The following is a 55,301-nucleotide window of genomic DNA, read 5'->3' as shown; positions in this document are numbered from 1 at the left end:
CCGGCGAGGAGGGCGGCGAACACGAGTACTACGAGATGGACCCCGAGGAGTTCGCCGAAGAACTCGACGAACAACTGGGGCTCGACCTCGAACCGAAGGGCAAGAAAGTCATCGAGGAAAAGGAAGGCGACTTCACGGACATCACCCGAACCGGCCCCTCCTCGACACTCGACTTCGAGCGGCTGTTCAAGAAAGGGCTCAAGCGGAAGCTCGCGATGGACTTCGACGAGGACTACGTCCGCGAGGCGCTCAAAGTCGACGGCTGGGGCCCGGCCACCGTCTACGAGTGGACCCGCGAGGGGAACATGCCCGTCTCGAAGGCGTGGATCGACGACGCCTACGAGGAACTGCCCGACGACGAGAAAGGCGTCTGGGACTCCATCGAGGAGATGGAGGACAACGTCGAGAAGGTCGAGACCTCACAGCGCATCCGTCAGGAAGGCGTCGACCAGATCCCGTTCCGTCGCGAGGACGAACGCTACCGCTACCCCGAGATCGTCGAGGAGCGCGAGAAGAACGTCGTCGTCGTCAACATCCGGGACGTCTCCGGGTCGATGCGCCAGAAGAAACGCGAACTCGTCGAGCGGACGTTCACGCCGCTTGACTGGTATCTCACCGGCAAGTACGACAACGCCGAGTTCGTCTACATCGCCCACGACGCCGACGCCTGGGAGGTCGAGCGCGAGGAGTTCTTCGGCATCCGCTCGGGCGGGGGCACCCGCATCTCCAGTGCGTACGAACTCGCCGCCGAAGTGCTCGAAGAGGAGTACCCCTGGAGCGAGTGGAACCGCTACGTGTTCGCGGCGGGCGACAGCGAGAACTCCTCGAACGACACCGAGGAGAAAGTAATCCCGCTGATGGAACAGATCCCGGCGAACCTCCACGCGTACGTGGAAACCCAGCCGAGCGGCAACGCCATCAACGCCACCCACGCCGAGGAGGTCGAACGCTCCTTCCGCGACGCCGACAACGTCGCGGTCGCGTACGTCTCCTCGCCGGAGGACGTGGTGGACGCCATCTACGACATACTCAGCACGGAGGACCAATGAACGACGACAGATTCGCGAAACAGCGCGTGGCCGACGACCTCGACGAGCCCGTCGAGGAGGCTGGCAATCTCGCCAGAAAGCTCGGGCTGAAACCGTACCCGGTGAACTACTGGATCGTCGACTACGACGAGATGAACGAACTCATCGCCTACGGCGGGTTCCAGCAGCGCTACCCGCACTGGCGCTGGGGGATGCAGTACGACCGCCAGCAGAAACAGGGCCAGTTCCTCGGCGGCAAGGCCTTCGAGATCGTCAACAACGACGACCCGGCCCACGCGTTCCTCCAAGAGTCGAACACGCTGGCCGACCAGAAGGCCGTCATCACCCACGTCGAAGCCCACGCGGACTTCTTCGCCAACAACGAGTGGTTCCGGATGTTCACCGACGGCTCCTCCCGGACGACGACCGATGCGTCCGGCGAGGACCGCCGCCGCGGCCCTGACGCCGCCGGGATGCTCGCCCGCCACGGCGACACCATCCAGGAGTACATGCAAGACCCCGACATTGAGCGGGCCGAGGTCGAGCGGTTCATCGACCACGTCCTCTGTCTGGAGGACAACATCGACCAGCATATTCCCTACAGCCCGGTCGAGACGGTCCCCGAGGAGTTCGAGGACATTGAAGGGGCGGACGTGACCGAGCAGCTGGATGATCTTGAACTCTCCGAGGAGGTCAAACGGCAGGTGTTCGACGAGGAGTGGCTGGACGCCCAGCGCGACGACGACGAGAACGTCACGTTCCCCGCCGAACCCGAGAAGGACGTGCTCGGCTTCCTCCGGAAACACGGCATGCAGTACGACGGGGACGCCGAACGCGCGACCGAGATGGAAGATTGGCAGACGGAACTCTTGGAACTGCTCCGACGGGAGGCCTACTACTTTGCGCCGCAGAAAATGACGAAGGTGATGAACGAGGGTTGGGCCTGTGTAGACCCTGAGACGCCGGTTTTCACGGCTGATGGGTTAGTTCCAATGGAGGACGTGGTATCGGACCATGTCACCGTCTCCGATGGTGAACAAGCACGCGAAGTGTACGACTCTAACATTATCCCGGACCACGATACCGTGACGATAGAGACACGTCGTGGGTTCGAGTTGACCGGATCGAACAATCACCGTGTGCGTCAGCCCGATGGAGACTGGGTCAGACTTGATGAACTGGAGACTGGCGATGAAATCGCCGTCACTGGCGGGAACGGGACGTGGCCCGAGACGAACGTCCCAATCGAGTGGACCTGTTCGGAATACACGTCGCTGAATGACGTCGCTGATGAGGCGGGTGTCTCCGTCTGGACCGTAATGCGGTATCGGCGTACAGGTAGCGCCGAAAAGGCTGAGGCTATCGACCGCGCACTCGACGGCTACGAAGAAGGCGGTAACGCTGGGTTGAGTAACAGAGAGTCGATCCGCATCCCTGAAACCGTTGATGAGTTATTCGGGCGATTCCTCGGTTTGTTAATCGGAGACGGACACGTTCCGTCGAATTCCCGCCATATCGGGTTTACATCCGGTAAACAGGCCCATGCGGAAGAGTTCGCTGGGCTTCTCTCGGAACTGTTCGGTATCGAAGCGACGGTCGAACGGCAGGAGTCACGGTGGCGAGTCTACGCGTATTCGAAGAATCTCCGTGACTTGCTCACTGAGGAATTCGACCTCCCAACTGGTGTCGCTGCTGCTGAAAAAACGGTCCCAGACCAGATTCTGCGGTCGCCGAAACAGGTGGTCGCCGAATTCATTCGCGGTCTATTCGACGCCGATGGGTACGCCGGAGAGCAGGGTGCGATCCTGTCGACAAAGAGCGAAGATCTCTCGAAAAGGGTTCAGCTACTACTGACGAACTTCGGAGTTCTGAGCCGACGGCGGGAGCAGTCGGACGGCTGCTATCACGTCCATCTCACCGGTGCGTCTGCAAACACCTTCGCCGACGAAATCGGGTTCGGATACGAGGCAAAAGCGACGGAACTGTCAACGTACCTCGATGAACTCGCCTGGTTCGAAACTGAATCGTGGACAGACGAAATTGTCGATGTCGAAACCGGCACCGGAGATGTGTATGATATCTCCGTTGAGGAGACGCATCGGTACGCTGCCGCGGGGTTCGTCAACCACAACTCCTACTGGGAATCCACGATGATGACCGGCGAACAGTTCGCCGGCGACGACGAGTTCATCCTCTACTCCGACCACATGTCGAAGGTGCTCGGGTCGGGCGGGCTGAACCCTTACAGCCTCGGCCTGGAGATCTGGGAGTACGTCGAGAACACGGAGAACCGCCGCGAGGTCATCGAGCGCCTGCTCCGCGTCGAGGGCATCACCTGGCGGAACTTCGACGAGAGTGTCGATTACAAGATGGTACAGGACCACCTCGAACCGCCGGCGTGGCTCACTGCTGTCCCGAACCACCTCGACGACCTCGACCCCGAGGACCCGCGGGTCGATAGCGACGGGCTGGCGGCGGCCCGCGACGGCGAGTTCGACGTGGAGCAGTACCCCTGGAAGGTGCTGACCTACGAGGGGCTGGCCCAGCGCCACTACTCGCTGGTCAAGCCCCAGTACCGCGGCTTCGTCTCCCGGGTTGGGCAGGAGGAACTGGAGCGGACCGCCCGCTACATGTTCGACAATTCGCGCTACGACAGCGTCGAAGACGCACTCGACGACGTGGATTACACCCGCGGGTGGGAGCGCATGCGGGAGATCCGCGAGAGCCACAACGACGTGACCTTCCTCGATGAGTTCCTCACCCAGGAGTTCGTCGACGACAACGACTACTTCACCTACGAGTACACCCACGCTTCGGGTGACTACCGGGTGACCTCGACGGACCACGAAGACGTCAAGAAGAAGCTCATGCTGCAGTTCACCAACTTCGGGAAGCCCACCGTCGTCGTCGAGGACGGCAACTACCAGAACCGCAACGAACTGCTGCTCGCTCATCAGTACAACGGCGTCATGCTCGACATCGGCCAGGCCAAGGAAGTGCTCAAGCGCACCTTCGAACTCTGGGGCCGACCGGTGAACCTGCTGACCATCGTCAAGGAGTTCGACGACCACGACGTGGAGGTCGCCAAGCGCCGCGACCGCGAACCCGAACCAGAAGAGGTCGGCAAGCGCATCCGCTACGACGGCGACGAAGTGACTGTCACCGATGTCGACTGGTCCGAGGTCGAACACCTCACAGCAACTGACATCGACTACAACACCAAGCCGGACGAGTGGCTTGCCTGAAGGGCGGAGTTTGAACGAGGCCGGGTTTTCCGACCTGTGACGCTGAGCGTAGCGGTACGCTTGAGTTCCGTCCGCTCGTGGGCGCAGATATGCCAACGAATCGGTTCACTGTCGCGACTGACGACCAGCTCTCGGTAGTCGACATCACCGACCGAGTCCGGGACGTGATTCCCGAAGACGCCGAGGGGACCTGTACAGTGTTCGTCCGCCACACCACCGCGGGCATCACAGTCAACGAGGCCGAGCCGCGGCTGCTCGGTGACCTCAGTGACGCACTCGGGGACCTCGTCCCGGACAGCGGGTGGGACCACGACGAACTGGACGGCAACGCGGACGCACACGTCCGGGCGATGTTTGTGGGGCCGAGCGAGACGATTCCCGTCCGCGACGGGGGCCTCGATATGGGGACGTGGCAGTCCGTGCTGCTCGTCGACTGCGACGGGCCGCGAGAACGAGCCGTCGACGTGGTCGTCACCGACTGAGGCGGCGACAGCATTACTGACGACTGCCAGTCAGACAGCCTCGACCTGCTGTTCGCCGTATATCTCTGCGAGTTTCTCGCGGTACGCGCTGCGGATGTTGCGGCGCTTCTTTTTCATCGACGGCGTGAGCAAGTCGTTCTCGGCGGTCCACTCCCGGGAGACGAGCGCGAACGACTTGATCCGCTCGACGCGTTCGAGTTCCTCGTTGACCGCGTCGACGGCAGTCTGGACCCACGCGTGGACGCGGTCGTCCTCGACTAGTTCCTCGGGGTCGTCGGGGAGGTCGACGCCCTCGCTGTCGGCCCACCGGCGGAGTTCCTCGAAGTTCGGGACGATTATCGCGCCGACGAACTTCTGGTCGTCGCCGACGACCATGACCTGATCGACCCGGTCGTTCGTCGCGAACTGGTCTTCGATGGGCTGTGGTGCGACGTTTTTCCCCGTCGAGAGGACGAGCAGTTCCTTGAGGCGGTCGTGATAGATGAGGAAGTCGTCGTCGGTCCGTTCGACGATGTCGCCGGTGCGGAACCACTGGGTGCCGTCGATTTCGGTGAAGGCCCGCGCTGTCGCATCGGGCGCGTTCCAGTACCCCTGCGTGACGTTCGGGCCGTCGACGAGCAGTTCGCCCACGTCGCCAGTGACGCCGTCGAATTCGCTGGCGTCGACGACGTCGGTATCGATGTGAACGTCGACCTCAGTCAGCGGAGCACCCAGGGTTCCGGGACGGACGTCTTCCGGCGGGTTCACCGTCAGAACCGGTGAGGTCTCAGTGAGGCCGTACCCTTCGAGTATCGTCAGCCCCATCCCGAGGAACGTCTCACAGAGCGTTTTCGAGAGACTCCCGCCGCCGCTGACCATGAACTCGATGTTCCCACCGAGCCGTTCTTTGACCGTGCTGTAGACGAGTCGATCAGCGAGCGAGTGTTTCGCAGTGAGTATCGGTCCCGGGTCGTCAGTCCGGGCGTAGTCGCGGGCCACGTCCATCGACCAGTCGAAAATCCGCTTTTTGAGCGGGGACTCGCTGGCCTGCGTTCGCATATTGTCGAAAATACGCTCGTAAACTCTGGGGACGCTCAGCCCGGTCATCGGTTTGACGGTCTGGAGGTCGTCGGCCAGCGTATCCGGGCTTTCGGCGTAGCTCACAGCCGCGCCGGAGGCGTACATGAAGAAATGGCCCGCGAGGCGCTCGAAGACGTGCGCCAGGGGGAGGAACGCTATCGAACGCGTCTCGGCGGTGACGGTCGGCAGGTCCGGCGGCTTGTCCGGTCGTGGCCCGATTCGCCTGCGGGCCTGATTGACGTTCGCTCGGAAGTTGCGGTGGGTGAGTTGGACCCCTTTCGGCTGGCCCGTCGTCCCGGAGGTGTAGATGAGACTCGCTAGATCGTCGGGGTCGCGGTCGTCCAGCCAGGACTGGTACGCCGACTCGCTGAACGTCTCCTCGCCGCGCCTGTACACTGTTTCGAGTGTGTACACGTCCTCGCGGTCCACGTCGATGTCGTCCATGACGACGATGAACGAAAGCGACAGGTCCTCCTCGATAGCCAGGACACGGTCCAGCATCTCGGCGTTCTCCACGACGACGGCGCTCGCCTCTGGGTCCGACAGCAGATACTGCACCTGTTTCGGCGAGGAATCCGTGTACACGGTCGTCACCACCCCGCCCGCAGACAGAACGGCAAAGTCGCTCAGCGCCCACTCCATCCGCGTGTTGGCCAGAATACCGACGCGGGCGTCCGGGCCGACACCGAGGTCACGGAACCCTGCGGCCAGGTATTTGACCAGGTGATGCATCCGCTCGTAGCTGAGTTCGGCGTAGTCGCCGTCGGGAGCCGCCGGTATCACGTCGACAGTCAGTGACCGGTCGTAGACACCACCCTTGTACAGTTGGGCCGTCGTGTCGGCGTTCCGGGCCGCGCTTGCGGCAAACATCTCCCCCAGCGTGTCGTCGCCGATGACGTCATCAGTGTGCGCTTCCTCGGCCGTCCGCCAGTCAGAGTGATTGCCCGCAGTCATGTCATACCGCAGTGTTCACTAGGCCAGCCCAAATATGTGCAGGATGTTAACACTCAATTGGTTTGTCGGAGTTGATTCCGTCAACGGTTTTGGAAGAAGGGGCGACGAGTGGCAACCTGTCTCGCCAAAGCTTTGTCATGAGAGCGAGATAGCCATCACATGGTCGTCTCGACGGAACCAGCCTGGGGTGATGCCGTGGAGCAGTTCGTCAAAGAGTACGAGAGCGCCATCGTGTACGCCGATATCGAGCAAGAGACAGTCCTGCACGAGGGAGCGGTTCGCGTCCTCGCAAACGGCTGGGTCGAACTACCCACGGGGCGACTCCTCTCACCAGACGCAGTCCACCACATCGATGCGCAGGTGGACTGAAAAGAGCGTGCGAGTTTGCCAGCGAAGGGATGCACCCGAACGGCCGGAGTCGCGGGTGCGCACCCGGAAAGCGGTACACCGTCCGGAAGACAGTTAGAACAGACGTGTTACTGCCACTCTAGTCGGCAGTCCTCGTTGCAAAAGTGGGCGGTTTCGACGCTGCCGTCTTCTATCCATGTGATGACACGGTGTGTCACTTCGTTAGCGATAGCGTCGCCGCAGGTAGCACACTCCGGTGCCTCGTCCTCGTCGATATTCTCGTGGTGATCTGATGTCGGGTCGACCATCTTAGTTGAGAGTGTCTTTCACGCCACTTAATCCCACATACTTGCACTGAACGTCACGAACGTACACGAATGTCGAATCGGTTACAGAAGGCTAGCTACACGTAGTTACCGCAAACAGACGCTCGATAGAAGATGCCCGCTATCGGTCTCGCGTGACGGATTCGCCAGGGGTTGTCGTCGCGCCCGAGGAGAGGACGACACCGGCGTTCAGGCTCGTGTTGATAGCCGTCTTCGCGCCGTCGCCTGCGACGACGCCGAACTTCCGCCGCCCCGTCGAGACGCGGTCGCCTTTCACTGTCATCCGGACCGGGTCGCCGTCGTGGCGGAGGTTCGCTACCTGCGTTCCCGCGCCGAAGTTGACCTCGCGCCCGATGACGCTGTCACCGACATAGGAGACGTGGGGCACGTTCGACCCCGCCATTAGCACCGTGTTCTTGAGTTCGACGCCGTGGCCGACGTGGGTATCCTCCCCCAGAAGGGTCGCCCCGCGGACGTAGGCGTTCGGGCCGACGTGTGCGCCCGAGCGGACCAGCGCCGGCCCCTCGATGACGACGCCTGGTTCGATAACTGCGCCCTCCTCGACGACGACTTCGCCGCGCAGGTCGGCATCACCCCGCACCTCCCCGTCGAGTCGTCGGTCCAGTTGCCCCAGTTTCCACTCGTTGGCTTCCAGTAACTCCCAGGGACGGCCCACGTCCAGCCAGCGGTCGACCTCGACGGCGGTGACCGTCGATTCCTTGATGACTTTTGCGAGCACGTCTGTGATTTCCCGCTCCCCGCGGTCGCTGAGCGGCACGTCCAGCCAGTCCCGCGCTTCCGCCGGGAAGACGTACGCCCCGGCGTTGGCCAGGTCCGTCGGCGGGTCGTCCGGCTTCTCGACGATGCCGGTGATTGTGTCACCTTCGGTCGACAGCACGCCGTAGCTCGTCGGATCGTCGACGCGGTAGGCCGCGACCGACGGCGCGGCGTCGAAGAGGCCGCTGAGACTCGCAGCGTCGTAGAGGTTGTCGCCGTTGAGGACTGCGAAGGGACCGTCGAGGTGCTCCCTCGCAGCGGCGACAGCGTCGGCGGTCCCCAGTTGCTCCTCCTGAACGGCGAAGCTGACCGGGACGCCGTTGTACTCGTCGCCGAAGTACGAGCGGACCGCCTCGGCCTCGTAGCCGACGACGAAGATGAGTTCGTCGGCCCCCGCCTGGATTGCCGTGTCGGCGGTGTGTGCCACCAGCGGCCGGTCCGCGACCGGGAGCATCGGCTTCGGTGTGTGGTCTGTCAACGGCCGCATACGCGTCCCCTGGCCTGCCGCGAGTACGACTGCTTGCATGGTCGGTCCGTTGCTCGGGCCCGAAAAATACCTACCGCTGTTGACTCGTTCGGGAGGCGGATTAGCGAGAAGTCACGCTGATTCGGTCGTGGAGAAAGCCCTATCTACACCTATTCCACGGCCTCGAACGTCCACTCTGCCCCGAATGGCGTCGTCCGGTAGTCCCACCGCCTGTCCGCGTCCGGTTCCGTCACCAGTTCGATGGTTCTGGTTTCCCCAGCGGGAATCCGCTGCGTGTAGGGGCCATCAGAGTCAATGTACCACGTATCTGCGGAATAGCCGGCAAGTATGCCTGGTTCCTCGGGCGTCTTGAACTCGAAGATGGACTTGAACATCCCTGCGCTGTCGCCCACGTTCTCGACCTCCATCTCGACTATCGCTTCATCGCCCGTGACGTCCTCCGGCGGAACGTCGATGTTCGCCAGTTCGAACTCGGGGAAGCCACCGGGCGACTGAAGCGGGATTTCGATATCAGCGACTGCACTCCCTTCTGCGAGATTTATGCCGAACGCGAGGTTGTCAATCTTGGCCTTCGGGACAGCGTAAATCAGATGGCCGCTGTAGGTCTGCCCTGGGTTGATGTTCTCCCCGGCTGCGTTCGTCCCGTCACGACCTGCGGCCGACTCGCTCACGAAGCTCGATTCGGGAACGACAAAGTCGTCTTTCGACACCGTCTTCGCCTCGCCAGTTCCGTTCTCGAACGTCACGCTCAGAATCAGGAGGATATTATCTGAGACCGTTTCGCGAATGGCATGGACAGTGTTATCGCCCAAAGCCCGTTCGCCAGAGGGGAGCTCGTAGGCGATCATCTGTTCGTAGGACATATCAGACACTGTGGCCTGAACGCCGCTCGCAAGCTCGATGGTTTCCCCAGTGCTCCCCCGCTTCGGGAGGACCGACACGGTTGACGTGACCGTATCGTCGACGGCGTAGAAGTCCGACGACGGTTCAAACGCCCAAGCACCGGCGTACTCGGCGTCGACACGATAGCTATGCGAGACTTCTTCGCCGGACGCCAGTCCGTCAGCGTTGACGGTGACTGTCTGTGGCTCAGTGTTAGCTGCTTCCGAATGGACGAACTCTATGGTTGCGTTCCCGGATATCGGCTCACCACCGACATTGACGGCAGTCACGTCACCCTCGATGGTGTCACCGAACGCGACCTCCTTTGGCCCATTCACGGAGAGCAGTTTCAGCCGTGCCGGTGCCTCTTGATCTACTTCATACGTTGGTTCCGGCGTTGGTGTCGACTCACTGGTTCCGTCTCCGCCGTCTCCGTCTCCCCCGTCGCTCCCACTACATCCTGCAAGGCTGAGTGCAGCGATGCTGCTTCCGATCGTACTTACGTATGTTCGCCGTTTCATATACTACTGGCTTCATATACATATATAAATATGTTTTCTTTCACCTACGTAATTGTCAAATATCAACACAGAGAGTGGCTGAATTGCAAAGCCTGGAGGCTGAACTCACAGTTACGTGCGGACTGGGCAGAGTAGTAACGGATCGAACAGCGGGCACAGCAGTCGCTCACTATAGTAACAATTGAAACAGTTCACACACTGATCACACTGCTGTCGTGCGATCAGGCGTGGGTTGGTTTTCAATGGCTACTATAGTTTGGTTACGACAGTAATGTGCTCGGTCAGGGATTTGAACCCTGGTCCTCGGCTTGAAAGGCCTTCCGTAACCGCAGAGTGACCATTTGTTTCGAGCACACCCAAATCCACCCAATTGCGTTTTTTCGTCGCTACTAACAGCTAATGTACAGGGAGTACTTGAACCAACCTGCTGATTGTCCATCAGCCAAGTTCGATTGGGAGGTGTGTCTGGTTTTAATTCCCACACAAATGGCAGTCGGGACTGGTTCGAGAGCACCTTCTCAGAACCAGTCCGGCTATACTGACTTCAAAATAAAGAAACCACGATTTCTGAAACTACGATTTCCAAAATCGGGAGTTCTATTGTATTGGGTATGGTACTGCCTGTATGGCGCAATTCGTTGACCGGGATATCGAACTCGAGAAGCTAACAGACTGTTACGAGTCTGTGACGGCGGATTTCGTCGTAATCTACGGCCGTCGCCGCCTCGGTAAGAGCGAACTCGTCCGCCAGTCCATCGCTGATCGGGACGACGCCGTATACTACCAGGCAGTCGAGTCCACGGCACCGAACCAACTCGAACAGTTCGTCGACACTGCAACTGCGCAGTTCCCGTCACTGCGAAACGTCCGCCGTGATTGGGAAGCACTCCTAGAAACACTCGGCGAAGAGGACGCCATTATCGTCATCGACGAGTTCCCGTTCCTCATTGAGGAGGACGAATCGCTCCCGTCACGGATACAGCGAGTTTGGGACATGAAGCTACAGGAGACGGGGATGACACTCGTGCTCGTCGGCTCTTCGATCAGCGTTATGGAGGACAAGGTGCTTTCCGGGAGCGCGCCGCTGTATGGACGCCGGACAGCAACAATCGATCTCAAGCCCCTCGAAGTAGTCGATGCGCAGCAGTTCTTCCCGGAATACGATCCCGAAACCGCAATCACCGCGTGGTCGATCTACGGCGGGACTCCGTATTATCTCCAGACTATCGATCCCGACCAGCCGTTAGGAGCGAACGTCCAGCAGACAGTTCTGTCGGAGCGCGGGCTTCTGTACTCAGAACCGGAATTCCTTCTCCGCACCGAACTCCGGCAGCCGAACACGTACTTCAGTATCCTCCGCGCACTTGCTCATGGGCGTCGCACTCCGAACGAGATCGCGGGCATGGCCGGCGTGGATTCGGGGTCGCTCAGTACGTACTTACAGAAGCTTCGTCGACTCCGCCTCGTTGAACGCCACATCCCCGTCACTGAATCACCGAGGACCTCGAAACGCGGCCGGTACCGCATCGCTGCGCCGCTGTTCCGGTTCTGGTTTCGATTCGTCTACGGGAACCAGGATCAGCTTCGCATGCTCGGCGCCGATGCGTACGACAAACTCGTTGTGCCCGAGCTAGCGGATTACGTGAGCCCGTTGTTCGAACGCCTCTGCCAGCGAGCGATTCCAGACCTTATCGACCGGCAGTTCCGTGATGTCGGGCAGTGGTGGTTCAAAGAACACGAGTTGGACATCCTCGGTCTCTCAGATAGGGGACTCGTTGCTGGCGAGTGTAAGTTCACCTCTCAGCCGGTAAGCGAAGGCGTGCTCTCTGATCTTGAACGAACCACGGAAGAAGTCCGGTGGTCAGGAGAACCAGCCGAGGAAGAGACGCTGTACGTCTTGTTCAGCCGCTCCGGATACACTGACGATCTCGAACGCGTCGCTGACACCCGCGATGACGTGCTTCTTTTCGAACTTTCAGATCTGGTAACAACTAACAGCACCTCGTGAACGCGATCCACTCCCCACACAGTAGTGACTTACGAGTTTGTTCGCGACAGTAATGTGCTCGGTCAGGGATTTGAACCCTGGTCCTCGGCTCGAAAGGCCAAGATGATTGGCCGGACTACACCAACCGAGCGTACTCTTGCGTTCCGGGTGCACCAATTTAACCCCATCGAAATAGACGCTACCTGAGGATGCGTACCACAGACGTACGACTGTTGTGAGTCGGCAGGCTCCAGTAGCGTGTGTCAAAAAGATACGACGTATTCAGCCGGTGGGCGACTGTCCGCTATTACTTGCCTTCGAAGTCCGGCTCACTTCCGTCAGAGCTTCGCTCTGACGACGGTCGCCTCACTTCCCTTCGAAGTTCGGCTCCCCGTCGCCCATGAACGCGTTGATGCCCTCCATCACGTCGTCGGTCCCGATGAGATGACCGAAAGCCTGTGATTCGACTTCGAGGCCGGCATCGATGTCGTCGCGGCCGGCCAGCATCGCGCGCTTGGTGAGTTTCTGTGCGACCGGCGGGCCGGCGGCCATGTCTTTGGCCAGTTCGAGTGCGTGCTCGTGGAGGGCGTCGTTGTCGACGACCTCGTTAATGAAGCCGTATTCGGCCATCTCGTCGGCGTCGTAGCGGTCGCCGGTGAAGATAATCTCCTTGGCGCGGCCTTCGCCGACGATGCGGGCGAGGCGCTGTGTGCCGCCCCACCCCGGCAGGAGGCCGAGGTTGTGTTCGGGCTGGCCCAGTTCGGAGCGCTCCGAGGCCACGCGGAGGTCGGCACAGGTCGCCAGTTCCATCCCGCCGCCCAGCGAGTAGCCGTCGATGCCGGCGACGACCGGCATCGAGCACTCCTCGAGCTTCCCGAAGGTTTGCTGGCCCTTGCGGGAGAGTTCGATGGCGTCCAGCGGCGTCGCGTTCGAGGCCATCGCCTGCACGTCTGCCCCGGCGGAGAACGCTTTGTCGCCGGCCCCGGTCAGCAGGATGGCGCGCACCTCGTCGTCGTCTTCGAGCAGGTCGACGGCGTCGGCGAGGTCGTCCATCAGCTCAGGGCTGACGGTGTTCATCCGGTGTGGGCGGTCGAGTTCGATGTGACCGACCATGTCACCGGGGTACTCGACGGTGACATTATCGAACTCCGCTGGAGCCTCGTCCTCGGTACTGTAAAAGCCACCTTCCGCCGCGGCCTCTCGGAGGCCGTCAGAGACCGCGTAGCGCTCCGCGCCGGTCTCCTCGTGGGTTTCCTCAAGCGTGTCGACGAGCGTCTCGAGACCGGTCTTGTCGGCTATCTTCGCGGGACCGTCCGGGAAGCCGCCGCCGAGCTGGACGGCCTGGTCGATGTCTGCAACGGGGGCCACGTCGTTCTCGACGAGCTTCCCGACCTCGTTTGCCATCACGGCGACGAGGCGGTGCTCGACGTCTTCGCGGCCGGCGTCGGTCGGAATATCGACGCCGCCGTTCTCGTAGTCGTAGAAGCCCTTGCCGGTCTTCTTCCCGAGTTCCTCGTTCTCGACTTTCTCCTCGAGCAGGGGACACGGGGCGTAGGGCTCGCCCAGCACTTCGTGCATATATTCGAGGACGTGGAGGCCGACGTCGTTACCGACCTGATCGGAGAGTTCGAACGACCCCATCGGCAGGCCCATGTCGAACTTCGTCGTCGAGTCGACCTCGGCGATGGTCGCTTCCTCGCCGTGGACGAGCCAGGCGGCCTCGTTCATCAGCGGGACGAGGATGCGGTTGACGATGAACCCCGGCGAGTCCTTGCGGACGCGGACCGGCGTTTTGCCGAAGTCTTCGGCGAGCGCCCCGATGGCGTCCAGCGTCTCGTCGCTGGAGTGTGCGCCGGAGATGACTTCGACCAGCTGCATCCGGACCGGCGGATTGAAGAAGTGCATCCCACAGAACTGCTCGGGTCGCTCGGTCACTTCCGACAGTTCCGTGATGGAGAGGCTGGACGTGTTCGTGGCGAAGATGGCGTCTTCGGGCGCGTGTTCTTCGACCTCCGTGTACACGTCCTTCTTGATCTCCATTTTCTCCGGCACGGCCTCGATGACCACGTCGACGTCGCTGACTGCTTCCTCGACATCGACCAGCGGCGTGACGCGGTCAAGCGCCGCATCGGCTTCCTCCTGGGTGAGCTGGTCTCGCTCGGCCAGCTTGTTCAGCGACCATTCGATGTTGTCGTAGCCGTCCTCGACGAACTCGTCTTTGATGTCACGCATCCGCACGTCGTAGCCTGCGATGGCGGCCACTTCGGTGATTCCATGGCCCATGTTCCCGGCACCGAGCACGGCGATAGTGTCAATATCCTCGAAATCCATGACATATCGTTCCACTGCCGGCCGAGGCTTCAACGTTTCTCTCATTAGAAAACCACTCTCCAGTTTATTTCGGATTACAAACCATTAATGCATTTCACGTCAACACACCACATATGGACTTCGAACTGACAGAAGAGCAGCGACAGATACAGGACGAGATTGCCCGGTTCGCCGAAAACGAAATCAAGCCCGTCGCGACCGAGTACGACACGGAAGAGAAGTTCCCTCGAGAGATCGTCGAGAAGGCCGCCGAGATGGGGCTGACAGGCGCGAACATCCCGATGGAGTACGGTGGCGCAGGCTACGACACGCTGACCAACGCTATCATCGCCGAGGAACTGTTCGCGGCCGACCCCGGAATCGGCCTGAGCATCCAGTCGGCCGCCTTCGGTGCTGACGCCCTCATCGGGTTCGGCTCAGAGGCCCAGAAAGAGGAGTACCTGGAGCCTGTGGCAACTGGGGACGCCATCATGGGCGCGGCCATCTCCGAACCAGACACCGGCTCGGACGTGTCGTCGGTGTCGACACAGGCGCGCAAGGAGGGCGACGAGTGGGTCATCAACGGCAACAAGATGTGGATCACCAACGGCTCGGTCGGCGACTACTTCGTCGTGCTCTGTGAGACCGACCCGGACGCGGAGGGGCGGTACAACGGCTTCTCGCAGATTCTCATTGAGTCCGACCGCGATGGGTTCGAGGCCGAGAAGATCACGGGGAAGCTCGGCATCCGTGCGTCGGACACGGCAGAACTCATCCTCAACGACGTGCGCGTCCCCGAGGACAACCTCGTCGGTACGCGCGGGGCCGGCTTCCTCCAGATAATGCAGTTCTTCGACGAGACCCGGACCGGCGTGGCCGCACAGGGCGTCGGTATCGCCCGCGGGGCCGCCGAGCGCGCTCTGGAGTACGCACAGGACCGCGAGCAGTTCGGCCAGTCCATCTCGGAGTTCCAGGCCATCCAGCACAAGCTCGCCGAGATGTTCACCGAAATCGAGGCGGCACGGCAGCTAACTCACAAGTCCGCCTGGAGCGTCGACAACGACGCCGACCGGCTCACCGAGTTGGCGTCGATGGCCAAAGAAAAGGCCTCTCGCGTCGCCGTCGAGACGGCCGACGAGGCCGTCCAGATCCACGGCGGCGCTGGTTACGTCAACGACTTCGACGTCGAGCGGTTCTACCGCGACGCAAAGATTACCCAGATCTACGAGGGAACGACCGAGATCCAGAAGAACATCATCGCCCGGGAACTGCTCGGGAAGGGCATGACGTAAACTACCCCACCCTACTTCGCTCGGTCTGACGACCTCGCTTCGTTGAGGGTGGGGCTTTCGCGTGGACTCCCGCTCTGGCCGGAATCTCCGGCAGGAGTCTCATACTCTCCGTTCGCGTTCAATGTCCCGCGATTCAAGCGCACGCCTACGGGTGCGCCTCCACCGTCCCCAGTTTGGTTACGACGGAGATACCGCAAACCGATGTTTTTTGCCGCATTGTAGTCGGCGTGGTTCTCGTAGCCGCATTTCAGGCACACGAACGCCTCGCTGTCGCGGTTGTCCGGGTGGGTGAACCCGCAGTGTGAGCAACGACGTGACGTGTTTTCCGGGTCTACCACTGCCACATCAATGCCGTGCAACTCGGATTTGTATTTGACGTACTCGTACAACCGCTCGAACGCCCACTTGTGGCCCCACGACGCTTCGGGGAGTCGGTCACGGATGCCGCTCAACTCCTCGAAGGCGATGATCGTACACCCGTTCTCGGCGGCTTCTTCAATGATACCGTTGGCAATCCGGTGGAGCATCAGTTTGAACCGGCCCGTTTCCTTCCCTCCGACCGACTGGATATTCTCGTGAGCGGCCCGCGTGCCACACTGCTGGAGCGAGCCACGCCGCTCCTCGTACTCGCGCCTCGTGGTCGAACTCGTGGCCGCTCCAGAACGTCCCTGTCGAAGTAACAGCGAGTTGGTTCACGCCGAGGTCAACGCCGAGGACTGTCCTGTGCCCGGTCGTCGCCTGTTTCGGCGTGTCAGACACCACCTCCGCGTTTGTACGGAGATGAAGGAACCACTGGCCGTCTCTGTGGTGCAGTTCTGCGCCCGTCACTTGGTAGTCGTCGCTGTCGAGATACCGACTGTGTGGTGTGTCGCGGTCGGCGGCGGGAAGGAGGTACTCGACTTCGATACGGCCCTCAACGGTCGCCAGCGACACGTACTCGTCGTGGAATGTCGCGCACCGTTTGTCGTACACCACGGTCGGACTCGTGAACTGCGGTTTTCCCGCGTACTCGCCCTGCTTCCAGCGGGCGACGGCGCTCTGTACGGCGTCGGCGGCCTTGTTGCGAGCGTTCTGGACGAGATTCGCGTGCAATCGTGTTTGCTCACGCACGTCGTCGTAGGTTTCTGCCTGCAACTGGGCCTTGCTCGTCGTTTTGTATTCGCCCTGCCATGCGTGGTCTACGACGTAGTTGGCGGCCCACAGAAATTCATCGACGGTTTCGCGGAGAAGTGCGGCGTCGTTGCTGTCCACGTCGAGTTTGACTGAAACAGTGCGCCGCACTTCCATGGCTCAGACGTGTGCTCGGTGTTTTATCAGCGTTGGGGAGAACAGACGGCAACAGTCCGTGGTCTGTGTCCGGGTTGTCGGCTTCCTCTCCGGCCTACTCGTTCGCTTCGCTCACTCCTTGAGGCCGGAGGCTCCGCCTCGAAACTGCATGATTTTTGCCTCGGTCACCGCTTAGTGGCCTGTGGACCTCCCGCTGCTTTCTTTAATTGCTGGTCGAACCACTGCTTTTTAAGCTATCGAGCGTCGTAGTTGTGGTAATCATGGGCGACCGAACTTCACGCCACGTTGCTCGCCCGCTTCGAACCACAGGCAGTCACCGCTTCTCCCGTCGCTGTTGTCGATTCTAATGTCCAGTGCTTCGGCCCGGCCAGCCGTCCCGTCTACAGACGACACCACCCACACTACACACCATGTTTGACCGACTGAAAGCGGATATTCGTACAGCACTCACAAAGGACCCGGCGGCGACCAGCGCGATGGAGGTCGCGCTCACGTACCCCGGCCTGCACGCGATCTGGGCCTATCGTGTCGCCCACTGGCTCTGGGCGAACGACCGAGCGTTGCTCGCCAGACTCATCTCCCACGTCGCGCGGTTCCTGACCGGCGTCGAGATCCACCCCGCCGCGGAGATCGGCAAGCGCGTGTTCATCGACCACGGGATGGGCATCGTCATCGGGGAGACGGCCGAAATCGGCGACGACGTGCTCCTGTACCACGGTGTCACCCTCGGCGGCACGTCCATGCGCCGCGAAAAGCGCCACCCGACGGTCAGGGACGGCGCGACCATCGGCGCTGATGCCTCGATAATGGGGCCGATCACCGTTGGAGAGAACGCGTCCGTCGGCGCTGGCGCAGTCGTCGTCGATGACGTGACCCCCGAAACGACAGTCGTGGGCAACCCGGCGGAGCCTGTCGGCGCTGCCGGTGTCGCCTCACCAAATCCGGACCCTATCATCGCTGACGGCTAACGGCGACAGATACGTTCTTTTCCGTCGAGTCAGTATCACAGAGCCATGAGTGACTCGCCACATGAGGTGTTACGCGCAGACCCCGATATCGGGCCGCTGGTCGAGACACACGGCGAACTCACGCTCGACCCGGCGTCGGACCTTTTCGAGCGGCTCGTCGTCTCGATTCTTCGCCAGCAGGTGTCGATGGCGTCGGCCGCCGCGACACGGGAGCGACTGTTCGACGCCGTCACCGTGACACCGGCGGGCATCAAAGACGCTGACAACGACCTCCTCCGGGACGCCGGGCTCTCGCGGCAGAAAACCCGCTACGTCAACGAGGTCGCCGATGCGTTTCTGGAACACGGCTACTCGCTGGAAACGTTCGAGGACGCCGCCGACGAGGAGATCCACGAGGAACTGACCGCCATTACGGGGGTCGGCGACTGGACCGCAAATATGCAACTCCTGTTCGCGTTCGGCCGAAAAGACGTGTTCCCGGTCGGCGACCTCGGCATCCGCAAGGGGTTCGAGGCCGTCGTCGGTGACGGGTACAGCCGCGCGGAGATGCGCGAGTACGCCGAGCGGTGGTCGCCGTATCGGAGCTACGCGAGCCTGTATCTGTGGCGGGCCAGCGAGGATATCGCCGAAAGCGTCGCAGAAGTGCGCGAGGACTGAGACGGCTCGAAAGCTGGTACGAACGCGTCGCTACTCTTCGCTCTGCTCTTCTTCCTCTGTTTCCACGTCTGACTCGTCGTCCGCACGGCGGGTCACGTCGACCTGATAGTGCTTGAGGATGTCCCGACCCAGCAACAGCGGATAGTCCATGTGCCCGCGGTCCTCGACGCTGGCGGTGACGGTGTGCTGGGTCCCGCCGACGCCGACGACGAGGTCGACGACCGGGCGCGAACGACCGGACTTGAGGCTCCCTGATTTGATCTTCACGATGTCGAGAATCGGCCCCGTTCCGATTTCCGCGGCGAGCTTGGCGTCGATACTGGTTCTGGTCGCGCCAGTGTCGGATTTCGCGAGGACGGACTTTGTCCCCTGCGTCCCGGTGACGACAACCTCCTCGATGTAGCCGACGACGACGTTCTCCTGTGCTTTCGGCTGTGGCTTCTTCGGCGTACACGCAGGCTTGGAGTCGTCAAGCCGGTCGGAGAGTCGCTCGACGGTTTCATGATCGACACTCCCGCCGGCCCGCTCGATGGCGAGCTGAGCGATGTACGGAGCAGGGCTGACGCCGCTGGCCTTGAACAGGCCACGGAACCCGGCAGTGGGGTTCACTTCGAGCACGTAGTAGCCGTCATCGCTCTGGACGATGTCGACGCCGGCGTAATCCAGCCCGATGGCGTCGACCGAATCGAGCGCGATTTCCCTGACTCGCTCGGGGAGTTCACCCGTCATGTCCTCAACCTCGCCGCCGAGCGCGACGTTCGTCCGCCACTCGCCCTCGGGCGCATAGCGGTTCATCGCCCCGACGATCTGGTCGACGACGACGTACACGCGAAGGTCGTGGTGGCGCTGCTCGTCGTGTTCCATGTACTCCTGTAAGAACGCGTAGCGGCCACCGACCTGTGCGTTGACCTGGTTTTCCAGATCGACCATCCACGTCCCGCCGCCGTGGGTGCCGATGGCCGTCTTGTACACCGCACGATCACCGAAGCGGTCCCGTTCCTCGTTCAGCAGGTCACTCGATAGCGCGAGCAGGGCGTCCGGGACTGGAACGCCGGCATCGGCCAGCGCGGCAGCGCTTGCGAACTTGTGGAGGGCCGTCGTCGCCGCCATCGGCTCGTTCAACGTTGGTGCGAGCCGGCTGATAGTCATCCCGAGGCCGATCCCTTCCGCGGGGTGTTCGTCGCTGGAGAGCAGCAGCCGATTTGCGACCACATCAACGGCGGGCTCGAGCGTCATTTCGCCGTCGGTAACGCTTATCGCGGTGTTTTCGGCGCGAAGCCACTCCGTGTCGTAGCCCATCTCATCGACTGCGTTCAGGATGGCCTTCGACTCCTTGCTGGAGTGGAGGCTGAGAACGCCAACGGTAATATCCCGGTCGCTCATGCTGTCGCCTTCTGCCGGCCGCAGTATAGATGTACGGATATGTAATACGGGACGACTCTACCGGGGGACCGCCTTGCCGGAGGGGTTTTAGCCGCCGCCTCTCGTTGTGATGGCATGGACGAGGCCGAGCCGTTCACCTACGACGGGGGAATCGTTGCGCCGGGCGAAACCCGCAACATTCGCTACACGGTCAGCGAGACGTATCTGGGGGATGCCGTCCGGATGCCGGTTACCATCGTCAACGGGAAGCGGCCCGGTCCGACCGTGTTTCTCACTGCAGCGGCACACGGTGACGAACTCAACGGCATCGAGGTCGTTCGAGAGGTCGCCCACGAATGGAACCACGACGGGCTGGCGGGGACGCTGATCTGTCTGCCGGTGCTGAACGTCCCTGCATTTCTGGCACAGGAGCGGTACCTGCCGATCTACGACCGGGACCTGAACCGCTCGTTCCCCGGCGACCCCGAGTCGACGAGCGCGAAACGGATGGCCCACGAGATTTTCCGGAACTTTCTGGCTCCCTGTGACGTGGGCCTCGACTTCCACACGTCAACGCGTGGGCGGACGAATATGCTCCACGTCCGGGCGGACATGGACGACCCGAAGGTCGCGCGGGTCGCGAACGCCTTCGCCTCGAACGTCATCATCTCTTCGGAAGGTCCGTCGGGGTCGCTCCGGCGGGAGTTGAGCGATTCGGGCGTCCCGACGATCACGATAGAGATGGGCGAAGCCCACCGGTTCCAGCGGCCGCTCATCGACTCGGCGCTTGATAGTGTTCGGTCGGTGCTGGCGGAGTTCGGCCTGCGGGACTCCGACACCGTCCGGTGGCCGGGCTGGCGGACGGTCATCGACGACAACGGCGAGAAAACCTGGATCCGCGCGGACTCGGGCGGCCTGGTAGACATGCACTACGACCGCGGCGACCTGGTGTACGAAGACGACGTGATATGTACGATCACGAACCCGTTCAAGACGGAGAACACGCTGATGCGTGCGCCGTTTACCGGCCTGCTGGTCGGCGTCCTCGAGAACCCACTGGTGTATCCTGGCAATCCCCTCTGCCATCTGGTCCGACTTGACGACCGGATACAGCGGGCGATCGAGTGGAATCGGCGGACGAACGACGACGATTGGTAACTGCGGAGTAGTCAATTGACGAACGTCTTCGGGCGGGATTCCGGTGATACGCGTCCGTTGTAGAAACTACTATCTGTCCCCGGACTAACCCCCCAGTGTATGAGTCAGTCTTACAATCGCGGCACCGTCGAGGACTTCGGACGGTGGCGGGAGTTCACGGCCGGGATGTGGGCCTGGATCTTCCACAAGTTCACCGGCTGGGTTCTCGTGGGCTACCTGTTCACCCACATCGCGGTGCTGAGCACTGCGGTCGGCGTCGATCCGGCGAGCGCGCAGGCAGGCAGCGACCTCTACACCAGCACGATCAGCGGCCTCGAATCGCTGCTTATCGTCCGGTTCCTCGAAGTCGGTCTGCTAGCCGTCGCCGTCTTCCACATCCTCAACGGCATCCGATTGCTGATGGTTGACCTGGGTGTGGGGCTGGAATCGCAAGACAAGAGCTTCTACGCGTCGCTCCTGCTGACGGGCGCTATCGTCGTCGCCAGCGTGCCGACGTTCCTCGGGGGGAAGCTAGCCTGATGGCTGAACACTACTCCTCCTTCGACCGTGGCGGGCGTCGCTGGCTGTTCCAGCGGCTGACGGCAGTGTTCCTCGTCGGCGTGCTCGCGTTCCACTTCATGCTGTTGCACTTCGTGAACCACGCCGCCGACCTCACCTTCCTGGGTACGCAGGCCCGAATGAACCGACCCTGGTATCTCATCACGATGTGGCTGTTCCTCGTCACCGCCACGTTCCACGGCGTCAACGGCGTGTACAACGCGCTGGTCAACCAGGGACTCACCGGCTCCCGGAAGAACGCAGTCAAATACCTGCTCGGCATCGCCGGCATCCTGCTCATCGTGCAGGGGACCCGCGTGTCGCTGGCCATGACAACCCTCGTCTGAACTATGAGTACGCAAATCGAACAACAGGAAACCGAGACGGAGGCCGACGAAGAGACAGAGCCCGAGGTCCAGTCCCCGGGCGACCGTCGGCGCGCACAGCGAGACGAACGACAGGCACAGGAGCAGGCCCAGCGGGAAGTCGAAGAGGAGACGCTCGACGACGAGGACACGATTACGCTGAAAGTGTTCCGTTACGACCCCGAAGTCGAGGGGAAGCAGGAACCTCGCTTCGACGACTTCAGCGTGCCGTTCCACAAGGGGATGACCATCCTCGATGCGCTCATCTACGCGCGGGACCACTACGACTCCTCGCTGACCTTCCGACACTCCTGTCGACAGGCTGTCTGTGGGTCGGACGCCCTGTTCGTCAACGGCAGGCAGCGCCTCGGCTGCAAGACGCAGATCTCCGAGCTTGAGGACCCGGTCCGCATCGAGCCGCTCCCCCATCAGGAGGTCGTGAAGGACCTCGTTGTCGATATGGAGCACTTCTACGACCAGATGGAGGCCGTCGAGCCGTACTTCGACGCCGACGAGACGCCGGACGACAAGCTCGAAGAGCAGCGCCAGACCCGGGAGAACCGCGAGAAGGTCAAGATGTCCACGCGGTGTATCTGGTGTGGCGCGTGCATGTCCTCGTGTAACATCGCCGCCGGCGACAACGAGTACCTCGGCCCCGCCGCCATCAACAAGGCCTACCGCTTCGCGATGGACGAGCGCGAGGGCGAGAACCGCAAGCAGGAGCGCCTGCGCATCATCGAACAAGAACACGGCGTCTGGCGCTGCCAGACCCAGTTCTCCTGTACCGAAGTGTGTCCGAAGGACATCCCGCTAACCGAGCATATCCAGGAGCTCAAGCGGGAAGCGGTCAAGAACAACCTGAAGTTCTGGTGACTTCAGCGTAGTATACCCGATACGCTACTTCTGCCGTGCTCCGCTGATCGAACGAACCGATGACGGGCAGAGGGTTGTGACCTCGGGGACACCCGCCCTGAAACCGTTCGTGTACGAGCACAGGTGTTCGGTACGCCCCAGTTGCCTCTCCCGATTGAGACTACTAGCGGCCGCGAAGACAGTTCTGACACCTGAAGCACAGTGTGAGACGATGTCTACGAAACCATCTCTCGGATTCGAAAGCGAAGGAAAGTTGCTGGGGCTACTCGGCCTGCCCAGCACGTATGTCTGGCTGAGCGGTGCCGGGAACGCGTCCGCCAACGGCCACCTTGTAGATGGCGTAGACGGCCCAGATGAGAAACCCCAGGAGGATGATATACGACCGGATCTCGAGCGGAACGAGGGCATCGTGCACGACTTGCCCCTCGCCGGAGACGGGGTGGGTACTCCCCAGGAACATTTCCACGAGGCCGATACCAACCGTACCGAGAAGCACGAGGCCGCCGCCGACGTACATAGCGATCTTGTCTGCTGTAGTAAGGTCACTCATATTTTGGCACCTCCATTAGCCGATGAGGTACTGAAGCCGCGGGTGGTTCTTGACGAACTCGGTGTTCTGCAGGTACGCGTCGATGCCGAGGACGCGCCCGGCACCGAGGGTGGCAATCATCCCGAAGATGAGAATGCCCAGCAACTCGCCCGTGACGACGCCGTGAGACCAGGCACCGGTCTCGCCGTTGATGAAGTAGAAGAACACCATCATGAACGCGCCGAAGAACGCTGCTGTCCGGGTGAGCGCCCCGAAAACCAGTCCCAGGCCGATCAGCACCTGACCGATCGGGACCGCGACGTTGGTGAACGCCAGTCCGGCGCCACTACTGAACAGAGTGACGATGGGACCGAGACTCGTTCCCTGGGCGGCGCCACCAACGAACCAGCTTGCGTCGAACGGCCAGCTAGCGAGTTTGTCGAGGCCGGCGTGTAACAGCCACCAGCCGCCGACCAGCCGCATAATGACCAGCCAGTAGGCCAGCCACGGTTGTGACACGCTGAACGTGACGTCTTGCCCGAGCATCCGGGTTTGAATATTGGTGAGGTCGCTGGTTGCCATATGTTTCCACACTATTTGGTAACATGGTTATATGTATTCAATTTTTGCCTATACGATGAGTGTCAAAAATCCGTTTAACACGTCGGTATTAAACGAAGAGATACCTGCACCACCAACAGCTGTGCCTACGGGGCCAGTCGAGACACCAGTCCCACCAGCGGAGACGCTGATTCTCGGCGCGAATTAGAGAGAACAGACGAGTGCAACCCCGAATCGTGGTGGGTGGGCGCATCACGCCACATCCCAGTATCGAAGGCACGGGGAACCGCCCACCCCGGTATCCGAGTGTACCGAACCGGCCGCAGTCCCGCAGGTCGACCGACTCCGAGCGGTAACGCTACGTACAGCGACAGGTGCCGGGGCGGTGGGCCCACAGTTCGGTGCGGACCGCCCCCAGCTCTCACTGTCACCTGTGTGCAGGTGTACTGCTTTGCGGTCAGCGGACCCCGCGACTCAGTCGCTCCCGTCGGCCCACGGCGGCAGAATCGCGGTCAGGGCCTCGTTCATCGGGGCCGCGACGCCAACATCGTCGGCGTGGCGGACGACCGAGCCGTTGAGCGCGTCGAGTTCCATGGGCTTGTCGTGGGTCAGGTCGTAGTCGAGCGAGGAGTACATCCCCGGGTCGAGGTCCTCGGCGAAGTCGAGACACTCCGAGACCGTATCGTCGGGCAAGTCGAGAGACGGAGTTTCATACTCCGTAGAGCTACAGCGAACCGGGTGAAATGGGCTTGGGCGGCGACCACAGCCGTCAAACGCAAAAGCGTACTCAGTTATCGCGACAGATGAACTCGAAGCGCGCACCGCCGCTTTCGCTGTCGGTCGCGATGACTTCCCAGTTGTGTGCATCGACTATCTGTTCGACGATGCAGAGGCCGAATCCGGTCCCCTCATCGGCCGTCGAGTAGCCGGGTTCGAACAGGTCCGCGGTGCCGTCGGAAAAGCCCGTTCCGTCGTCCGTAACGTAGAATCCCCACGATTCCGTCCCGACAGTGACAGTCACGTCGTCGCCACCGTGTTCGATAGCGTTCCGAAAGAGGTTCTCGAGTAGTTCCAGCATCGCCCCCTCGTCGGCTTTGATGCTGTCGGCGGTCTCAGTTTCCAGCGTCGCGTCCTGTGTGTCGACCATCGACCAGGCCCGTTGCGAGAGGGTGCTGAGGTCGACTGTCTCGATCTCCTCCGGGTCGACGCCCTGTTTGGCGAGCACGAGCAAGTCGTCGATGAGCGTGTACATCCGGTCGATGCTCCGTTCGGCGCGCTCGAAGTGCGCGTCTTCCCCTGTCTCACGCGCGAGTTCGAGCGAGCCATCGAGGACGTCCAGCGGGTTCCGTAGGTCGTGACTAATCGCGTCCGAGAACCGCTCGAGGCGCTGGTTCTGTCGCTCGAGTTCCTGTTCGCGCTGTTTCCGCTCGGAGATGTCGCGAGTCGTCACGACGACGTGGTCTTCCAGCGGGCCGCTCTCGACCTGCTGGCCGCGGGACTCCGCCCAGATCCAGTCGCCGTCTGCGTGGCGATAGCGGTGCTCGATGACGGCGATATACCCCGGGTCGTCTATCATCCGGCCGAACTCGGTGAGGGCGTTCGAGAGGTCGTCCGGATGCACGTACTCAAAGAGGTCTGAGTCCTGCATCTCGTCTTGCTCGTAGCCGAGGACGCGTTCCACGGACGGACTGATGTACTCGACATTGCCTTGCTCGTCGAACACAGTGAGCACGTCGGAGGTATGCGTGACGAACTGGCGAAACTGGGCTTCGAAGCGCGGTCGGTCGCTGACGTCGCGGGAGGTGAACACCCGGCAATCGCGGTCTGTCTCGGTGTCTGATGAGACGATGGTTTCGAGCCAGACCCAGTCGCCATCGGCGTTCCGGAACCGGTACTCGGCCCCGTCGTCCTCCCGTTCGCCCGTAAGCGTGGCGAGGACGCGATCCGTATCCTCCGGGTGGACGAGATCCAGCCAGTTCGTGCCGACGAGCGACTCCATATCGTACCCTAACACGCGTTCGATCGCTGGGCTCACAAACCGTATTATCAGTTCTCCATCAGTAACTGTCAGTACTGAGGGTGCCTCGGCTAACACCGCTTCGAAGTCATCAGTTGACGTGAGATACTGGTCTGGCATCAGGTTTGAGACGGGTCAGCGCCCGTAGTGGGACTATCCGTCGGGTCTAGTATCAGTAGTTGGTTCCTAAGTATTCACAGCGCGTGATATAATTCCATCGGATAGGTCAAGAATTCAGTCTCCCTGACAAGACATCCCGATACCAGGAGCGGGATGCAACCCACTAGTGGAGCCATACTCGGTAACGCAACAGGGAGGCTTAAGTTTGGCTAATCCTAAGCCGAAACCACGCCAAGAGACACTCTCACAATGTACGAACACGATGTCATCGTGGTCGGCGCGGGTGGCGCTGGCCTCAGGGCGGCTATTGCAGCGGACGAAGAGGGTGCAGATGTGGCCCTCGTGACCAAGCTCCATCCAGTTCGGAGCCACACAGGTGCCGCGGAGGGTGGAATCAACGCCGCCCTTCAGGAAGGGGACTCCTGGGACCTCCACGCGTACGACACGATGAAGGGGTCCGACTACCTCGGCGACGCCCCTGCCATCGACACCTTCGCCAAGGACGCTCCGGAAGAGGTCATCCAGCTCGAACACTGGGGGATGCCCTTCTCCCGCGAGGACGACGGCCGCGTCTCACAGCGTCCCTTCGGCGGTCTCTCCTATCCGCGGACGACGTACGCCGGTGCCGAGACCGGTCACCACCTGCTGCACACGATGTACGAGCAGGCGGTCAAGCGCGGCATCGAGGTGTACGACGAGTGGTACGTGACCCAGCTCGCGGTCACCGACCACGACGACCCCGAGGACCGCGTCTGTCACGGCTGTGTCGCCTACGATATCAAGTCCGGCGAGATTCAGGGCTTCCGCGCGAACAACGGCGTGATTCTCGCAACCGGGGGCCTGGGCCAGGCCTTCGACCACACCACGAACGCCGTCGCCAACACCGGCGACGGCTGTGCGATGGCCTACCGCGCCGGCGTCCCGATGGAGGACATGGAGATGATCCAGTTCCACCCGACCACGCTGCCGTCCACGGGCGTCCTCATTTCTGAGGGGGTTCGCGGTGAGGGTGGTATCCTCTACAACGACAACGAGGAGCGGTTCATGTTCGAGCACGGCTACGCCAACAACGAGGGGGAACTGGCCTCCCGCGACGTGGTCGCTCGTGCCGAACTGACCGAGGTCAACGAGGGCCGCGGGGTCGAAGACGAGTACGTCGACCTCGACATGCGCCACCTCGGGGAGGAACGCATCCTCGACCGTCTTGAGAACATCCTCCACCTCGCGGAGGACTTCGAGGGCGTCGACGGCCTCGACGAGCCGATGCCGGTCAAGCCCGGCCAGCACTACGCCATGGGCGGCATCGAGTGCGACGAGAACGGCGAGACGTGCATCGACGGCCTCTACGCGGCCGGCGAGACCGCGTGTGTCTCGCTGCACGGTGCGAACCGGCTCGGGGGCAACGCCCTGCCGGAACTACTCGTGTTCGGTGCCCGCGCCGGCCATCACGCCGCCGGCAAGGACATGAAGACCGCCGAAATCCAGACCGGCCCCTCCGCCAAGAGCGAGCCCGGCGACGTGGAGCCGCCGGTCGAACCCGGTGCCATCGACGCCGGCAGCGACGACGTCGCCGCCGACGGAGCGGCTGTCGAGCCAAAGGCGGTCCTCGAAAGCACCGTCGAGCAGGAGCGCCAGCGCGTCGAGACCCTCATCGAATCCGACGGCATCAACCACGCCGAGGTCCGCGCGGACGTGCAGGAGACGATGACCGAGAACGTCAACGTGTTCCGGACCGAAGCGGGTCTGGAGAAGGCCCTTCAGGACCTCCGGACGGCGCGCAAGGAGTACGAGAACGTCGCCGTCGAAGACCCGTCCCGGACCTACAACACGGACCTCATCCACACCATCGAGACCCGCAACATCCTCGACGTGGCCGAGGCCATCACGCTCGGCGCGCTCGCACGCGAGGAGTTCCGTGGCGCACACTGGCGTGCGGAGCACCAGGAACGCAAAGACGACGAGTGGATCAAGCACACGATGCTCGCCTGGAACGAGGGTACCCCCGAACTCTACTACAAGCCCGTCATCCTCGAAGGCGACGAGGAGACCTACGAGCCGAAAGTCCGGTCGTACTGACGACCTGACCACCGGCGACGATATCTGTTTCTGCGAGTTTCAGGGTGCGCCGACGAGGACGAACGTGCTCTCGGTATCGCCGCTGTGAATTGTTCGCTCAGCCTCCGGTGGGAGTCTGATTGCGTCGCCCGCAGTGAGAGCCACGTCTTCGCCGTCAACCTCGACAGTCGCTTCTCCCTCGATAAGGACGTACACCTCCTCGTGGCCCTCGTCGGCGTGGTCGTGCGGTTTGCCGGTCCAGCCGGCCTCGCAATCCAGCACAGTGACGCCGACCTGCTCACAGTCCAGGGGGTCTCGGAGGAAGTGCATCGCATCGGCCACCGGTTCCACATCGGTGTAGTTGACTTTCGTGTAGCTCACAGACACAGGTGTCGCCGGCCAACACAAAATAAGTTGTTGTGGATTCGAAAGGAAAAGCTGCAGAGGCGGATACCGCTCCCGCTCTGGGCGTTGCCATTGGTGAGATACCGGATGAGCGACCGGCTCAACGGCACTCGAGTGTCGGCAGCGTTGACTGCGGAAACACCCGGAATCATCACTTACTTGGTTGTCAGGAACGTATTACTGATAGCTTGGAAGGGTGGCTCAGTGGTAGAGCGCTACCGACCAACATGCCAGAATCGGTTGGTAGTTACCCCGCAAAGGGCTCCGCGTGGTTCGACTCCCGCCCCTTCCATTTTCCGTCGGTTCGTCGTGAGCGGAGTAGCCGGCTCCGGGTGTGCCACACTGGCAAGTCGGATCTGACAGTTGAGCCGCCTAGAACTACCCAGTAGGGTTGACTATAGCTATCGGGTACGAAAACCGTCGATGTGGAAGCCGACGCCTCACCGGAAGTGGAAAGGTAAGGAATGTGGGGGTGGGGGGTGGGGTGGTGCGGCACCAGTGTGGTGCCTATTGCGAAAAACGGGAGGAGATGTATAAAAATCCATTGCTGTGATTATCACAGTTGATATTGGGGTGAGATGCTGTTGCCGGATTCTACACTACTGGCGTAGAGAATTGGCGGAGGACCAACGAGATGACACCTGTCCCGGCAGTTACTTGTGGGTAAACAACACGACGTTCCCATCGTTGATAGTCGTACAGAGGTCCATCTCGAAATCGAGATTGAGGGAGGTGAACTCCTGCTTACAGACGACCATATCGTCGAACGGTTCTTCACAGGATGGACAGGCCACAGCCGTCGTGTTCTGGTAGGAAGCGATCGCCTCGTTGTCCTCACGCGGCGTCAACGACGAGAGGAGTTCGTCAAAATCGTCCATGTTCGGGGAACCGCGGGCGTACGGTATAAATCATGCGCCGCCCCAGCACCAAGGTATTAAAGTTCACTTGTGGTAATACAACTACAATGACTTCACCCGGTGGCGGAACGCGCTTCGCACTCGTCGCAGGAACCACGGAGACCGCGGATCGGGCGGGGATCAGCGCCGCCGGAGCCGATCCCGAACTAATGTCGGTAACGCCCGCCGCAGACGCTGAATTAGTGACATACGGCACACCAGTTCGGACGGACGTGACACCAGTCAGTCCGAGTGGCTGTCCGACGCCGGCGCTGGTGACACGGGCCGCCCGAGAAGTCCTTGGATTTGATGTCACAGTTGTCGATGGCGGACTGGCCGAGAAAACGGGGGCACCGACAGTCTCAGTCGGCGCACGCCCGGGAAAAGACATCGCAGAGCGGGACCCGGTGTCGACGGCCCACGGGGCGTTCGCGGCCGCCCGACAGCTCGGGCAGGCACTCCCGGCCGACGAACTGTATCTGGGCGAAACAATTCCCGGCGGGACGACGACGGCACTCGGCGTCCTCCGTGCGCTGGGCGAGGACGGGATGGTCTCCTCGTCGCTCCCCGAAAACCCCACAGCGCAGAAATCGGAGGTGGTCGCCGAGGGACTGCAAGCCAGTTCGCTGGAGCCGGGCGACGCCGCAAACGAACCGAAACGGGCGGTTCGCCGGATGGGTGACCCCGTTCTGGCAACGCTCGCCGGGCTGACCGCAGGGGCCGTCGAGAGCGATACCGCAGTGACGCTGGCCGGCGGCAGCCAGTGCGTCGCCGTCGCTGCGCTGGTCCGCCACGGCGGCTACGAGGGACCGCTCGGACTGGCGACGACGAGCTACGTGGCCGACGACGGGAGCGCCGACGTGCGGGCGTCGGCTGACCGACTTGACCTCGACCTGACGGTGACAGACCCCGGCTTCGACCAGAGCGATCACGTCGCGATGGAGCGGTTTGTCGCCGGCGAGGCGAAGGAGGGGGTCGGCATGGGCGGCGCGCTGGCGCTCGCCGACCGCGCCGGCATCCCGATGGCGGAGGTCCGTGACCGCTTTGCGGCCATCTACGACGACCTGATTGGCGACGCGCCCACAGCAACGGCCGAGGAGAGGACGTGAACATGGAGGGGTTCGTTCTCGCCGGCACAAGCTCCGGCGTCGGCAAGACCGTTGCCACGCTGGCGACCTTGACAGCGCTCGAAGACGCCGGGTATCAGCCCCAGCCGGCCAAGGCTGGCCCGGACTTCATTGACCCGAGTCATCACGAAGCACTCGTCGACACACCGTCGCGGACGCTCGACCCCTGGCTTGCGGGCGAGGACGGGATGCGCCGGACCTACTGGCGCGGCACGGGCGATATCTGCATTGTGGAGGGCGTGATGGGGCTCTACGACGGGACGAAGACGTCGACGGCAGCGGTCGCCGAGGGGCTGGACCTCCCGGTCGTTCTGGTCGTCGATGCGAAAGCCGGCATGGAGAGCGTCGCCGCGACGGCGCTGGGGTTCGCGCAGTACGCCGACCGCATCGGTGTCGACATCGAGGTGGCTGGCATCCTCGCACAGCGCGCCCACGGCGGCCGACACGCCGACGGCATCAGGGACGCGCTCCCCGAGGGCCTCACCTACTTCGGTCGGATTCCGCCGATGTCGGACCTAGATATTCCGGACCGCCATCTCGGGCTACACATGGGCTCGGAGGCCGGGCTCGACCGCGACGCGCTCTCGACGGCGGCGGAGACCATCGATATCGAACAGCTGGTCGACGTGGCACGGGAGCCACCGGAAGTCGCGCCTCAGGGAAAGGACAGCGACGGCGTGGCGGCCGACCACCGAATCGCCGTCGCGCAGGACAGCGCGTTCTGTTTCATCTACCCCTCAGTACTCGAACGACTCCGGTCTGAGGCGTCCGTCGAGCCGTTCTCGCCGGTCGCCGGTGACTCGGTGCCCGACGCCGACGCCATATATCTGCCCGGCGGCTATCCGGAACTCCACGGAGAGTCGCTCGAAACCGGCGGCACACTCGACGAGATAGCCCGTCGTGCCGCCGACGGCGTCCCGGTCTACGGCGAGTGCGGCGGCCTGATGGCGCTGTCGGAGTCGCTGACGACGACCGACGGCGACACCTACGAGATGGCCGGGGTCCTCCCCGCGGACATCGAGATGCAGGACCGGTATCAGGCGCTTGACCACGTTGAGTTAGAAGCACGGACAGACACCGCCGTGGCCGCGTCCGGAGCGCACCGCCGCGGACACGAGTTCCACTACTCCGCTGCGACCCTCGGCAGCGATGCGTCGTTCGCTTTCGACATGGTTCGGGGCGACGGTATCGACGGCGAACACGACGGCCTCACAGAATACAGCACCATCGGGACGTACTGTCATTGCCACGGCGAAAGTGGCGCGTTCGACCGTCTGCTTGCAGTTCCTTCGAAGGATATCTGACGTACGGCCCGCCGTCGGACGCGTGGCTGACTGCCCGCAACCTTTTTTTCGACAGACAGCGTCGTTCTGATAATGAACGAGTTGCGCGACCTACTTGGAGACCTGGTCGCAGACGTCGACGCCGTATTCCTGTTTTCCCCGAACGCGTCGTTTTTCGAGGAGTTCGACGACGTCGACGAAGAAATCGTCGTTGTCGGCCCGGAGAACACTCTCGATGCGGAACCGTTTGTCGAGCTACCGATCGATTTCACCGACCTTGAAGGCCGCCTCCGCTTCGGTATCGAGGGCGCACTGGAGCAGGGCATCGTCGACGAGGGCGACGAAGTGCTCTGTGTGACCGAGGTGCTGGACGGGGCCGAGAACACGCTCGTGCGGGTCCAGACCAACGATTTCTCACCCTCCGGCGTGTATGACATGTTCGTCAACTCGCGGGCGGACGCAAGTGTCGTCCGTGATGTCTTCGAGGTCGCCATCGAACTGGGGAAGAAAGGCCAGAAGGGCAAGCCTGTCGGCGCTCTGTTCGTCGTCGGCGACGCCGGCAAGGTGATGAACAAGTCCCGGCCGCTGTCGTACAACCCTTTCGAGAAGTCCCACGTCCACGTCGGCGACCCCATTGTCAACGTGATGCTCAAGGAGTTCTCGCGGCTCGACGGCGCGTTCGTCATCTCCGACGCCGGCAAGATTGTCTCCGCATACCGGTATCTCGAACCCTCCGCGGAGGGGGTCGACATCCCCAAGGGCCTCGGGGCCCGGCACATGGCGGCCGGCGCGGTCACCCGTGACACCATGGCGACGGCTATCGTTCTCTCCGAGAGTGACGGGCTCGTACGGGCGTTCAAAGGCGGGGAGTTAGTCCTCGAGATCGATCCCGAGGAGTACTGAGGATGCAGTTTGGTTTCGACTGGGCAACCATCATCCGGCAGGTGTTCTCGCCACAGGGAACGTTCGTCTTTTCGCTCGTGGTACTGGCGTTTGGCATCGTGCTCGGCTATCTCGTCTGGCGCTCGTCCCGGCGGTTCATGCGCGAACTCGGTGTGCCAGAGGCAGTTGAGGGGACACCGTTCGAGCGGACGGCGCGGGGACTCGGCACATCAACTGTCGGCATCGTCTCGAACCTGGCGGCGCTGTTTATCTACATTACGACGGTCACCGCCGTCCTCAACATCGCGCAACTGACAGACCCGGAACTGTACTGGGCCCGCTTCACGTCGTTCCTACCTGACCTGTTTATCGCCCTGTTCGCCGTCATCATCGGCCTCATCGCGGGCGACAAGGCCAAGCTCATCGTCTCCGAGCGACTGCGCAGCGTCAAGATGCCCGAGGCGACGGTGCTGCCCGAACTCGTCAAGTACAGTATCTTCTATCTGGCAGTACTCATCGCACTCGGGCAACTGGGCGTCGAGACGCTCGCCCTGCTCATTCTCCTCGGGGCGTACGCGTTCGGGCTGGTGTTCGTCTGTGGACTGGCACTGAAGGACATCCTGCAGGCCGGTGCAGCCGGTCTTTACCTCCTGTTGACAGAGCCATACAGCATCGGGGACGAAATTGTCATCGGTGACCAGAGCGGCATCGTGCAAGAAGTCGACATCCTCGTCACGCGTATCGAGAGCGACGGCGAGGAGTACATCATCCCGAACAAGCGCGTGTTCAACACGGGTATCGTCCGTATTCGCGGCTAAGTGAGGTTACGCTTCTTCGGTTGTCTCGTCGTCCGCGCCCAGCGGTTCGGCCGGGACGCCAGCAACGGTCGTCTCTGGCGGCACGTCGGCAGTCACGAGCGAGTTCGCGGCGACCTGTGCGCCCGGGCCGATTTCGACGCCGGGAAGCACAATCGCGCCCGCACCAATCATGGCCCGTTCGCCGACAACGACTTCGCCAGTGCGGTACTCGTCCTGCAGGAACTCGTGACACAGCAGCGTCGCGTCGTAGCCGATGATTGCGTGGTCCTCGACGGTGATGAGTTCGGGCCAGAACACGTCCGGCGTCGACTCCAGCCCCCACGCGACGCCGTCACCGACGGTGACACCGAGCCGCGAGAGTAGCCAGTTCTTCAGCCGGAGGCTCGGCGAGATGCGACAGACGAGGATGACGACGTAGTTGACCATCACCCGGAGCGGGTGTTTGGCGTCAGGCCACGGGAACAGGGAATTGTGCGGGCCGGGCGTGGGGTGCTGGCGCAGTCGGTCGTGTCGTGGACCACTCACGTCCGTCGTGTACGGGGCCGCGATAATCAAACCCGTCGGCTCGCCGGCGGTCACCGCTTCCAGAACGTCGGTGTCAGTAGCACCAGCACGGGGACGATCTCGATGCGGCCGACCCACATCAGCAGTATCATCAGCACCTTGCTCGACCGGGCAAAGCCCTCGTAGGTCCCGTAGGGGCCGGCCTGCCCGAACGCCGGACCGATGTTGAAGAACATCGACGCGGCGGCGCTGAGGGCCTCGAACTCGGTTATCGGTGCGCCCGCCCGCTCGCCGTCGGCCACGAGCAGGACAGTACCGAGTATGAAAAACACCAGCGCGACCAGCGTGTACGCATACACGTCGCGGACGGTGTCCTCGTCGACGATTTCCCGTCCCAGTCGGACCGGGCGGACACTCCAACGGTGGGCCGAAACGTTCAGGTCCCGCCAGAAGGACTTGGTGACGATGAGCCAGCGCAGCGTCTTGATAGAGCAGGTGGTGCTTCCGGCCATCCCGCCGATGAACATCATCACGAAGAGGACGTTCTTTGCGCCGGCCGACCAGGTGTTGAAATCCGTTGAGGCGTAGCCCGTCGTCGTGACGATGGCGGCGGTCTGGAAGACGGCGTGGCGAACCGTCGCCCCGACGCCACCGGTGAATCCCTGATCGAGCACGAGTAGGCCGCCGATGAGCAGGGTGCCGACCCCGAGAATCCCCACGTAGAAGTGGAACTCCTCGCTCTGCCGGAGTCGGTCAGTGTCGCCCCGAACGAGCGCGTACAGCAGGACGAAGTTCGTTGCACCGACGATCATGAACAGCGTCACCGCCCACTGGACGGGCGGGGAGAACGCGCCGATGCTCTCGGCCCGTGGGGAGAAGCCGGCCGTCGCGATAGCCGTGAAGGCGTGGGCGACGGCGTCGAAAAGGGTCATCTCCGGCGCGAGGCCGCTCGCTCCCAGCGCGAACAGAATTACCGCTGCGGCGACTGTCAGACCGAGATACAGCAACCCCAGGATGCGCGCCGTATCCTCGATGCCGGGCGTAAGCTTTGTCACATTCTCGGTCCGCGTCTCCGTCTCCATGAGCTGTGCGCCGGCGACCGAGAGCCGCGAGAGCACGGCCGTCGCGAGCAACAGGACGCCGAGGCCGCCGAGCCACTGGAGGACCTGCCGCCACATCAGCAGTGCCTGCGAGTGGGCGTCGAAGTCCCGGATAACGGTCGCGCCCGTGGTGGTGATGCCGCTCATTCCCTCGAACAGCGCGTTGACGGGGGTGGCGAAGACGCCGGTCCCCTCAAGGAACAGCGGTATCGCGCCGACCACGGCGATGGACAGCCAGGCCAACGACACCGTCAGGAACGCCTCGCGGTCGTCGATGCGCTCGCGCTGGAGGCGAGCGAGCGCTGTGCCGACGCCCAGCGTAATCGCTATCGTGACGAGATACGGTAGCGGCGACTCACCGTACAACACAGCCACCAGTGCGGGAATCACCAGCGGAACGGCCAACCACTGCAAAATCGCACCGAGAACGTTCAGCGACGACCGCACGTCGACAGTGGTCAGTGCCAAGGGCGTTCACCGCCCGGCGATTTTCCGGCGCGTGACCGCTGACGCTGCCACCACGCGCTCAGTCCGCGCCGCCGCGGATGTCGTTCATGTGGTCGATACGCTGCTGAACCAGGTCGGCCGTACCGATGTCGTGGCGGACCCGAAGCCCCTCCGTGCCGGCCCGTTGGAGTGATGCCTCAGCGATGGCCTCTGCGTCGCCAATCGTTTCGGCCAGGCCGACGACGGCGTAGGATCGCGACGTGGTCGTGTAGATGCCGTCCTCGCGGTCGTCGACGCTGGCGTAAAACAGCAGCGCCTCCGGAGCCGTCTCCGCGTCGTCGCCGGACTGCTCGCGGTGATCCTGAACGACTTCCGCGATGACATCGTCGTCAATGGTCACCTTCGCCCCGGCGTCGGGGTCGGTCGGGTAGCCGTCCGGGACGGCGTACTTGCAGACGGTCGCCATCGGGCGGAAAGAGAGTTGCGGCAACGGCTCCTCGTCGCGGGCGGCAGTCAGCACGTCGAGGAAGTCCGTGTTGAGCACCGGCAGCGTGTTCATCGCCTCGGGGTCGCCGAAACGGGCGTTGAACTCCACGACGCGGGGCCCGGTCTCGGTGAGCATGAACTGGCCGTAGAGAACACCTTTGTAGCCCTCAAGCGCGTCGACGGTCGCCCGGAGCACGTCGACGGCGTCCATGTAGTCGTCCTCGTCCATGAACGGGAGGTGGAGGCTGGAGTCCGAATAGCTCCCCATCCCGCCGGTGTTCGGCCCCTCGTCGCCCTCGTAGGCGCGCTTGTGGTCCTGCACCGCCGGCGTGACGCGCAGTTGGCCGTTGGCGACAAAGGCCTGGACGGTGAACTCCTCGCCGACGAGGCGCTCCTCGAGGACGACGCGGTCGTAGTCGGAACTCCGGAGGTATTCCTTGGCCTCCGCGGCGGTACACTGGTCGCCGATGACACGGACGCCCTTGCCGCCGGTGAGGCCGGCGGGCTTGACCGCGAGGTCGCCGTCGTACTCGTCGATGTACTCGCAGGCGGCGTCCATGTCCTCGAACGTCTCGAAGTCCGGACAGCCGGGGATGTCGTGTTCCCGCATGAACCGCCGCTGGAACGCCTTGTCCGTCTCGATGCGAGCCTCCGCCTCCTGTGGCCCGAAGGTGTAGACGCCGGCGTCGTCCAGCGCGTCGGCGACCCCGGCTGCAAGGGCCGCTTCGGGTCCGATGACGGCGAGCGTCGCGTCGACCTCCTGGGCGTAGGTCGTCACTGCCGTCGGGTTTGTCGTGTCGAGTGCCTCGAAACCGTCGGCCAGTGCGACAATACCCGGGTTCCGGTTGCCGGCACAGGCGTACAGCTCCCCCGGTGAGTCCGCGAGCGAGCGCGCAATCGCGTGTTCCCGGCCGCCGCCACCCACGAGCAGCACTGTCTCTGTCATACTCGAAGGCCGGATTGGCTCTCACCTAAGTATTGTCTTTTCGCCGGTTTTCGCTGACTGCGACGGTCGTTTCCACATCGGAAGCGCTGTCGTGTACGGTCCGCCGGACAGAGACCGAGAGCTACTTTGCCCAACCTTGTGACACACAGGTGCATGCCCTCGTCCCGCCCCTTCATCGACCCCGCTACAGGAGAGTTGGAGATAGCCAGAATTATCTCCGAAGCCGTTCCGCTGGCGAAACTCATCGGCGTGTTCGTCGCTGTGAGCCTCCCTCCCTACGCCGTCGCGCTCTTCGGCGCGGAGAACACCGCACTGGGTGCATTACTGGCCCTACTCGGGGATTTTATCCTCGCCGTCGGAGCCGGCGTCGTTCTCATGTACGTCATCGTCCGTGGCATCCAACTGGCTGACGAGTGAGGCCTAGCTGCCGTCGTCGCGTCTCTTTTCCCCGCGGCGCTCCCAGCCAGAGGTATGAGCGACACGACGGACCCGACCTCTCGCAACCGACTCGACGAGGCAGAGAGCCCGTATCTCCGCCAGCACGCGGACAACCCCGTCAACTGGCAGCCCTGGGACGAGCAAGCCCTGGAGGCCGCCAAGGAACGGGACGTGCCTATCTTCCTCTCGATCGGCTACGCGGCGTGTCACTGGTGTCACGTCATGGAGGAGGAGAGCTTCGAGAACGAGGCCATCGCCGAGCAACTCAACGAGCACTTCGTCCCGATAAAGGTCGACCGCGAGGAGCGGCCGGACCTCGATTCGGTGTACATGAGCATCTGCCAGCAGGTGACCGGCGGCGGTGGCTGGCCGCTGTCGGCCTGGCTCACGCCCGAAGGCGAGCCGTTCTACGTCGGGACGTACTTCCCGCCGGAGGAGAAGCGCGGCCAGCCGGGCTTTGGCGACCTGCTCCAGCGGCTCGCCGACTCGTGGTCGGACCCCGAACAGCGCGAGGAGATGGAGAACCGCGCCCAGCAGTGGACCGAGGCCATCGAGAGCGACCTCGAAGCGACGCCGGCCAACCCAGAGGACCCAGCGGAGGATATCATCCAAACTGCCGGAACGATTGCCCACCGCGGCGCGGACCGGCAGGACGGCGGCTGGGGCTCCGGTGGCCCGAAGTTCCCCCAGAACGGGCGGCTCCATGCACTTCTGCGAGCCCACGCGGACGGCGGCCAAGAGGACTACCTGACCGTCGTCGAGGAGACGCTGGACGTGATGGCCGACCGGGGGCTGTACGACCACGTCGGCGGGGGCTTCCACCGCTACGCGACGGACCAGCAGTGGGCCGTCCCGCACTTCGAGAAGATGCTGTACGACAACGCCGAGATCCCGCGGGCCTTCCTCGCCGGCTACCAGGCCATCGGCTCGGAGCGCTACGCGTCGGTCGTGCGGGAGACCTTCGAGTTCGTTCAGCGCGAGCTGCAACACCCCGACGGGGGCTTTTTCAGCACGTTGGACGCCGAAAGTGTCCCACCTGAAGATTCGGATGGCGACAGCGAGGAAGGGCTGTTCTACGTCTGGACGCCCGAGCAGGTCCACGACGCCGTCGATGACGAGACTGACGCTGACATCTTCTGTGACTACTACGGCGTCACTGAGCCGGGCAACTTCGAGGGGGCGACGGTGCTCGCCGTCCGGAAGCCGGTGTCAGTGCTGGCCGAGGAGTACGAACAAAGCGAGGACGAAATCACGGCGAGCCTCCAGCGCGCACTGAACGAGACGTTCGAGGCCCGCGAAGAACGTCCGCGGCCGGCCCGCGACGAAAAGGTGCTGGCCGGCTGGAACGGTCTGATGATTCGGGCGTTCGCCGAGGGCGCGATTGTCCTCGATGACGCCTACGCCGACGTGGCCGCCGACGCCCTCTCGTTCGTTCGGGAGCACCTGTGGGACGCCGATGCGGAGCGACTCAATCGCCGCTACAAGGACGGCGACGTGGCCATCGACGGCTATCTGGAGGACTACGCGTTCCTCGGCCGCGGCGCGCTGACGCTGTTCGAGGCGACCGGCAACGTGGAGCACCTCGCGTTCGCGATGGACCTCGGCCAGGCCATCACCGAGGCGTTCTGGGACGACGACGAGGGCACGCTCTTTTTCACGCCGACCGGCGGCGAATCGCTGGTCGCGCGACCCCAGGAACTGACCGACCAGTCGACGCCCTCCAGCACCGGCGTCGCCGTCGACCTCCTGCTGTCGCTATCCCATTTCAGCGACGATGACCGCTTCGAGACGGTCGCAGAGCGGGTCATCCGCACCCACGCCGACCGCGTCTCCTCGAACCCGCTCCAGCACGCCTCGCTCACGCTAGCGACGGATACCTACGAGCAGGGTGCGCTGGAACTGACGCTGGTCGGCAATCAGCCCGATTATCCGAGCGAGTGGACGGAGACCCTCGCCGAGCGGTACGTCCCGCGCCGCCTGCTGGCTCACCGACCGGCCGACGAGGGCCGCTTCGAGCAGTGGCTCGACGCGCTCGAACTGGACGAGTCGCCGCCGATCTGGGCCGGCCGCGAGCCGGTCGACGATGAGCCGACGGTGTACGCCTGCCGGAACTTCGCCTGTTCGCCGCCGAAACACGACCTCGGGACGGCGTTAGACTGGGGCACAACGGCCGACGACGGAGAGTAGCCTCACGCCATCGCGTCTTCGATCTGGTCGGCGAGAGACACGGCGATAGGGACCGGCTCCTCCTCGACAAAGCGGGCTATCTCCTCGCCGTCGTGCTCGACGACGACCGTCGGAATGAGTTCGATGTCGTACTCCTCGACATGTGGTCCGGTTTTCGAGCCGTCGTCTTCCTTCTCGACGGGATAGTGGTGAATCTGGGCGTCCGGGATATGGGCGGCTTTCAGGGCCGCGCCGAAGTCGGGGAGCTGGGCCCGGCAGTCCTTGCACCAGTCGCCGCCCCAGATCTTGTACTCGAACTCATCAGCGTAGTGTGTGAGAACGTCGACGGTGTCGGAATAGGCGTCTTCGACCCACACCGGGTTCGGCTCCATGGTTTCGAGCGTTTGACTCATAGCTGGCTGTATGTAGTCAGGGGGCTTGAAATCCCCGGCCGTGAATTTTCCGCTTCAGACGGGCTCCAGCGGAAAATCGGTGTTTCAGCCGAGGCGAGTCCGGACGCGCTAGCGGTCGACTCGGACAGTCGTCCGAACGTCCCGAGACGACCGGCCGATTTCGACGGTGTAGGTCCCGGAATCGACTGTCCAGCCGGAATCCGTGTCGTACCGCGAAAGCGCCAGGTCGTCCAATGTCAGCTCCACCGTCTGCCGTTCGCCGGCGTCCAACTGCACGGCCTCGAACCCGGCGAGTTCGCGCTCCGGGCGGTCGACGCCGTCCACGGATGGCGGTCGGACGTAGGCCTGAACGACCTCTCGGCCCGGCCTGTCGGCGACGTTCTCGACGGGGACTGCGACTGTCTGTTCGCCTGTGGTTTCGGCATCGCCGTACTCGAACGCCGCGTACGAGTGGCCGTGGCCGAACGGGTAGGTCGGGTCCACATCCGCGTCGTCGAAGTGTCGGTAGCCGATAAAGACGCCCTCATCGTAGTGGACTTCGTCATCGACACCGGGATAGCGGCGTTCAGTCCCTGCAGTCGGATACTCGCTTTCCGGGGCGAAGGTGACCGGGAGCCGGCCGCTCGGGTCGCGGTCGCCGTAGAGGACGGCGGCCGCCGCGTCCCCGTCCGCCTGCCCGGGATACCACTGTTCGAGGACCGCGGCCACGTCCTCCCGCCACGGGAGTTCTACGGGGCCGCCGGACCTGACGACGACCACGGTGTTCTCGTTGGCGGCCGCGATGGCCGAGACGAGTTCATCCTGTCGTCCCGGCAGTTTCAGGGAATCCCGGTCCCGCGCCTCTGTCGTCGCGTCGCGGACGAACACGACGGCGACATCGGCGGACTCGGCTGCCGTGACGGCGTCGTCGAGCGATGGTTCCCGGTCGGCTGTGTCGCCAGCCGCACCGTCGGTTTCGTCGTCCTCGCCGACGAACGGCAGGAGGTCGAACAGCGAAACGGATTCGATTTGCGGGACGCCGAGCGCTGTCGTGACTGCGCCCTCGGAACGAGATTCGATCCCGTCGACCGGGGTAACCGAGTGGATCGGCGTTGTTTCTGAGGAGCCACCACCGCCCAGTTTCGGCTCGTCGATATTCGGCCCGATGACGGCCACGTCCGCCCCGTCATCCAGCGGCAGGACGCCGTCGTTGTCGAGCAACACGGTTCCGCGGGCCGCAACGGCCGAAGCGATATCTCGGTGTCGCTGGCTGTCGAGTTCGCCCACCGACGCGTCGCTGCTTTCACCGGCTTCGGCAGTAGTCCGATTACTGTCCAGCCGCCCGAATCGATCTATCTGGCCGAGAATCCGCCGAACCATGTCGTCCAGCCGGCCGGCCGGGACTTCGCCGCCGTCGATGGCATCGGCGAGCGGGTCGCCGAACAGGCCCGCCCGCGTTGCGTCCGGGATGCCGTCGGGCCACTCGAACTCCTCGTCGCCATCCGCGGTGTCGCTGTCGGCGGCTTCCGCTGCGCCGGGGGCCGCCACGCCGGGCATCTCCAGGTCCATGCCTGCATTCGCCGCGTCGACGGTGCTCTCCAGTCCGTACCAGTCCGAGACGACGTAGCCGTCGAACCCCCACTCGCCTTTGAGTACGTCGCCGACGAGGCGCTCGTGGTCGCTCATGTGCGTGCCGTTCACTCGGTTGTACGCCGTCATCACCGACCCGACGCCGGCGTCGACGGCCGCGCGGAACGGCGGGAGGTACAGCTCTCGGAGGGTCCGCTCGTCCACTTCGGCGCTAACGGTCGTGCGGTGTGTCTCCTGGTTGTTTGCGACGAAGTGTTTCACTGTCGCCGCGATATCCGCGGACTGAATGCCGTCGATAAGGCCGGCCCCGACAGCGCCGGCGTGGACGGGGTCCTCGGAGAGATACTCGAAGTTGCGACCGCAGTGTGGAATCCGGATGATGTTCACGCCGGGCGCGAGCAACGCGTCCTGATCGAGCGCCGTCGCCTCGCGGCCCATCGCCGCTCCCTGTCGCCGAGCCAGGTCGAGGTCGAACGTCGCCGCGGTCGCAATCGACGCCGGAAAGGCGGTCGCACGTTGGCCCTCAGCGCGGATTCCCAGCGGCCCGTCGACGAGGCGAAACGGCGGAATCCCGGCCGCCTCAACGCCAGAGATGTATCCCGTCGCTGTGCCTTCCGGGTCGGTTGCGCCGCGAACGAGCGCGAGTTTCTGTTCGCGGGACAGCCGGGCGAGCACCGCTCCAATGTGGTCGTCGTCAGCCATATCGCAGTTCACAGCCGAGCGGGCCTTATACTGTCGGCTGCTCAGGACGGCGTCTCAGAGAGCTGTGTCGACCTTGTTTCGAGCCCCGAAATGACGAGTTTCGCGCCGCCGGACCGGCTCTCCGTCATCTCGACGTCCCACCCGTGGGACTCGACGACGTGCTGGACGATGGCCAGTCCGAGGCCGGTCCCCGACTCGGAACTGGTGACGCCGTGCGTGAATACCTCCTCTCGTTCCTCGGGCGGCACGCCGGGGCCGTTGTCGCTGATCGTGAACCCGTCCGGGGTGGCGTCAACGCGTATCGTTACCCCCGCGCCGCCGTGTGCCACACTGTCGTCGGACCCTGTCCGACTGTGCCCGTGGTCAGCGCTGTCGTCGGCATCTGGTCGACTGCCTGTGGAACCATGTTCCACACTGTTCCGAACCACGTTTTCGAACAGTTGCAGGAGCTGGTCACGGTCGCCGATAATCTCCCGGTCGCCGTCGATTCGCAGCGTCGCCTTGCCGGTGTCGACGTGGCCCCAGGCCGCCTTCGCCAGCGCCGAAAGCTGTAGCTCGACCCTGTCAGTCGTCTTTTCGTCGCGGGCGAAGGCGAGTACCTCGTCGATGAGGCTACTCATCCGGTCGTGGGCCTCCTCGACACGGTCGAACTCTTCGGGGTCGTTCCGCTCTCGGGCCAGCGCCAGTCGGCCCGAGGCCACGTTCAGCGGGTTCCGGAGGTCGTGAGAGAGGACAGCGGCGAACTGGTCGAGCTGCTGGTTCCGGCGTTCGAGTTCCCGCTCGCGCTCTTTCTGCTCGGTGATTTCGTGGACGAGAAACACGCGTCCGACCAGCGCGTCGTGGGAGTCATACAGCGGGGTGAGTTGGACGTCGAAAAACCGGTCGCGCTGCTCGATGACGGCCTGCGTTTCCTCGGCGTCGTCGTTCAGGCCGCGGTACTTTTCCAGTAGCTTTGGCGACGTTTCGAGCGCGTCCTCGACGGATTTCCCGACGATATCTTCGTCTCCGAGCAGTTGCCGGCCGACGTCGTTGGCCTCGATTATCGTATCGTCCGTATCGACGACGAACACAGCGCTGTTGAGGGATTCGACGACCTCCCGGTAGGCGACCGGCGAGATGTCCAGCAGTCGGCCTTTGAAAAACGCCCACGAGAGCGTGAGCCCGGTGCCAGCCAGCAACAGCGGTGTAAATTCGATTGCGGTATCACCGAAGATGCTGACAACGCTCCCGAACCACGGGAGCACGATAGCCAGTAGGACGGCGTACACCTGCTTCCGGTACAGGCCGCCGGAGACGAGTGCGTAGTGGATGAGAAGCGCACTCGACACGGCGATGAGTGCATAGGAGTATACCAGATGCCCCCAGAAGACCGGTCCAGGGGTTATCTCCCAGCCGTACATACCAGCGTCCGTCGGGCCGGAGATAGCGTATATCGCACCGTCGGGGCCGACAAACAGCGCGGCAAAGAACACGAGAGGTTCGACAGCCAGTAACGCGACGGCCCGCCAGCCGAGATACCGGTCGCGGCCGGTGTAGGCCAGCGCGAACACGAACAGGCCGGCCATCGCGGGCATCACGCCGACGTACAGGCCGTACGCGAAGAACAGAGCCAACTCAGTCCCGCGCGTCAAAACACCGACCGCGGCACAGAGGTCCCATATCGAGAGCCCGGCGAGCAGAACAGAGAGCGCGGTCCCGCCGGGAGAGTCACGCCGGCTCCACGCGTACACCGACAGCGTCCCGAGGACAACGGCCACGACAAGCAGGGAAAAGGCATATGCAACGAGCAGCGTGGCCATTGACGTATAATCCGGCTCTGCGAGTAAATGGGTTCCGCCCAGTTCGAGGGATTTACCCACTCGCTCGGCATACCGGCGGGTATGCCTGTCGACAAGCAGGAGTTCGACGAGATACTGTCGTTCGAGCTCCACGAACCCGCGGACATTCTCGACGCCGACAAACTGTACACCATCCCGGAAATCGCCCGCCTCCTGCAGGGCCTCCCGGCGGACGCCGAACTCAGCGAGGCCAGCGAGTCGGTGTTCATCGACTGGGCCATCCCGTGGATGATCTTCAATCAGGACGACCTCGTCATCGCCGACCCGCAGGACGACGACGTCGTCGGGCTGTACGGCCTCGCTGAGTCATGAAGCTCCTCGTTGCCGGCAGTGACCGGGTCGACGCGGGCAAGACCACGTTCAGCGTCGGCCTGCTCGAACGGACCAGCGCTCAGGGGTTCAAGCCCAGAGCGGGCAACAACTACTGGTTCGACCACGACGACTATCAGCGAGCGACAAACGAGGGGCGGCTGTACGGCAAGGACGCCAAGCGCCTCGCGGCCGCGTCACCGAGCGATGTCGCACCGGAAGAGATCAATCCGATTCACCGCCTCTGGCACCCCTCACCGGGAGCCGAGACGGGCCTGCTCGGGAAAGAAAACCAGCAGTTCGTCGTGGACCGGGTCGGCCGTCCGAGTTCTGAAACCGGGGTCGAATACGTCGTCAACGGGACCGTCGACCTGCCGGAGTCCGTTGCCGAACGACTCCCGGTTGCCAACGCGCCACGGGTCACCTCAGTCGCCGATTTCAACGACCTGATGCGGGTGATGCACGTCGAGGCACTGGAGTCACTCGCCGCGGACATCGAGACGACGGACCGGGCGGTCGTCGAGTCCTACGGCGACGTGGCCCGGCCGCTGTCGGGCGTCGAACCGGACGCCGTGGCCGTCGTCGAGCCGGGACGAGCACGCATCTACGACGGCGACCGGTACAGCAAGGCCTGTCAGATCGCCACCGGTGGTCCCGGCGACGGGCAACTGGAGGAACGGGTGCCGAACGTCGTCGACCTTATCGAGCAGGTCGCAGCAGTACGGCTCCCCGCACTCGATAGCGAGCAGCGCAACGACCCGGCGGCGGTCGCCGATGCGTACGACCACGCCTACGACGCCTTGCTGGCCTGTGCCTTCGACTAAAACTATCGCTCAGCCGCAGCCTCAGAACTTCGCGGCCTGCAGGGCCAGTTCGATGTCCTGGTACGGCGCGTCGGTGACGCTCGGCCCGTGGCCAGTGTGCATCTCCTGTAAGTCCTCGTCGACAACCGACAGCACCCGCTCGATACTGTCGACGAGCAGACTACGGTCGCCTTCGTCGAGGTCGGTCCGGCCGAAGCTCCCGTTGGCGAATACGAGGTCGCCGGCGAACAGGACGCCGGCTTCGTCCGAGTAGAAGCAGAGATGGTCGTTCTTGTGGCCGGGCGTGTGCAGCGCCCGGTAGTCGTGGTCACCTAGCTGTATCGTTCCGTCATCAGCGATAGCGTGCTCGACACCGTCCTGGTCCGTGTCGTAGCCGTACACCGGCACGTCGAAGGCGTCGACGACGCTGTCGAGGTTCTCGACGTGGTCGTAGTGGGTGTGGGTGACCGCAACAGCGTCGATGTCGTCGACGTGTTCTTCGACGGCCGACACCACGTCGAACTCGTTGCCGACGTCAACCAGAACGGTTCGGTCCCCAGTGACGAGGAACACGTTGCTCGTGAAGGCCTGCTGCCCACGGGCGAGGTTTCGAATCATTACCCGCCTATTGACCGTCGTCCCGGATGTGGGTATCGTTCTGTCACCGGCCGAGACGCGCTACACGCCCGCACCCACAGGGCTATGTACGTGGATATGCAAACGGGGGATAGTAGAACATTATGTCAGATTCGGACCTACCTGTGGTGCTTATCGTCGAAGACGAACCAGATGTTGCCGAGACGTACAAACTGTGGCTGCAACAGGAGTACGAGGTCCGCATGGCACAGAACGGCGACGAGGGCCTGGAGCAACTGGACGCGGATGTCGATGTCGTGTTGCTCGACCGGATGATGCCCGGACTTTCCGGGGACGAAGTGCTGGAGCGTATTCGCGAGCGGAAGCTGGGCTGTCGGGTGGCAATGGTCACTGCCGTCGAACCGGACTTCGATATTCTGGAGATGGGCTTTGATGCATACCTCTCAAAGCCGATTCGGAGCGAACAGCTCCACGAGACGGTCGACAATCTGCTCGACCGCTCCGAGTACGACTCTCTGCTGCAGGAGTACTACGCGCTCGTCGAGAAGCAGGCGACGCTGGAAGCGACGAAATCGAGCGCAGAGCTGGCGGAGAGCGACCAGTACGACGAACTGACCCAGAGAGTCGCAGAGATGCGAGACGACCTCTCGGAGACACTCGGTGGCATCGAAGACGACTCCGATTTCATCGCAACGCTTCGCGGACTGAGCGACGATGAAGACAACTGAGCGACAAACAATGTATGATCTCACCTCAGTACTAGAGTTCGATGCGCTCAGTGAGGTCCGGCCAGGGTCCAGCATCCTGATCTCCGGCCCAGCAATGAGCGGGAAGGAACGACTCGCATACGATATTCTCGCCGATGGTCTGCGAAAGGACGACGGCGCAGTGGTCGTGACGACCGGAGACGGCGCGGGCAGCGTCGTCGAGGAGTTCCGGTCGCTCGTGCCCGACCTCGACGACTCCCAGCTCGGTGTCATCGACTGTCGGGGCGAAGGTGGCACGGACGAGGAGGCAATCGGCAACGCCCACGCCCACCACGTCTCTTCGCCCGGTGATCTCACCGGCATCGGTATCGGCATCACGAAGGCGCTGGAGGGACTACACAACGCCGGCAACGAACAGGGCCGTCTGGCCCTCGTCTCGCTGTCGACGATGCTGACCTACACGGACAAGAAGACCGTGTTCAAGTTCTGTCATGTGCTGTCCTCGCGGCTGGACTCCGCGGGCTACATCGGCGTGTTCACCATCGACTCGGGAGCCCACGACGACCAGACACTGCAGGTCATCAAGCAGGCGTTCGACGGGATGATCGACGTGCGCGACGCCGAGGGCGGCGGCCGCGAGGCCCGCGTGCTCGGCCTCGCCGGCGAGCCGACCGACTGGCAGGACATCTGAGTACGTCGCCATCCACAGGCGGTCCGAACCCCGTGTCGGTCCGGGAAGGAAGTATTTTGCCGCTCCGGTTCACCCACCCGATATGGACGTAAAGCTGCTCGAAGCCACAGACGACCCCGAGGACCTCATCTGCAAGGCAGCACGTAACGACTACAGCGACACCTCCGTCGGCAGCCAGTCGTTCGAAGCGACGATGGCTGAGGTCGACGGAGACACCCTTGACGACAAGAAGGAGACGCTCATCGGCCACCTGCTCGACCACGGCCACTTCGGTCCGTTCGAGCACGCGCAGGCGACCTTCGCCGTGGAGGGGGTCTCCCGCTCCTGTATGGCCCAGATCACCCGCCACCGCCACGTCTCCTTCGACGTGCAGTCGATGCGGTACGTCTCCTTCGACGACGTGGACCCCGAAGCCGTCCGGGAAGGCGAACTGGTCGTGACGCCGCCGTCCGCGACGGACCCGGACTGGATCGGCCGGAACCAGCAGAAAGCGAGCGTCTCCGACGAGGAGTTCGAGAAGCGCACGGAAATATTCAAAGACACCATCGAACAGGCGGTCGAATCGTACCAGGAACTGCTTGAGCTGGGAATGCCACCGGAAGACGCTCGGTTCGTGCTGCCAATCGGAACAAAGGTGAACATCGTGATGTCGATGAACGCCCGGATGCTGATGCACGTCGCGGACATGCGAGCCGCGGCGGACGCACAGTGGGAGATCCGGGAGATGACCGAGGAGATGCTCGACCTGGCAGCCGACTGGTGTCCCAAGACCTTCGACTACTACGAGCGGGAGATGAAGGGACGCAAGAACCGGCTCGCACCCTGACAGAGCCGCACTTCTCGCGGCAGTTCAGAATAGCTGTCTTCGGTCGTGGGCATCGACAATTGTTGGATCGACCTTGATACTCACAACGGCAATAGCGAGACACGAGCCGTTTTGTTGCGTCAACGACCGGATTTCAGAGTATCAAAAGACGAAACGAGTACGACACATTCATTACCGCACATCCTAGATAAACAATTGTGTCTTACGAGGTTGAACGTCCCACCCGTCGGTCGGGCACTGCGTCTGATGTGATGTGTGCTGTCGACGATGTCGACGGCCAGCAGCGGTTCGTCATCGCCGATATTGCCCACGATGACATCTGGATTTCGATGGTAGCGGACGAGACCTGCACACTTACAGCCTGGCGATAGCGGGCCACCACCGGCTGTGACGGATTCTTGTAGATAGTTCCGGATAGTGCCGACCTCGGGGTCGACACAGACCGGGAAATCGCTCAAACAGTCCGTATGAAAAGTTTTTGTTGACCGCTCTGTGACGTAGGAGTATGGAATACGACGACATGCTCGACCGGGCGATGGAGGAGACGCCCGAGATTGACGGCACAAGCGAGCGGTTCGAGGTCCCCGATCCAGACGTCCGACAGGAAGGGAACGTCACCGTCTACGAGAACTTCCAGTCGACGTGTTCCCGGCTCGGACGCGAGGACGACCATGTGATGAAGTTCCTCCAGAACGACCTCGGGACAAGCGGCCACATCGACGAGAGCGGTCGAGCGCGCCTGACCGGCGAGTTCGATGCCGACCGTATCGAGGCGTCCATCGACGAGTACGTCGACGAGTTCGTGCTCTGCTCGGAGTGTGGGCTGCCGGACACGCAACTGGAACGGGAACAGGGCGCGCTGTTGCTCCGCTGTGAGGCGTGTGGCGCCCGCTCGGCGACGAGCGAGTAGCTACTGCAGACCTTTCAGCGTCTGCAAGTCGTTTTCCGTGCGGGTAAAAACGGCGAGCCGATGGCTCGCGTGACAGTTCGGGCAGTGGAACGTCGTGTCGTGTCGCGGCAAGTCCGTTGGCGTCGACTCCCAGTCTTTCTTACACTCAGGACAGAGCAATCGAACGTACGCTTCCTCCATGTATGTTACTCACACACATATCCAACGATAAAAAGCCTTGGCGTCTCCCCATTAGTCTGCCTTCACCCGGGCGTCAGGCCGGAAGGTCCTCGGCTTCGAGGAGTTCCTTGTACCGGTTTCGAATAGTCACTTCGGAGATGTCGGCGACGTCGCTGACCTGACTCTGTGTGACCTTCTCGTTGGTCAGCAACGCGGCGGCGTAGACGGCCGCTGCGGCGATGCCGACCGGCGATTTGCCGGAGAGCATCCCCGACTGGCGAGCACCTTCGATGAGGTCCCGTGCCTGTCGCTGGGTCTCCTCGCTGAGTCCGAGGTCGGAGATGAACCGCGGGAGGTAGTGTTCCGGGTCCGCCGGCTGGACTTCGAGGCTGAGTTCCCGGACGATGTACCGGTAGGTCCGTGTGAGTTCCATCTTTTCGACGCGGGAGACGCGGGCCATCTCGTCCAGCGACCGGGGGTTTCCGGCCATGCGAGCGGCCGCGTACAGCGCGGACGTGGCGACGCCCTCAATGGAGCGGCCCGGAAGGAGGTCGTCACCGAGCGCGCGCCGGTAGATGACGCTGGATGTCTCGCGGACGTTCTGGGGGAGTCCCAGCGCCGAGGCCATCCGGTCGATTTCGCCCAGCGCCTGCTTGAGATTGCGCTCCTTGGAGTCACGGGTACGGAACCGCTCGTTCCAGGTCCGGAGCCGCTGCATTTTCTGGCGCTGCTCGCTGGAGAGGGAACGCCCGTAGGCGTCCTTGTTCTGCCAGCCGATGTTGGTCGAGAGCCCCTTGTCGTGCATCATGTTCGTCGTCGGCGCACCGACGCGGGACTTGCGGTCCTTCTCTGCGGAGTTGAACGCCCGCCACTCCGGCCCGTGGTCGATCTCGTCCTCTTCGACGACCAGTCCACAGTCCTCACAGACTGTTTCGCCGTGTTCGGAGTCCGTAACGACGTTGCCACTACATTCGGGACAGGCCTCTACAGCCTCCTGCTCCGTCGGTTCGGATATTTGCTCGTCTCGTTCTCGTGTGCTCGTCCGCGTTGGTGATTCACTCATGATTGGGAGTTCTGTTCTGCCGGGTGCAGAAATTTTAAGACTGTTTGGGGAAACTGTCTTACCCTATAGTTAGTACGTAAAGTATATAAATCTTTCCCCGGATTTCCGCAGGAACCGCCGGATAGCGGGGTGATAGGGTATGACATGGCCCGCCGTACGGCTATATAATCTTGGTGGTTATCGCCGCCGTCCGTGCACAACGCATAAATGGGGGGCTGCACCGCCGTGCGACTCCATCTGTGCTCCGTCGAACGACCAGTCCTCACCTCGATACGACCGCTCCTGATCGGTCGGGAGCGGCAAGTGGGTCCCGGAATTACCGGGTCAGCGGGAGTCACCGTGTGGTTCCGCACATCGTGGGGGAGTGATGAAATATAAAAAGCGATGTTACCAACTGACATAATTTGGTTACAGTTGCATACCAGATACATACATCCACACGACGACAGCCCCCGTTTGAGGGATGTCGCGGCAACCGCTCAATCAAGCGAGATCCACGCCAGAAACAGCAGCCCTCCGAGCTCCAGTATCGCAACGAATGTCATCGCGCGACCGGCGACAGGGGCGGCGCTTCGCAACAGCACGGCGACCTCCGGGTCAAGGACGTAGTAGTAGACGGACAGGCAGTTCTCGGCGAGCAACAGTACCCCGAAGACCGTCAGTCCGAGCGCGTGTTTCGATCCCACTGCCAGGTAGTTCCGGACCCAGACTGACAGCAGCACCAGCAGCACCACGACGTTGAGCGCGGACGCGACACTCGCCGCGGTCATCCAGACTGCCATCTGTGCCCTCCTATGCCGGCTCGTGGTAAGACTCGTTTCCCGATTTCAGCCATTGTCACTCGATCTCCGCGATGATTTCTTCGATGGTGTCCCAGTACTGTTCGGTCCTGTCCGTCAGCGTGTAGACGGAGCCGTAGTCGCCGCCGGTGTTGTCGACGACGCCGTTGTCCAACAGCACGTCGAGGTGGTGCCGGACGGTCTTGTAATCGAGGTCGAGGTCCTCCGCCAGTTGGTTAGCGTTCCGGGGCCGTCGCTTGAGGGCCTTGAGGATACGGGCTCTGTTTGGCCCCCCACGGGTCCCGGAGAGAACGTACCAGAGGACACCCTCCATCAGCAGACCCAACTCTCCGGGCGTACGTATATCCACTGGCCGATTGTGCGATAACTGCCTACGAGCGTAACGGCGGAAGCTAATTGTCAGCGGTGGGCATCAAGAACCCGAAGCGGTCGTCGCGGGGTGGCAATTCTGGCCGGCTGTCACGCACGGGCTCGAGATAGTCGTGCGCCGGGTTACGGCTGCAACACGCCGTCGATGGCGTGGATGAAGCCGTTGGAGGCCTCGATGTTCGTGTCGACGATATCGGCCTGGTCGCCGTTGAGGTCAGTCCCGTCTACGTCGATCTTCGCCCCGTTCAGCGTCGGGATTTTCTCCGAGTCGACGACGGAGCTTGCGTCTCGCTCGCCCGGTGCGACGTGGTACGTGAGGACGTCCACGAGGAACTCGTCGTCGACATCGCCGACGTTGTCGACAGCGATTCCCGCGGCGTTAAACGCATCGTCGGTCGGCGCAAACACCGTCAGCTGACGGTTCCCGCTGAGCGTGTCGACGAGGCCGGCTTCCTGCACTGCGGCCACCAGCACGTCGAAGCCGTCGGCCGCCATGGCCACGTCAACGATCGTATCGCCGTCTCTCGGCGGCGCGGCACTCGCGGCACCGACGCCACCGACTGCGACTGCTGTTCCGGCACCGATACTCCGTAACACACTGCGCCTGGTCTGTTTCATGGAAACCTGGACGATTCGGAGGACTGTTGACAGTTAACCGGTTTCCGAACTGGGACCCAAATTAGACCATAGTTTCAGACAGTGAATAGGTGACCCTCGGTCGGAACGTCGAAGAGTCCGATACGTGCGCCCGCGTCCAGCCACGCATGCCCGTACGAGAACGATGCCAGCGCGTTGACCGGGTCGTTGTCGTCCCTGAAGTGGCGACCGTCCGCCAGATACGCCGCCGCCATCTCTTCACACTCCAGTGCGGCGTCGTGCATCGGCGTCCCTTCAGGTGGCGCGACTGATGCCGCGTCGAGCGCCTCGGCGAGCAGTCCCTCGTAGCGGTCGGTCTTCTCTTCGAGATCTGCGGCCATACCCTCAGCGAACGGTGGCAGTGGCCTAAGCGTGTCGTCCCAGTGCGAGTTCGGCGCACGACAACACAAGCTAAATACGGCCCGGTAGTCTAGCTTGGCTAATGACAGAATCGGTCGAACACCGACGACTCATCGTCGCTGGCACCGGCGCAGCGGGACTGACAGCGGCCATCTACGCCGCCAGAAGTAACAACGACCCACTCGTTCTGGAAGGCGACGAACCGGGCGGGCAGCTCACGCTGACCAGCGAAGTCGAGAACTTCCCCGGCTTCCCCGAGGGGCTCTCCGGTCCGGACCTCATCAACAACATGAAAGAGCAGGCCGAGCGGTTCGGGACCGAGCTGAAACACGGCATCGTCGCCGACATCGACGACAGCGAACGGCCGTTCCGCGTGGAACTGTCGAACGGCGACGTGTACACCTGCGACGCCTTCATCGCCGCCTCCGGAGCCAGCGCCCGGACGCTGGGCGTCCCCGGCGAGGACGAGCTGATGGGCTACGGCGTCTCGACGTGTGCAACCTGTGACGGCGCGTTCTTCCGCGGCGAAGACATGCTCGTTGTCGGCGGCGGCGACGCGGCCATGGAGGAGGCCCACTTCCTCACGAAGTTCGCCGACACCGTCTACATCGCACACCGCCGCGAGGAGTTCCGCGCCGAGGACTACTGGATCGACCGCGTCCAGCAGAAGGTCGACGAGGGCGAAATCGAGATCATGCGAAACACCGAGTTGCTGGAGATGCACGGCTCACCCGAAGACGGGGTCGACCACGTCACCCTCGCACAGAACGACGAGGGCCATCCCAGCGAGAAGCTCGACGACGACGAGACCGAAACCTTCGACTTCGATGTTGGCGCTGTCTTCATCGCTATCGGCCACACGCCTAACACCGACTACCTCGAAGACACCGGCGTCGAGCTGGACGATACCGGGTACATCCAGACCCACGGCGGCACCGGCGGCGACCAGACCGCCACCGACGTGGACGGTATCTTCGGTGCCGGCGACGTGGTCGACTACCACTACCAGCAGGCCGTCACCGCTGCCGGGATGGGCTGTAAAGCCGCCATCGACGCCGACGAGTACCTCGAATCACAGGCCGAGGCCGCCGCCGAGGCGGAGTCCGAAGCCGCCGCGGAAGCCGACGACTAGCGCAGTTGTTTCTTCGTTCGTCCCCACATCCACAGACCCTTTAGGATAGCCCCCGGAGTGAGCGGCATGGCAACCGATACTGTCACGCTGACTATCGACGACGGCGAAGAGACCGACGAACTCACCGTCCCAAGCGAACTCGTAGACATCCTCCGAGAGTCGCCCGAGGAGACGGACCCGCAGGTCGTCGGCGACATCGCGATGTTCGGCATGACCCAGCGGATTCACAGCGCTGTCCACCACGCGCAGGGCGAGCCGGACGAGCAGATCGTCGCGCTCGAAGAGGAAACCAGCGAACTGTTCGAAGAGCGCTTCGGCCAGTCCTTCGCCGAGCTGACCGGCCACGACCACTAATTCTGTCGGCCAGTTCTTAGAACTGCCAGTGTAGCACCACGCCGTCGTCGAGCCGTTCGACGCCGGCCAGCTCCGGCTCCGGGAAGTCCTCGATGAAGCCGTCGCCGTCGGCCAGCGTCGGCGCGTCCCGGCCGCCGATGACCTTCGGCCCGATGTAGACGAACAGCTCGTCGACCAGCGCCTCTTCTAGCAGGCCGAAGATGAGTTCGCCGCCACCTTCGACCATGAGCTGGTCGATACCGTCGCCCTCCAGTTTCGCAAGCGTCGTCGTCAGGTCGACCCGGTCCTGCCCGGCGGCGATGACGTACGCGCCGGCGTCTTCCATCTCCTCGATGAAGTCCGGCGGGGCGGCTTCGCTGACGAGGAGGTAGGTCTGGGCGCGACCGTCCAGCACTGTGGCGTCCGGCGGCGTTCGGATGCGGGAGTCGGCGACGACGCGTGCGGGATTTTCCGGCTTGCCGCGGTCGGCCCGGGCGGCGCGGCGGTCGGCGTCGTCGACGGTCAGTGAGGGGTCGTCAGCGAGAATCGTACCGACGCCGACCATCACAGCATCACTGTCGGCTCGAAGCTGGTCGACGCGGTCGAAGTCGTCCGGGCCGGAGATAGCGATCTGTTCGCGGCGGCGGGAGGAGAGTTTCCCATCGACACTCATGGCGGCGTTGACGACGACGTGCATACTCGTTCGTGCCGGCGACACGTCAAACGGCTTTTGGGTTACAGTCAGGAGGACGTTGTTTCGGGGCGCTTCGACAGCTTCCGGACGTCGAGTTTCTTCACGGTGCCGTCGCCGGTTTTCAGCTTCAGCACCGTCTTTTTCAGTACGAGTTCTTCGACGTCGAGCGTCGTCTCCGTGCTCCAGCCCCGTAGCCTGACCATCCCTTCCTCGTCGATTTCGAGGAACGTGCGGGGTTTGCGCTGGGACCCCATCGTCCACTCCTCGTCGCCGACGGACAGCTCCTGCCCGCCGCTTTTCGCCCAGCGGAACACGCAAGCGAACTGCTCGCGGGGTTCGTCACCGCGGTCGTGATCGACGCGGGTCCACTGCTCGAAGTCGACGCCGAAGTGGGCGGCCCACAGCTCCAGATACTCGAAATCGAACTTCTTCTTGCCGTCGTTGTTCCGGCCACTCCGCCAGATGACGTGCGCCTCCGACGGCTTCGACCCGAACATACTACCCATAGTCAGGCCCCCGGGCGACTGCCGTTATTATTTGATCTGATATCACGAATCCCGACTAGTCGAATATCTCCGATAACGTACTTTTTAGCCATTTGAAACGTCCCAACACAGTCAACGCCCATATCCTGAGAGATTACAGTATCACAAATAAGAATTGTGGGCGATTTTGAACAGGTGTGAACGGTCGTGACTTGCACGG

55 protein-coding genes, 3 tRNA genes and 1 pseudogene (1 of these 59 running past the window's edge) are annotated in these 55,301 nt (G+C 62.8%); 29 read left to right on the top strand and 30 right to left on the bottom strand.

Features of this window, described 5'->3' with window-relative positions; genetic code table 11:
• The 3 genes from Har1131_RS09400 to Har1131_RS09390 form a co-directional block, all read left to right on the top strand.
• Nucleotides 1–1,049 carry the 3' portion of a YeaH/YhbH family protein gene (locus tag Har1131_RS09400; protein WP_151146026.1) on the top strand. Its footprint begins 268 nt before the window's first position, so only the last 1,049 of its 1,317 coding nucleotides appear in the window; the start codon falls outside the window, past its left edge; it ends in the stop codon at nt 1,047–1,049.
• Entirely contained in the window at nt 1,046–4,273 is a 3,228-nt protein-coding gene (locus tag Har1131_RS09395) for a SpoVR family protein (RefSeq protein WP_050038142.1), read from the top strand. The genes Har1131_RS09400 and Har1131_RS09395 overlap by 4 nt, the downstream gene beginning before the upstream one ends.
• An 89-nt stretch (nt 4,274–4,362) precedes the next feature.
• Nucleotides 4,363–4,755 carry a secondary thiamine-phosphate synthase enzyme YjbQ gene (locus tag Har1131_RS09390; protein ID WP_014040498.1) on the top strand — a complete coding sequence of 131 codons (393 nt, stop codon included), beginning with the start codon at nt 4,363–4,365 and terminating at the stop codon, nt 4,753–4,755.
• A 30-nt stretch (nt 4,756–4,785) separates the two neighbouring features.
• Here the strand turns inward: Har1131_RS09390 and Har1131_RS09385 are convergent, their stop codons facing one another.
• A complete protein-coding gene (locus Har1131_RS09385; RefSeq protein ID WP_050038143.1) occupies nt 4,786–6,768 on the bottom strand; it encodes a long-chain fatty acid--CoA ligase in 1,983 nt (660 codons plus the stop codon).
• 159 nt (nt 6,769–6,927) lie between these two features.
• On the opposite strand from Har1131_RS09385, the gene Har1131_RS09380 reads away from it, so the two are divergent.
• Complete coding sequence (locus Har1131_RS09380; protein ID WP_008308946.1) at nt 6,928–7,137, top strand: hypothetical protein; 210 nt, start codon at nt 6,928–6,930, stop codon at nt 7,135–7,137.
• A gap of 107 nt (nt 7,138–7,244) precedes the next feature.
• Here Har1131_RS09380 and Har1131_RS09375 read toward each other — a convergent pair whose 3' ends face one another.
• The 4 genes from Har1131_RS09375 to Har1131_RS09360 all read right to left on the bottom strand — a co-directional run bounded on the left by Har1131_RS09375 (nt 7,245) and on the right by Har1131_RS09360 (nt 10,439).
• On the bottom strand, nt 7,245–7,424 hold the full coding sequence (locus tag Har1131_RS09375) for a hypothetical protein (RefSeq protein ID WP_008308944.1): 180 nt from the start codon (nt 7,422–7,424) through the stop codon (nt 7,245–7,247).
• A gap of 139 nt (nt 7,425–7,563) precedes the next feature.
• Complete coding sequence (gene glmU, locus Har1131_RS09370; protein ID WP_050007724.1) at nt 7,564–8,745, bottom strand: bifunctional sugar-1-phosphate nucleotidylyltransferase/acetyltransferase; 1,182 nt, start codon at nt 8,743–8,745, stop codon at nt 7,564–7,566.
• A gap of 110 nt (nt 8,746–8,855) precedes the next feature.
• Nucleotides 8,856–10,109: a DUF4352 domain-containing protein gene (locus Har1131_RS09365; RefSeq protein WP_014040501.1), complete on the bottom strand. Its 1,254-nt coding sequence runs from the start codon at nt 10,107–10,109 to the stop codon at nt 8,856–8,858.
• A gap of 274 nt (nt 10,110–10,383) precedes the next feature.
• Nucleotides 10,384–10,439: transfer RNA gene (locus Har1131_RS09360), tRNA-OTHER, on the bottom strand.
• A 295-nt stretch (nt 10,440–10,734) separates the two neighbouring features.
• On the opposite strand from Har1131_RS09360, the gene Har1131_RS09355 reads away from it, so the two are divergent.
• Nucleotides 10,735–12,117: an ATP-binding protein gene (locus tag Har1131_RS09355; protein WP_014040502.1), complete on the top strand. Its 1,383-nt coding sequence runs from the start codon at nt 10,735–10,737 to the stop codon at nt 12,115–12,117.
• Nucleotides 12,118–12,172: 55 nt separating this feature from the next.
• Here the strand turns inward: Har1131_RS09355 and Har1131_RS09350 are convergent.
• Nucleotides 12,173–12,247: transfer RNA gene (locus Har1131_RS09350), tRNA-Glu, on the bottom strand.
• Between the two features lie 215 nt (nt 12,248–12,462).
• Complete coding sequence (locus Har1131_RS09345) at nt 12,463–14,427, bottom strand: 3-hydroxyacyl-CoA dehydrogenase/enoyl-CoA hydratase family protein (RefSeq protein WP_050038144.1); 1,965 nt, start codon at nt 14,425–14,427, stop codon at nt 12,463–12,465.
• A 113-nt stretch (nt 14,428–14,540) separates the two neighbouring features.
• Here Har1131_RS09345 and Har1131_RS09340 point away from each other — a divergent pair, with 113 nt between their 5' ends.
• Nucleotides 14,541–15,698, top strand: coding sequence for an acyl-CoA dehydrogenase family protein (locus Har1131_RS09340; RefSeq protein WP_014040504.1), 1,158 nt, complete (start codon nt 14,541–14,543; stop codon nt 15,696–15,698).
• Between the two features lie 11 nt (nt 15,699–15,709).
• On the opposite strand, the pseudogene Har1131_RS22145 reads toward Har1131_RS09340, so the two are convergent.
• Nucleotides 15,710–16,985: pseudogene (locus Har1131_RS22145) on the bottom strand (RNA-guided endonuclease InsQ/TnpB family protein).
• A gap of 410 nt (nt 16,986–17,395) precedes the next feature.
• Between Har1131_RS22145 and cysE the strand changes: the two are divergent.
• Complete coding sequence (gene cysE / locus Har1131_RS09325) at nt 17,396–17,953, top strand: serine O-acetyltransferase (RefSeq protein WP_050038147.1); 558 nt, start codon at nt 17,396–17,398, stop codon at nt 17,951–17,953.
• 45 nt (nt 17,954–17,998) lie between these two features.
• Nucleotides 17,999–18,610, top strand: a complete 612-nt coding sequence (locus Har1131_RS09320) for a DNA-3-methyladenine glycosylase (protein ID WP_004961011.1) — start codon at nt 17,999–18,001, stop codon at nt 18,608–18,610.
• Nucleotides 18,611–18,640: 30 nt separating this feature from the next.
• Here the strand turns inward: Har1131_RS09320 and Har1131_RS09315 are convergent, their stop codons facing one another.
• A complete protein-coding gene (locus Har1131_RS09315; RefSeq protein WP_151146023.1) occupies nt 18,641–19,993 on the bottom strand; it encodes a RimK family alpha-L-glutamate ligase in 1,353 nt (450 codons plus the stop codon).
• A gap of 114 nt (nt 19,994–20,107) precedes the next feature.
• Between Har1131_RS09315 and Har1131_RS09310 the strand changes: the two genes are divergently transcribed.
• From Har1131_RS09310 to Har1131_RS09295, 4 genes are all read left to right on the top strand, one after another.
• Nucleotides 20,108–21,130, top strand: coding sequence for a succinylglutamate desuccinylase/aspartoacylase family protein (locus Har1131_RS09310; protein WP_151146020.1), 1,023 nt, complete (start codon nt 20,108–20,110; stop codon nt 21,128–21,130).
• A 99-nt stretch (nt 21,131–21,229) separates the two neighbouring features.
• Complete coding sequence (sdhC, locus tag Har1131_RS09305) at nt 21,230–21,649, top strand: succinate dehydrogenase, cytochrome b556 subunit (RefSeq protein ID WP_008308928.1); 420 nt, start codon at nt 21,230–21,232, stop codon at nt 21,647–21,649.
• Nucleotides 21,649–22,014, top strand: coding sequence for a succinate dehydrogenase hydrophobic membrane anchor subunit (locus Har1131_RS09300; protein WP_008308927.1), 366 nt, complete (start codon nt 21,649–21,651; stop codon nt 22,012–22,014). Before sdhC ends, Har1131_RS09300 begins: the two co-directional genes overlap by 1 nt.
• A 3-nt stretch (nt 22,015–22,017) precedes the next feature.
• Nucleotides 22,018–22,905, top strand: a complete 888-nt coding sequence (locus Har1131_RS09295) for a succinate dehydrogenase/fumarate reductase iron-sulfur subunit (RefSeq protein ID WP_129755225.1) — start codon at nt 22,018–22,020, stop codon at nt 22,903–22,905.
• Nucleotides 22,906–23,167: 262 nt separating this feature from the next.
• Here Har1131_RS09295 and Har1131_RS09290 read toward each other — a convergent pair whose 3' ends face one another.
• From Har1131_RS09290 to Har1131_RS09275, 4 genes are all read right to left on the bottom strand, one after another.
• A complete protein-coding gene (locus tag Har1131_RS09290) occupies nt 23,168–23,455 on the bottom strand; it encodes a hypothetical protein (RefSeq protein WP_050038155.1) in 288 nt (95 codons plus the stop codon).
• Nucleotides 23,456–23,470: 15 nt separating this feature from the next.
• Nucleotides 23,471–24,016: a DoxX family protein gene (locus tag Har1131_RS09285; protein ID WP_151146016.1), complete on the bottom strand. Its 546-nt coding sequence runs from the start codon at nt 24,014–24,016 to the stop codon at nt 23,471–23,473.
• 453 nt (nt 24,017–24,469) lie between these two features.
• Complete coding sequence (locus Har1131_RS09280) at nt 24,470–24,688, bottom strand: ketopantoate reductase C-terminal domain-containing protein (protein WP_050038157.1); 219 nt, start codon at nt 24,686–24,688, stop codon at nt 24,470–24,472.
• A gap of 94 nt (nt 24,689–24,782) precedes the next feature.
• Entirely contained in the window at nt 24,783–26,132 is a 1,350-nt protein-coding gene (locus Har1131_RS09275; protein ID WP_050038158.1) for a PAS domain-containing sensor histidine kinase, read from the bottom strand.
• A gap of 249 nt (nt 26,133–26,381) precedes the next feature.
• Between Har1131_RS09275 and Har1131_RS09270 the strand changes: the two genes are divergently transcribed.
• Entirely contained in the window at nt 26,382–28,208 is a 1,827-nt protein-coding gene (locus Har1131_RS09270) for an FAD-binding protein (protein WP_151146011.1), read from the top strand.
• 39 nt (nt 28,209–28,247) lie between these two features.
• On the opposite strand, the gene Har1131_RS09265 is transcribed toward Har1131_RS09270, so the two are convergent.
• Complete coding sequence (locus tag Har1131_RS09265) at nt 28,248–28,568, bottom strand: cupin domain-containing protein (RefSeq protein ID WP_191907476.1); 321 nt, start codon at nt 28,566–28,568, stop codon at nt 28,248–28,250.
• A gap of 214 nt (nt 28,569–28,782) precedes the next feature.
• Between Har1131_RS09265 and Har1131_RS09260 the strand changes: the two genes are divergently transcribed.
• A tRNA-OTHER gene (locus Har1131_RS09260) sits at nt 28,783–28,884 on the top strand.
• Between the two features lie 361 nt (nt 28,885–29,245).
• Here Har1131_RS09260 and Har1131_RS09255 read toward each other — a convergent pair.
• A complete protein-coding gene (locus tag Har1131_RS09255) occupies nt 29,246–29,470 on the bottom strand; it encodes a hypothetical protein (protein ID WP_004592515.1) in 225 nt (74 codons plus the stop codon).
• Nucleotides 29,471–29,556: 86 nt separating this feature from the next.
• Between Har1131_RS09255 and Har1131_RS09250 the strand changes: the two genes are divergently transcribed.
• The 4 genes from Har1131_RS09250 (at nt 29,557) to Har1131_RS09235 (ending at nt 33,598) form a co-directional block, all read left to right on the top strand.
• On the top strand, nt 29,557–30,597 hold the full coding sequence (locus Har1131_RS09250; protein WP_151146005.1) for a nicotinate-nucleotide--dimethylbenzimidazole phosphoribosyltransferase: 1,041 nt from the start codon (nt 29,557–29,559) through the stop codon (nt 30,595–30,597).
• Nucleotides 30,598–30,599: 2 nt separating this feature from the next.
• Nucleotides 30,600–31,919 (top strand): cobyrinic acid a,c-diamide synthase, encoded by a 1,320-nt coding sequence (locus Har1131_RS09245; RefSeq protein ID WP_151146002.1) that lies wholly within the window; start codon nt 30,600–30,602, stop codon nt 31,917–31,919.
• Nucleotides 31,920–31,991: 72 nt separating this feature from the next.
• The gene (gene dacZ / locus Har1131_RS09240; protein WP_004960990.1) at nt 31,992–32,801 is read left to right on the top strand and encodes a diadenylate cyclase DacZ; all 810 of its coding nucleotides are present in this window, start codon (nt 31,992–31,994) and stop codon (nt 32,799–32,801) included.
• 2 nt (nt 32,802–32,803) lie between these two features.
• Nucleotides 32,804–33,598 carry a mechanosensitive ion channel domain-containing protein gene (locus tag Har1131_RS09235; protein ID WP_004960988.1) on the top strand — a complete coding sequence of 265 codons (795 nt, stop codon included), beginning with the start codon at nt 32,804–32,806 and terminating at the stop codon, nt 33,596–33,598.
• Between the two features lie 6 nt (nt 33,599–33,604).
• Here Har1131_RS09235 and Har1131_RS09230 read toward each other — a convergent pair whose 3' ends face one another.
• From Har1131_RS09230 to purD, 3 genes are read right to left on the bottom strand one after another with little or no spacing between them, the layout of a single operon-like run.
• Nucleotides 33,605–34,153: a DapH/DapD/GlmU-related protein gene (locus tag Har1131_RS09230; protein ID WP_175055171.1), complete on the bottom strand. Its 549-nt coding sequence runs from the start codon at nt 34,151–34,153 to the stop codon at nt 33,605–33,607.
• Between the two features lie 20 nt (nt 34,154–34,173).
• Nucleotides 34,174–35,670 (bottom strand): TrkH family potassium uptake protein, encoded by a 1,497-nt coding sequence (locus Har1131_RS09225; protein WP_151145999.1) that lies wholly within the window; start codon nt 35,668–35,670, stop codon nt 34,174–34,176.
• 58 nt (nt 35,671–35,728) lie between these two features.
• Complete coding sequence (purD, locus tag Har1131_RS09220; RefSeq protein WP_050038162.1) at nt 35,729–37,081, bottom strand: phosphoribosylamine--glycine ligase; 1,353 nt, start codon at nt 37,079–37,081, stop codon at nt 35,729–35,731.
• 153 nt (nt 37,082–37,234) lie between these two features.
• Between purD and Har1131_RS09215 the strand changes: the two genes are divergently transcribed.
• Both Har1131_RS09215 and Har1131_RS09210 read left to right on the top strand, forming a co-directional pair.
• On the top strand, nt 37,235–37,498 hold the full coding sequence (locus Har1131_RS09215) for a hypothetical protein (RefSeq protein WP_050038163.1): 264 nt from the start codon (nt 37,235–37,237) through the stop codon (nt 37,496–37,498).
• A 54-nt stretch (nt 37,499–37,552) separates the two neighbouring features.
• Nucleotides 37,553–39,706 carry a thioredoxin domain-containing protein gene (locus Har1131_RS09210; protein ID WP_146418101.1) on the top strand — a complete coding sequence of 718 codons (2,154 nt, stop codon included), beginning with the start codon at nt 37,553–37,555 and terminating at the stop codon, nt 39,704–39,706.
• A gap of 2 nt (nt 39,707–39,708) precedes the next feature.
• On the opposite strand, the gene Har1131_RS09205 is transcribed toward Har1131_RS09210, so the two are convergent.
• The 3 genes from Har1131_RS09205 to Har1131_RS09195 form a co-directional block, all read right to left on the bottom strand.
• On the bottom strand, nt 39,709–40,098 hold the full coding sequence (locus Har1131_RS09205) for a thioredoxin family protein (protein WP_050038165.1): 390 nt from the start codon (nt 40,096–40,098) through the stop codon (nt 39,709–39,711).
• 108 nt (nt 40,099–40,206) lie between these two features.
• Nucleotides 40,207–42,369: a glycoside hydrolase family 3 C-terminal domain-containing protein gene (locus tag Har1131_RS09200; protein WP_050038166.1), complete on the bottom strand. Its 2,163-nt coding sequence runs from the start codon at nt 42,367–42,369 to the stop codon at nt 40,207–40,209.
• Nucleotides 42,370–42,410: 41 nt separating this feature from the next.
• Nucleotides 42,411–44,168 carry a histidine kinase N-terminal 7TM domain-containing protein gene (locus tag Har1131_RS09195; RefSeq protein WP_050038167.1) on the bottom strand — a complete coding sequence of 586 codons (1,758 nt, stop codon included), beginning with the start codon at nt 44,166–44,168 and terminating at the stop codon, nt 42,411–42,413.
• 27 nt (nt 44,169–44,195) lie between these two features.
• Here Har1131_RS09195 and Har1131_RS09190 point away from each other — a divergent pair, with 27 nt between their 5' ends.
• Nucleotides 44,196–44,519 carry a DUF5827 family protein gene (locus Har1131_RS09190; protein ID WP_023843290.1) on the top strand — a complete coding sequence of 108 codons (324 nt, stop codon included), beginning with the start codon at nt 44,196–44,198 and terminating at the stop codon, nt 44,517–44,519.
• Complete coding sequence (locus Har1131_RS09185) at nt 44,516–45,340, top strand: ATPase (protein ID WP_050038168.1); 825 nt, start codon at nt 44,516–44,518, stop codon at nt 45,338–45,340. The genes Har1131_RS09190 and Har1131_RS09185 overlap by 4 nt, the downstream gene beginning before the upstream one ends.
• Nucleotides 45,341–45,361: 21 nt before the next feature.
• Here Har1131_RS09185 and Har1131_RS09180 read toward each other — a convergent pair whose 3' ends face one another.
• Entirely contained in the window at nt 45,362–45,937 is a 576-nt protein-coding gene (locus tag Har1131_RS09180) for an MBL fold metallo-hydrolase (protein ID WP_050038169.1), read from the bottom strand.
• A 122-nt stretch (nt 45,938–46,059) separates the two neighbouring features.
• Here Har1131_RS09180 and Har1131_RS09175 point away from each other — a divergent pair, with 122 nt between their 5' ends.
• From Har1131_RS09175 to Har1131_RS09160, 5 genes are all read left to right on the top strand, one after another.
• Nucleotides 46,060–46,644: a response regulator transcription factor gene (locus Har1131_RS09175; protein WP_023843291.1), complete on the top strand. Its 585-nt coding sequence runs from the start codon at nt 46,060–46,062 to the stop codon at nt 46,642–46,644.
• 10 nt (nt 46,645–46,654) lie between these two features.
• Nucleotides 46,655–47,314: an ATPase domain-containing protein gene (locus Har1131_RS09170; RefSeq protein WP_044951863.1), complete on the top strand. Its 660-nt coding sequence runs from the start codon at nt 46,655–46,657 to the stop codon at nt 47,312–47,314.
• Nucleotides 47,315–47,396: 82 nt separating this feature from the next.
• Entirely contained in the window at nt 47,397–48,140 is a 744-nt protein-coding gene (gene thyX, locus Har1131_RS09165; RefSeq protein WP_008308896.1) for an FAD-dependent thymidylate synthase, read from the top strand.
• Between the two features lie 197 nt (nt 48,141–48,337).
• A complete protein-coding gene (locus Har1131_RS21735) occupies nt 48,338–48,511 on the top strand; it encodes a hypothetical protein (protein ID WP_155120743.1) in 174 nt (57 codons plus the stop codon).
• Nucleotides 48,512–48,645: 134 nt separating this feature from the next.
• On the top strand, nt 48,646–49,050 hold the full coding sequence (locus tag Har1131_RS09160; protein ID WP_014040534.1) for a translation initiation factor IF-2 subunit beta: 405 nt from the start codon (nt 48,646–48,648) through the stop codon (nt 49,048–49,050).
• On the opposite strand, the gene Har1131_RS09155 is transcribed toward Har1131_RS09160, so the two are convergent.
• The 6 genes from Har1131_RS09155 to Har1131_RS09130 form a co-directional block, all read right to left on the bottom strand.
• Nucleotides 49,051–49,230 (bottom strand): hypothetical protein, encoded by a 180-nt coding sequence (locus Har1131_RS09155; protein WP_004515550.1) that lies wholly within the window; start codon nt 49,228–49,230, stop codon nt 49,051–49,053.
• Between the two features lie 73 nt (nt 49,231–49,303).
• Complete coding sequence (locus Har1131_RS09150; protein WP_014040535.1) at nt 49,304–50,272, bottom strand: transcription initiation factor IIB family protein; 969 nt, start codon at nt 50,270–50,272, stop codon at nt 49,304–49,306.
• Nucleotides 50,273–50,751: 479 nt separating this feature from the next.
• Nucleotides 50,752–51,054: a hypothetical protein gene (locus Har1131_RS09145; protein ID WP_023843293.1), complete on the bottom strand. Its 303-nt coding sequence runs from the start codon at nt 51,052–51,054 to the stop codon at nt 50,752–50,754.
• 55 nt (nt 51,055–51,109) lie between these two features.
• Nucleotides 51,110–51,385: a winged helix-turn-helix domain-containing protein gene (locus Har1131_RS09140; protein WP_014040537.1), complete on the bottom strand. Its 276-nt coding sequence runs from the start codon at nt 51,383–51,385 to the stop codon at nt 51,110–51,112.
• A gap of 179 nt (nt 51,386–51,564) precedes the next feature.
• Nucleotides 51,565–52,059 carry a fasciclin domain-containing protein gene (locus tag Har1131_RS09135; protein WP_050007617.1) on the bottom strand — a complete coding sequence of 165 codons (495 nt, stop codon included), beginning with the start codon at nt 52,057–52,059 and terminating at the stop codon, nt 51,565–51,567.
• Nucleotides 52,060–52,133: 74 nt separating this feature from the next.
• Nucleotides 52,134–52,418, bottom strand: a complete 285-nt coding sequence (locus Har1131_RS09130; RefSeq protein ID WP_050007616.1) for a DUF357 domain-containing protein — start codon at nt 52,416–52,418, stop codon at nt 52,134–52,136.
• 101 nt (nt 52,419–52,519) lie between these two features.
• Here Har1131_RS09130 and Har1131_RS09125 point away from each other — a divergent pair, with 101 nt between their 5' ends.
• Together Har1131_RS09125 and Har1131_RS09120 are read left to right on the top strand one after the other, a co-directional pair.
• A complete protein-coding gene (locus Har1131_RS09125; RefSeq protein ID WP_050038171.1) occupies nt 52,520–53,569 on the top strand; it encodes an NAD(P)/FAD-dependent oxidoreductase in 1,050 nt (349 codons plus the stop codon).
• A 66-nt stretch (nt 53,570–53,635) separates the two neighbouring features.
• Nucleotides 53,636–53,923: a hypothetical protein gene (locus tag Har1131_RS09120; protein ID WP_014040541.1), complete on the top strand. Its 288-nt coding sequence runs from the start codon at nt 53,636–53,638 to the stop codon at nt 53,921–53,923.
• 16 nt (nt 53,924–53,939) lie between these two features.
• Here the strand turns inward: Har1131_RS09120 and Har1131_RS09115 are convergent, their stop codons facing one another.
• Nucleotides 53,940–54,599 carry a 2,5-diamino-6-(ribosylamino)-4(3H)-pyrimidinone 5'-phosphate reductase gene (locus Har1131_RS09115; protein ID WP_014040542.1) on the bottom strand — a complete coding sequence of 220 codons (660 nt, stop codon included), beginning with the start codon at nt 54,597–54,599 and terminating at the stop codon, nt 53,940–53,942.
• Between the two features lie 44 nt (nt 54,600–54,643).
• Complete coding sequence (locus tag Har1131_RS09110) at nt 54,644–55,102, bottom strand: hypothetical protein (RefSeq protein ID WP_023843295.1); 459 nt, start codon at nt 55,100–55,102, stop codon at nt 54,644–54,646.
• Between the last annotated feature and the right edge of the window lie 199 nt (nt 55,103–55,301).

The organism is Haloarcula sp. CBA1131 (assembly GCF_008728975.1).
Lineage (GTDB): Archaea > Halobacteriota > Halobacteria > Halobacteriales > Haloarculaceae > Haloarcula > Haloarcula hispanica.
The sequence above is the reverse complement of the archived record's forward strand: the minus strand, read 5'-3'. Positions and strand labels throughout refer to the sequence as shown.

Bases quoted from the DNA above. Each gene is read 5' to 3' on its own strand.
- Har1131_RS09315 (WP_151146023.1), bottom strand. From the start codon at position 19,993: ATGAGCGACCGGGATATTACCGTTGGCGTTCTCAGCCTCCACTCCAGC.
- Har1131_RS09235 (WP_004960988.1), top strand. From the start codon at position 32,804: ATGCAGTTTGGTTTCGACTGGGCAACCATCATCCGGCAGGTGTTCTCG.
- thyX (WP_008308896.1), top strand. From the start codon at position 47,397: ATGGACGTAAAGCTGCTCGAAGCCACAGACGACCCCGAGGACCTCATC.
- Har1131_RS09345 (WP_050038144.1), bottom strand. From the start codon at position 14,427: ATGGATTTCGAGGATATTGACACTATCGCCGTGCTCGGTGCCGGGAAC.
- Har1131_RS09320 (WP_004961011.1), top strand. From the start codon at position 17,999: ATGAGTGACTCGCCACATGAGGTGTTACGCGCAGACCCCGATATCGGG.
- Har1131_RS09200 (WP_050038166.1), bottom strand. From the start codon at position 42,369: ATGGCTGACGACGACCACATTGGAGCGGTGCTCGCCCGGCTGTCCCGC.
- Har1131_RS09295 (WP_129755225.1), top strand. From the start codon at position 22,018: ATGAGTACGCAAATCGAACAACAGGAAACCGAGACGGAGGCCGACGAA.
- Har1131_RS09245 (WP_151146002.1), top strand. From the start codon at position 30,600: ATGGAGGGGTTCGTTCTCGCCGGCACAAGCTCCGGCGTCGGCAAGACC.
- Har1131_RS09285 (WP_151146016.1), bottom strand. From the start codon at position 24,016: ATGGCAACCAGCGACCTCACCAATATTCAAACCCGGATGCTCGGGCAA.
- Har1131_RS09250 (WP_151146005.1), top strand. From the start codon at position 29,557: ATGACTTCACCCGGTGGCGGAACGCGCTTCGCACTCGTCGCAGGAACC.
- Har1131_RS09275 (WP_050038158.1), bottom strand. From the start codon at position 26,132: ATGCCAGACCAGTATCTCACGTCAACTGATGACTTCGAAGCGGTGTTA.
- Har1131_RS09365 (WP_014040501.1), bottom strand. From the start codon at position 10,109: ATGAAACGGCGAACATACGTAAGTACGATCGGAAGCAGCATCGCTGCA.
- sdhC (WP_008308928.1), top strand. From the start codon at position 21,230: ATGAGTCAGTCTTACAATCGCGGCACCGTCGAGGACTTCGGACGGTGG.
- Har1131_RS09255 (WP_004592515.1), bottom strand. From the start codon at position 29,470: ATGGACGATTTTGACGAACTCCTCTCGTCGTTGACGCCGCGTGAGGAC.
- Har1131_RS09355 (WP_014040502.1), top strand. From the start codon at position 10,735: ATGGCGCAATTCGTTGACCGGGATATCGAACTCGAGAAGCTAACAGAC.
- Har1131_RS09130 (WP_050007616.1), bottom strand. From the start codon at position 52,418: ATGGCCGCAGATCTCGAAGAGAAGACCGACCGCTACGAGGGACTGCTC.
- Har1131_RS09135 (WP_050007617.1), bottom strand. From the start codon at position 52,059: ATGAAACAGACCAGGCGCAGTGTGTTACGGAGTATCGGTGCCGGAACA.
- Har1131_RS09120 (WP_014040541.1), top strand. From the start codon at position 53,636: ATGGCAACCGATACTGTCACGCTGACTATCGACGACGGCGAAGAGACC.
- cysE (WP_050038147.1), top strand. From the start codon at position 17,396: ATGTTTGACCGACTGAAAGCGGATATTCGTACAGCACTCACAAAGGAC.
- Har1131_RS09140 (WP_014040537.1), bottom strand. From the start codon at position 51,385: ATGGAGGGTGTCCTCTGGTACGTTCTCTCCGGGACCCGTGGGGGGCCA.
- Har1131_RS09110 (WP_023843295.1), bottom strand. From the start codon at position 55,102: ATGGGTAGTATGTTCGGGTCGAAGCCGTCGGAGGCGCACGTCATCTGG.
- Har1131_RS09125 (WP_050038171.1), top strand. From the start codon at position 52,520: ATGACAGAATCGGTCGAACACCGACGACTCATCGTCGCTGGCACCGGC.
- Har1131_RS09155 (WP_004515550.1), bottom strand. From the start codon at position 49,230: ATGGAGGAAGCGTACGTTCGATTGCTCTGTCCTGAGTGTAAGAAAGAC.
- Har1131_RS09270 (WP_151146011.1), top strand. From the start codon at position 26,382: ATGTACGAACACGATGTCATCGTGGTCGGCGCGGGTGGCGCTGGCCTC.
- Har1131_RS09150 (WP_014040535.1), bottom strand. From the start codon at position 50,272: ATGAGTGAATCACCAACGCGGACGAGCACACGAGAACGAGACGAGCAA.
- Har1131_RS09385 (WP_050038143.1), bottom strand. From the start codon at position 6,768: ATGACTGCGGGCAATCACTCTGACTGGCGGACGGCCGAGGAAGCGCAC.
- dacZ (WP_004960990.1), top strand. From the start codon at position 31,992: ATGAACGAGTTGCGCGACCTACTTGGAGACCTGGTCGCAGACGTCGAC.
- Har1131_RS09185 (WP_050038168.1), top strand. From the start codon at position 44,516: ATGAAGCTCCTCGTTGCCGGCAGTGACCGGGTCGACGCGGGCAAGACC.
- Har1131_RS09115 (WP_014040542.1), bottom strand. From the start codon at position 54,599: ATGCACGTCGTCGTCAACGCCGCCATGAGTGTCGATGGGAAACTCTCC.
- Har1131_RS09160 (WP_014040534.1), top strand. From the start codon at position 48,646: ATGGAATACGACGACATGCTCGACCGGGCGATGGAGGAGACGCCCGAG.
- Har1131_RS09340 (WP_014040504.1), top strand. From the start codon at position 14,541: ATGGACTTCGAACTGACAGAAGAGCAGCGACAGATACAGGACGAGATT.
- Har1131_RS09195 (WP_050038167.1), bottom strand. From the start codon at position 44,168: ATGGCCACGCTGCTCGTTGCATATGCCTTTTCCCTGCTTGTCGTGGCC.
- Har1131_RS09210 (WP_146418101.1), top strand. From the start codon at position 37,553: ATGAGCGACACGACGGACCCGACCTCTCGCAACCGACTCGACGAGGCA.
- Har1131_RS09300 (WP_008308927.1), top strand. From the start codon at position 21,649: ATGGCTGAACACTACTCCTCCTTCGACCGTGGCGGGCGTCGCTGGCTG.
- Har1131_RS09375 (WP_008308944.1), bottom strand. From the start codon at position 7,424: ATGGTCGACCCGACATCAGATCACCACGAGAATATCGACGAGGACGAG.
- Har1131_RS09190 (WP_023843290.1), top strand. From the start codon at position 44,196: ATGGGTTCCGCCCAGTTCGAGGGATTTACCCACTCGCTCGGCATACCG.
- Har1131_RS09390 (WP_014040498.1), top strand. From the start codon at position 4,363: ATGCCAACGAATCGGTTCACTGTCGCGACTGACGACCAGCTCTCGGTA.
- Har1131_RS09395 (WP_050038142.1), top strand. From the start codon at position 1,046: ATGAACGACGACAGATTCGCGAAACAGCGCGTGGCCGACGACCTCGAC.
- Har1131_RS09175 (WP_023843291.1), top strand. From the start codon at position 46,060: ATGTCAGATTCGGACCTACCTGTGGTGCTTATCGTCGAAGACGAACCA.
- glmU (WP_050007724.1), bottom strand. From the start codon at position 8,745: ATGCAAGCAGTCGTACTCGCGGCAGGCCAGGGGACGCGTATGCGGCCG.
- Har1131_RS09145 (WP_023843293.1), bottom strand. From the start codon at position 51,054: ATGGCAGTCTGGATGACCGCGGCGAGTGTCGCGTCCGCGCTCAACGTC.
- Har1131_RS09180 (WP_050038169.1), bottom strand. From the start codon at position 45,937: ATGATTCGAAACCTCGCCCGTGGGCAGCAGGCCTTCACGAGCAACGTG.
- Har1131_RS09290 (WP_050038155.1), bottom strand. From the start codon at position 23,455: ATGAGTGACCTTACTACAGCAGACAAGATCGCTATGTACGTCGGCGGC.
- purD (WP_050038162.1), bottom strand. From the start codon at position 37,081: ATGACAGAGACAGTGCTGCTCGTGGGTGGCGGCGGCCGGGAACACGCG.
- Har1131_RS09310 (WP_151146020.1), top strand. From the start codon at position 20,108: ATGGACGAGGCCGAGCCGTTCACCTACGACGGGGGAATCGTTGCGCCG.
- Har1131_RS09215 (WP_050038163.1), top strand. From the start codon at position 37,235: ATGCCCTCGTCCCGCCCCTTCATCGACCCCGCTACAGGAGAGTTGGAG.
- Har1131_RS09170 (WP_044951863.1), top strand. From the start codon at position 46,655: ATGTATGATCTCACCTCAGTACTAGAGTTCGATGCGCTCAGTGAGGTC.
- Har1131_RS09205 (WP_050038165.1), bottom strand. From the start codon at position 40,098: ATGAGTCAAACGCTCGAAACCATGGAGCCGAACCCGGTGTGGGTCGAA.
- Har1131_RS09380 (WP_008308946.1), top strand. From the start codon at position 6,928: ATGGTCGTCTCGACGGAACCAGCCTGGGGTGATGCCGTGGAGCAGTTC.